This window comes from Pseudonocardia sp. DSM 110487, from assembly GCF_019468565.1.
GTDB lineage: Bacteria > Actinomycetota > Actinomycetes > Mycobacteriales > Pseudonocardiaceae > Pseudonocardia.
Map to the genome: position 1 here is coordinate 1,757,748 of NZ_CP080521.1, position 56,092 is coordinate 1,813,839.

Sequence of the window (56,092 nt, forward strand, 5' to 3'; positions counted from 1 at the left end):
AGGACGGCGGACAGCTCCGGACCGGGCGGTAGTGCCACCGCCCGGTCCACGAGTTCCGCCACTCCTGCCATGCGTCGAACCTACGTTCGACCCCTGACATTCCTGGGCGTTTCCGGTTGACCTGGTTGGCTTTCACTCGAAGAGCCCAACGGCCGATGATGGCCATGCTGGCGCGAGGCGTTCGGGCGCCTTGCAGGCCGCGCACGTGCCGAACGCGCGATCGGCCCCGTCGCAATCGGTTTCTGGCACCCGCTATCTTCGCATTTAGCGGTGCACGAAGAGGCGACTCATAGCATTCTCACAGCCGTCTCCAAGCGCATTCCAATAAATGTATGGAGTGTTTGGTCGACGGAAGGAAACCATGGCGAGAGTGGGCGACCGGAACCTCTCGGCGGTGTGGGCGTGGGCTCGCGCGCACCGGCTGAACCTCGGACTGCTCCTGCTGCTGGCCGTGGCGATCGTGGCGACCGTCCTGGTGATCACGAACCCGGGCGGGGAGGCACCGGTCGCCCGCACGGCGACGGTGACGCGTGGCGACGTGACGGCGCTCGTCACCGGGAGCGGCAACGCCGAGTCGTCGCTGCGTACGCCGGTCAGCTTCGAGGGGCCGGGCACCGTCACCTCGGTGCTGGTCGAGCCGGGCGACGCCGTCACGCTCGGCCAGCCACTGGCCACGATCGACGACGCCGCCGCGCAGGCCGAACTGCGCACCGCCGAGGCCCAGCTCGCGAGCGCGCAGGCGGTGCTCGACCAGGCCAAGGCCGGGCCGACCGACGTGCTGAGGCAGCAGGACCAGCTCGGGATCACCCAGGCCGAGCAGGCCCTCGACAACGCCCGTGCCGCGGTCACCGCGGCGCAGAAGCAGCTGGAGCTCGACCGGGTCTCGACCAAGAGCGCCATCGACAACGCGAAGACCGAGCTGGCGAACGACGACAAGGCCACCGCTACGGCCGTCGAGAACGCCGAGGAGAAGCTCGAAGCCGACACCAAGACCCAGAAGACCCTCGTCGAGCAGGCCGAGGCGGAGGAGCAGGCGGCGTGCTCCGGCACGAGCTCACTCACGGAGGACGGCGAGGATTCCGCGTCCACCAGCTGCACCTCGGCGAAGCTCGCCACGAAGAACGCGAAGAACACCCGCGACTCGGTGCTGCTGGCCGACCGGCAGGCGATCACCACCGCCGAGCAGACCCGCGAGTCGACCCTCGACCAGCGCAGGCAGGCCGTCACGGAGGCCGAGCAGACCCGGGCGGAGACCCTGCTGACCGGCGAGACGACGGTCGAGACCAACAAGCAGGCCGTGACGAAGGCGGAAGGCGACGTCACGGCGGCCAAGCTCGCCGCCGAGGCGAACCTGCACCCCAAGACGCCCGAGGAGATCGCGCAGGCACAGGCCTCGGTGGACAGCGCGCAGGTCGACGTGGACACGGCCCGGCGCGGCGTCGAGAAGACGGCGTTGAACGCGCCGCAGGCCGGCGTCGTGCTCGCCGTGAACGGCGAGGTGGGCGAGTCGGCAGGCGGGCAGGACTCGGACAACGGCTCGGGGTCGTCCGACGATGACAACGGCAACAGCGGCGACTCGGCGGCGTCGGATTCCGCGACCTCGGCGGGCGACGGGTTCATCGTCATCGCCAACTTCAGCGAGCTCGCCGTGACCGCGGAGATCCCGGAGGCCGACGCGGCGAAGCTCCAGCTGGGCCAGCAGGCGACCATCTCGTTCCCGGCGACCGAGACCACGGCGACCGGCACGGTCACCCGCAAGGACCCGCAGAGCACGGTGTCGAACGACGTCGTGCTCTACCCGGTCACGATCTCGCTGGAGACCGCTCCACCCGGCGTCGGGGTCGGCGCAACGGCCAACGTGTCGGTCACCACGGGCACCGCCACCGGGGTGCTGAAGGCGCCGACGCAGGCGATCACGACGACCGGCAACCAGAGCACGGTGACGGTGCGCCGCAACGGCGTCGACACCGTCGTGCCCGTGCGGATCGGGGTGTCCGGCCCCGCCGAGACCGAGATCGTCAGCGGGGTTTCCGAGGGTGACGTGCTGGTGCTGCCGTCGCAGAACGTCGTGACCGGTGGCTCCGGCGCCGGCTTCCCCAGGACGGGCGGTGGTCGGTGATGCGGCCGGTCATCGAGCTGCGGGACGTCGCGAAGATCTACGGGAGCGGTGACACGGTGGTGCGCGCCGTGGACGGGGTCGACCTCGTCGTCGAGCGCGGCGACTACGTCGCGGTGATGGGTGCGTCGGGCTCCGGGAAGTCGACGCTGATGAACATCATCGGCTGCCTCGACCTCCCGACCAGGGGCCGCTACGCGCTCGACGGCGTGGATACCCGGCGGCTCGACGAGCGCAGGCAGGCCTTGATCCGCAACCGGAAGATCGGGTTCGTCTTCCAGTCGTTCAACCTGATCCCGCGGACAACGGCCCTGCGCAACGTGGAGCTGCCGATGGCCTACGCCCGCGTCCGCACGCCGGAGCGGCGCAGCAGGGCGCTGCGGGCGCTCGAGCAGGTGGGGCTCGGCGATCGGTTGCACCACCGCCCGTCGGAGCTGTCCGGCGGGCAGCAGCAGCGGGTGGCGATCGCACGGGCGATCGCGACCGATCCCGTCCTGCTGCTCGCCGACGAGCCGACCGGGGCGCTCGACAGCCGCAGCACCGACGAGGTGCTCGCGCTCTTCGGCGATCTCAACGCCGACGGCCGGACCCTCGTGGTCATCACCCACGAGGAGCAGGTCGCGCGGCGCGCGAAGCGGGTCCTGCACATGAAGGACGGCCGGATCGTCTCCGACGATCGCGTGGTGGCGTCGTGAACCTGGGGCAGAGCCTGCAGTTCGCCGTGGCCGGGGTGCTGGCGAACAAGATGCGCTCGGCGCTGACGATGTCGGGGATCGTCATCGGCGTCGCCGCGGTCATCGTCCTCGTGGCGGCGGGCACCGGGGCGAGCGCCGCCACCACGGCGTCGATCAGCGCGCTGGGCAGCAACACGCTGACGATCACGCCGGAGACCGGTCAGGGCTCGGGTGGCCGCGGTGGGGGCATCCGCATCGGGGGCGGTTTCCTCGGGGGCGGCGGACCCCGCCCGGTGGGGCCCGCCGCCCAGCTTACGGAGGACGACCGCGGCACCGAGATCCGCGAGGCGCTGCTGACCCTCGAGGACGCCGAGGCGCTCGTCGACCCCGAGCTGGCCCCGACCGTCGCTTCGGTGGCGCCGGTGGTGACGGCGAGCTCGGTGACGGCGACGTACGAGGGCGCGTCGCACGAGGTCGCGACCCTGACCGGCACCACCCCGAGCTACCTCACCAACGTCGACGACACGGTGCAGGCGGGCGTTCCGATCAGCGACTCCGACTACGTCGCGCGCACCCGGGTGGCGCTGGTCGGTATCACGGTCGCCGCCGCGCTGGCCGGGGGTGACGGCCGGGCGATCGTCAGGCAGTCGATCCAGCTGAACGGCGTGGCGTTCCAGGTGGTGGGCCTGCTGGCCGCCAAGGGCAGCAGCGGCCCGCAGGACCAGGACGACCGCGTGATCGCGCCGATGACGGCGGTGCAGGACACGCTCACCGGCTACGGGCCGCTCTCCAGCATCTCGGTGAAGGCCGTGTCGGCGGAGGGGGTCCCGGTGGCGACAGCCGAGGTCACCGCCATCCTGAACGCGCGCCACGGCACGGAGGTCCCGGACTTCTCGATCTCCAGCCCCACGTCGATCCTCGAGGCGGTGTCGGAGGTCAACGCGACCTTCACGCTGCTGCTCGGAGCGGTGGCCGGCATCTCGTTGCTGGTCGGCGGCATCGGCGTCATGAACATCATGCTCGTCACCGTCACCGAGCGGACCCGCGAGATCGGCATCCGGAAAGCGGTCGGCGCGCAGAGAGGCGACATCGTCGGGCAGTTCCTGCTCGAGGCCACGATGCTCTCCGTCGCCGGTGGCCTGCTCGGCATCGCCATCGGGGTCTCGGTCGGCTCGCTCTCGATCGGCGGTTTCCAGCTCGTCGTCGCCCCGTTCTCGGTGGTGCTCGCCTTCGCCGTGTCCGTGGCGATCGGGCTGTTCTTCGGCTTCTACCCCGCGAACAAGGCCGCGGCCATGAGCCCGATCACCGCCCTCCGATACGAATGAAGTCGATGGAGCCGATGGAATCCCTGCCGCCCGACGAGCCTCTTGACGATCCGTACGAGGATCTGTTCGAAGCGGGTTGGGACCGACCGAAGCAGGCCAGCAGGCTCACCCTCGCGCTGGTGGCCGCGCTGCTGGTCGTGCTCGGGTTCGCGGGCGGCGTCCTGACCCAGCGCGCCGTCGGCGGCGGGAACGCACCGACCACGGTCACCGGCGGGCCGGGAGCCGGGAATCAGGTCGTATCGCCGGCCGAGGGTGGCGGCGTGCGCCGAGCCGGGCCGCAGGGCGGAGAGGGTTGAATTGAGTGCGGTGGCCCGAACACACGACCGCGATTCCGCACACACGTCTGGGCCCGAGGCGTGTGCGGGTGGCTGGCAGAGCAGCGCCACTCGGTTCGTGACATCCGTGCGTTGCCTGTCGCAGACTGGAAGTCGGCGGCACGGTCGCGTCGTGCGGGAGGGGCATGGCTCGCATTTCCTGGGAGGGGTGCACCCAACGGTCGGTCGCTCGTTGTCCTCCCGGGCACGTCGTGACCAGCGTGACCTCGGGGAGGCGTGATGCACACACGGCCTAGGCATCGGCGGCACCAGTACATGCTCGGCTGGGCCACGGGGCGCGGCACGAAGACCGGCCGTCGGGTCATGGCCACCCTCGTCGGCGTCGCCGTCGCTTGTAGCAGTGGTGTGGTGATCGCGTCCTTCCTGGAGACCCCACGCCCCGAGCAGGACCTCAATCCGCCGGTGGCTGCAGCGGCCGAGCCGCGTTCACCGAACGATCGGCTAGCCGACGCCGAGGACTCTCAGGATCATCCGCGCGAGGTTCCGGCAGGTCCATCGCTCGGGCAGAACGCCGAAACCGAGCAGAGCCCCGCGCCGCCCCAGAACGAGATCGACCCGGATTCCTGCCCGAACGGCATGGTTCGGATCAGTCGGTCAACCGACAGCGGCAGCGGCTGCGCCCGGGCCGAGGAGGTCGCCGAGCGGGAGCAGGCCAAGCAGGAGAGGGCTGAGCGGGCCGCGCGGGAGAAGGCCGAGGCGGCTGAGCGCGAGAGGGCCGAGGAGAAGGCCGAGCAGGCGAGGCAGGAGAAGGCGGAGCGGGCCGAACGGGAGAAGGCGGAGCGGGAGAAGGCTGAGGCGGCGGAGCGGGAGAGGGCCGAGCAGGCGGCGCGGGAGAGGGCCGAGGAGAAGGCCGAGCAGGCGAGACAGGAGAGGGCTGAGCGGGCCGCGCGGGAGAAGGCCGAGGCGGCTCAGCGCGAGAGGGCCGAGCAGGCGGCGCGGGAGAGGGCCGAAGCGGCCGAGCGGGAGAAGGTCGAAGCGGCCGAGCGCGAGAGGGCCGAGCAGGCGGCGCGGGAGAAGGCTGAGCAGGCCGAGCGGGAGAAGGCGGCGCGGGAGAGGGCCGAAGCGGCCGAGCGGGAGAAGGTCGAAGCGGCCGAGCGCGAGAGGGCCGAGCAGGCGGCGCGGGAGGAGGCCGAGCAGGCCGAGCGGGAGAAGGCGGAGCGGGAGAAGGCTGAGGCGGCGGAGCGGGAGAGGGCTGAGCAGGCCGAGCGGGAGAAGGCTGAGCAGGCCAAGCGGGAGAAGGCCGAGCAGGCCAAGCGGGAGAAGGCCGAGCAGGCCAAGCGGGAGAAGGCCGAGCAGGCCAAGCGGGAGAGGGCTGAGCAGGCCGAGCGGGAGAAGGCTGAGCAGGCCGAGCGGGAGAAGGCCGAGCAGGCCAAGCGGGAGAAGGCCGAGCAGGCCAAGCGGGAGAAGGCCGAGCAGGCCAAGCGGGAGAAGGCCGAGCAGGCCAAGCGGGAGAAGGCCGAGCAGGCCAAGCGGGAGAAGGCCGAGCAGGCCAAGCGCGAGAAGGCCGAGCAGGCGAAGCGGGAGAAGGCTGAGCAGGCCAAGCAGAAGCAGGGCAGGACCAGGCCCGCCCCAGCGGGCAATCGACCGGTGTGTAACGACGGCTTCGTCTACGACCCCAGCGTGAAGAGGTGCGTCGAGCAGCAGGGGCGTGGCGGCCAGTAGTGCGGCCGCCAGGCCGCACGACCGAGGTCAGCCGTTGACCGGGGTGAGGGCGCGGCCCTCGGCGAACCAGCTCGTCAGGTTGTCGATCACCAGCTGCCCCATCGCACGCCGCGTGGCCTTGCTCGCCGACCCGACGTGGGGGAGCAGGACGGCGTTGTCGAGGTCGATCAGCTCCTGCGGGACGTTCGGCTCGTCCTCGTAGACGTCGAGGCCCGCCGCTCGGATCGTGCGCGTCTTCAACGCCCCGATGAGCGCGGCCTCGTCCACAACCGTGCCGCGCCCGATGTTGACGAGCACGCCGTCCGGACCGAGCGCCTCCAGCACCTCGGCGCCAACGAGGTGGCGGGTGGCGGCGTTGCCCGGCACGACGACCAGCAGCGTGTCGACGTCGCGCGCCATCTCCAGGAGCGACGGGTAGTAGCGGTACGGGGCGTCCTTCCGGCTGCGGTTGTGGTAGCCGACGGTCATCCGGAAGGTCTCGGCCCGCTTCGCGATCGCCTCGCCGATCCGGCCTAGCCCGAGGATGCCCAGCTTGCGACCGGTCATGGTCAGGTCCGTGAGCGGGTAGGGCCCCTCGGCCGCCCACCGCCCCGCGCGCAGGTACCGCTCGGCCTGCCCCAGCTCGCGCACCGTCATCAGGAGCAGCGCGAGCGCGGTGTCGGCGACCTCGTCGTCCAGCACGCCGGGGGAGTTGGTGACGATCACCCCGCGCTCGGTGGCCGCGTCCACGTCGACGCTGTCGTAGCCGACGCCGAAGTTCGCGACGATCTGCAGGTTCGGGAGCCTGTCGAGCAGGGCGGCGTCGACGCGCGCGTGTCCGCCCAGCGCGAGGCCGCGGACCTCGGGGCCGCGCTCGGTGAGCAGCGCGTCGCGGTCGGCGGCCTCCCAGAGGCGGATGAGCTCGAAACGTTCCTCGCAGCCGTCGACGACGACGTCGTGCATGGGGCTTGGCATCAGGACGGTCGGACGGGTCATGACCTCAACTCTGCTAAACGCCGGGGTCCGGAGCGGCACCGGCCCGGACTATCCGGATCGCGAATACTGGTAGCCGCAGATGGTGATTGACCGGCTCTGCGACGGATGTCCATCATGCGACACGCACCGTCACCGTGGACTGGAGCTGTCACCCATGTCGCTGACCCGTCGCCTCCGCCTCACCGTCCTGCCGGTTGCGCTGAGTCTGGTGCTGGCGGCCTGTGGGGGAGGTGCGAGCTCGAACGCGCCTGCGTCCCCATGCGATACGTCCGATGACTTCCCGAGCCGCCCGATCGAGCTGATCGTGCCGTGGGCGGCGGGCGGTGGCACCGACAGCGTCGCCCGGTTCATCGGCACGCAGCTGGCCGAGCGGCTCGGCACGCAGGTCAACGTCGTCAACCGGACGGGCGGCGGCGGGGTGGTGGGGCACAGTGCCATCGCCACGGCCCGGCCCGACGGTACGACGATCGGAATGGCCACCGTCGAGATCACCATGATGCACTGGCAGGGCCTCACGGAGCTCACGTACGAGCAGCTCACGCCGATCGGGCAGGTCAACTCCGACCCGGCGGGCGTCACGGTGCGGAGCGACGCGCCGTGGGCCGACGTGTCGCAGCTGCTCGCCGAGGCAAGGGCGCAGCCGGGGGCGACCACGGCGTCCGGCACCGGGCGGGGCGGGATCTGGGACCTCGCGCGGGCCGGGATGCTGCTCGACGCGGGGCTGCCCGCCGACGCGATCCGCTGGGTTCCCAGCGAGGGTGCGGCACCGGCGCTGCAGGAGCTGGTGGCGGGCGGCGTCCACGTCTCCACGGCGAGCCTCGTCGAGAACAAGACGATGATCGAGGCCGGGCGGGCCAAGGCCCTCGCCGTCATGGCCGAGGAGCGACTGCCGAACTTCCCGGACGTGCCGACGCTGCGCGAGCAGGGCATCGACTTCACGATGGCCGCATGGCGCGGCATCGCCGGGCCGGAGGGCCTGCCGGAGGACGTGGTGGGTGAGCTGAGCTGTCACCTCGACGGGATCGTGCACAGCCCCGCCTACGAGGAGTTCATGGGCACGGCGGGCTTCGGGATCGTGTGGCGCAACGCGCAGGACTTCGGCGCGTACCTCGCGGCGCAGGACGCCGAGAAGGGCGAGATCATGCGAGCCGCGGGGCTCGCCACGTGACCGAGCTTGCGAGGTCACCATTCAACACAGCACGACCCGTCACGGGGCCGACGAGCGCTAGGGAGGTCCCGTGACGACCGGAGAGCCCGCGTCCGTCCCGTGGCGCCACGACCTCGTCGGCGGGTTGCTGGCCGCCGCTCTCGGCGCGGCCGTCGTGCTGCACGTCCGCACGTTCCCCGAGCTCCCGGACGGTCAGCCAGGGCCCGCGCTCTTCCCCGGCATCGTCGGCTCGCTGCTCGTGCTCTTCGGGCTGGTGCTCGTCGTGAGCGCGGTGCTGGGCAGGGGCGAGCCGTCGGCCGACCCCGATGCGGGTGTCACCGCGCAGGGCAGGTTGCGTGCGCTTGCCGTGCTCGGTCTCGTCGTCTGCTACCTGCTGCTGGCCGAGACGCTCGGCTTCATCGTGACGATGGGCGTCCTGCTGTTCCTGCTCATGTGGCTGCTCGGGGCCCGCCCGCTGGTCGCGGCGCTCGCCGCGGCGGCCACCACCGGGTTCATCTTCCTGGTGTTCGAGGAGCTGCTGCTCGTCCCGCTCCCGGAAGGGCTCTTCGGCTAGTGCCCCCCGCCGGAAGTCCGCCGAATAATTCGGCGGCCCAGGTCCACGCTGGCCGCACCGGCCGGCGGGCCGAGTACGTCCAGTACGAGGCCCGCCGTCCGGCGCGGCCAGCGAGAACCTGGATCCACCGACTTACCCAACGGACTTCCGGCGGGGGGCACTAGTGGGGGACCTCGCGACGGCGCTGGGGATGCTCGCCGACCCCACCCTCATCCTCGTGGTGCTCGCCTCGGCGGTGTACGGCCTGTTCATCGGGGCCATTCCCGGGCTCTCGGCGACGCTGGCGACGGCGCTGCTGGTGCCGTTCGTGTTCTTCCTCGATCCGCTGCCGGCCATGGCCGCGGTCATCACGATGTCCGCGATGGCGATCTTCGCGGGCGACCTGCCGTCGGCGCTCGTTCGCATGCCGGGCACGCCCGCGAGCGCGGCCTACACCGAGGACGCCTACCTGCAGACCCGGGCCGGCCACGGGGCGCGAGCGCTCGGCGTGGCGCTGCTCGGCTCGGTGATCGGCGGGATCGCCGGCGCGGTCGTGCTCATGGTGGCGGCGCCGCTCCTCGCGGAGTTCGCCCTGCTGTTCACCTCGTACGAGTACTTCTGGGTGGCGGTGCTCGGCCTGACCGCCTCGGTGATCATCTCTCAGGGGTCGCAGGTCAAGGGCGCGATCTCGCTCCTCATCGGGCTGCTGCTCTCCACCGTCGGGATCGACATCGCGCTGGGATACGCCCGATTCACGTTCGGCAGCACCGACCTGCTGCAGGGGATCAGCTTCATCCCGGCGATGATCGGGCTCTTCGGCCTGTCGGAGGTACTGCGGAACGCACTGAGGCCGAGCGGGCCGGTGGAGGTCATCAAGCTGCGCACGCAGGGCATGTTCCGCGAGACCGTCCACACCCTCCGGCGGTACTGGCGTGGCATGGTCAGCGGAAACGCCATCGGCAGCGTGATCGGGGCGCTGCCCGGCGCAGGCGGTGACATCGCCGCGTGGGTCTCCTACGCCGCCACGAAGAACGCCTCGAAGGAACGGCACCTCTTCGGCAAGGGGGAGGGCCACGTCGAGCCGATCGTGTCGGCGGGTTCGGCCAACAACGCGGCGCTGGCCTCGGCGTACGTCCCGACGCTGGTGTTCGGCATCCCGGGCGACACGATCACCGCGATCCTGCTCGGCGTGCTGCTGGTGAAGGGAGTCCAGCCCGGTCCCGAGCTGTTCAACACCGACGCCCCGCTGCTCTACGGGGTCTACCTGATCTTCATCCTGGCCAACCTGCTGCTGGTCCCGCTCGGGTATCTCGCGATCAGGGGCAGCTCGTGGCTCCTGCGGGTGCCCACCTCGGTGCTGATGCCGGTGATCGTGGCTTTCTGCGTCGTCGGCTCGTTCTCGATCAACAACGGCTACCTCGAGATCGTGATCATGCTCACGCTCGGGGTGCTCGGCTACCTGCTGGAGCGCTCGGGGTTTCCGCTGGCACCGGTGGTGTTGGGGCTCGTGCTGGGGCCGATCGTCGAGAAGAACTTCATGCAGAGCGTGATCAAGACGAACTGGGACCTCACCCAGTTCCTGACCAGGCCGATCAGCGCCGTGCTGCTCGTCGTGACCGTTCTGGTGCTCGTCTATCCGCTCCTGCGCGGGCTGGTGCGGCGCCGACGTCCGGTTGACGCATCCGGGTGATGGGTACCACGATCCCCCAGACATCTGATGAGTGAGCCCGAGAGGACGAAGATGTCCGAGAGCACCGAGAAGCCAACCGGGATCGAGACCACAGACCCGTACACGCTCACCGCGGACGGCATCAAGGAGCCGCCGGTCGGCTGGCGGGCGAGCATGCGCTACTTCGGTCCCGGCCTGATCCTCAGCGCCTCGATCGTCGGGTCCGGCGAGCTGATCGCGACCACCGCGCTGGGAGCGCAGGCCGGATTCGTGCTGCTCTGGCTGGTCATCGTCAGCACGCTGGTGAAGGTGGCGGTCCAGATCGAGCTGGCGCGGTGGACCATCGCCACCGGCCAGCCCGCGCTCACCGGCTACGCCAAGGTCCCCCCGAAGATCTTCGGGATCGGCTGGGTGAACCTGCTGTGGGCGGTGCTGGCGCTGTCCAAACTGCTGCAGCTCGGCGGCATCATCGGCGGCACCGCCGTCGCGTGCAGCATCCTGCTGCCGATCGGGGGTGACCCGCTGGCGTTCGTCTCCCTGCTGTTCTGGACCACGGTCCTCGCCATCGTCAGCATCACGCTGCTCTACTCCAACCGCTACTCGCTGATCGAGCGCGGCGCGGCGCTGCTCGTCGTGACGTTCACGGCCATCACGGTGCTCATCGCGCTCGGCCTGCCGGCCACGCCGTTCGCCTACGGGCTCGACGACCTCGGCAGCGGTCTGATGTTCCTCATCCCGGCCGGGGCGCTCGGTGCCGCACTGGCGATGTTCGGCATCACCGGCGTCGGCGCCGACGAGATCACCTTCTACACGTACTGGTGCGTGGAGAAGGGCTACGCGCGCTGGGTGGGCCCGAACGACGGCAGCGAGGCCTGGGTTCGGCGGGCCAACGGCTGGATCCGCGTGATGTACAAGGACGCGATGGTGTCCTGGGTGATCTACACCTTCGGGACGATCGCGTTCTACCTGATGGGCGCGGCGGTGCTGAACCCGCAGGGCCTCGTCCCGCAGGGCAACGGCCTGATCACCACGCTGTCCCGGATGTACACCGACACCATGGGCGAGTGGGCGAGCGTCGTCTTCCTGCTCGGCGCGATCGCGGTGCTCGGGTCGACGATGTGGGCGGCGATCCCCAGCTGGGCCCGGATGTACACGAACCTGCTGGCCACGTTCGGGGTGCTGGACTGGCAGGACCCGGTCGCCCGGCTCAAGTGGATCCGGATCTTCACCGTCGCGCTGCCCCTGCTGTGGGCCGTGATCTACCTGACGATCCAGTCACCGGTGATCATGGTGCAGATCGCGGGCGTGATGACGGGGATCTTCCTCATCGGCGTGGTGTGGGCCGTGTACTGGCTGCGGCGCAACGAGACCGACCCGCGGCTGCACGGGGGGCGGGCGTTCGCCGTCTGCCTCGCCGTGAGCAGCGCGGCGATCGCGTTGCTCGGGGCTTACTCGCTGCTGGACGTCGTCGGGATCATCTAGCGCCCAGAACCGCGGGATCGAGGTAGCGCTCGACGTCCTCCTCGGTCTGCTGCAGGTGGGCCTCCATCGCGGCCCGTGCCTGCACCGGATCGCCCGCCTCGATCGCCTTCAGGATCGCGGCGTGGCGGTCGAGGGCGTGGCTGCGGAAGTCCGGCACCGCGGAGGTCTCCTGGCGCATCGCGCGCAGCACCGACGTGAGCGGCTCGAACAGCGCGTCGAGGAACACGTTGTCGGCCGCCTCGAAGAGCGCGGCGTGGAACGCGAGGTCGGCATCCGCGGTGGCGGCGACATCGCCGCGAGCGTGCCCGTCGAGCATCTTCTGGTGCATCGTGCGCAGCCGCTCGAGGTGGGACTCCTCGCGGCGGACCGCGGCGAGCTCGACGATCGCGACCTCGACGGCCCGGCGGGCCTCCAACAGCCTGCGGGGCAGCAGCAGAGGGTCGCCGCCCGCGCGGCTGCGGGCCAGTAGCAGCCTGCCGTCGAGCGGGGACCAGATGCTGGTCGGGTTGACGAGCGTGGACCGGCCCTGTTGCACGTCGAGCACGCGGGTGGGCACGAGCGAGCGGATCGCCTCGCGCACGGTGAGGCGGCTGACGCCGAACCGGGCGGCGAGCTCGGACTCGCTCGGCAGCGGCCCGCCGATCGGGAACGTGCCGTCGAGCACGAGGTCCAGCAGCTGTTCGGCCACGACGTCGGCTCGCCCTGGGCGCATCTACTCACCATAGAGGGGGTGGCAGGGCGGCGACGGGGGCGCCTGGGTGACCATTCTCCTACTCTGGGTGCGTGGGAGACGGCGTCGAGCGGCAGCTGGAGTGGCTCCGAGCGCGTGCCGTCGTCGCCACCGACATGTCGTTCACGATCAGCGATCCACGGCAGGCCGACAACCCGCTCGTGTGGGTCAACCCGTCCTTCAGCGCGCTGACCGGCTACTCCTCCGAGGAGGTACTCGGGCGCAACTGCCGGTTCCTGCAGGGCCGCAACACCGACCGCGTCGCGGTGGGGCGCGTCGCGCAGGCGCTGCGCGAGCGCCGCCCGATCACCGAGGTGCTGTTGAACTACCGCCGCGACGGCACGGCGTTCTGGAACGAGATCGCGATCTCACCGGTCTTCGACGGCGCAGGCGATCTCGCCAACTTCGTCGGCGTGCAGAGCGACGTCACGGAGCGGGTCGTGGTAGAGCAGGAGCGCAGGGCGGCGCTCGCCGAGGCCGAGGAGGCCCGCGCGCAGCTGCGGATGCTCGCCGAGGCCACCACGCAGATGACCGCGGCGCTCGGCGTCGTGGACGCGTGCGAGCGCCTCGCCCGCAGCCTCGTTCCCGAGCTCGCCGACCTGTGCGCCGTCGATGTGCTGGACGTGCCGGGGCGCGGGGTGCCGCGCAGGCTCGCCGTCGCCGCGCGGGAGCCGGTGGACGAGGAGCGCCTGCGCGACCTCGGACGGCTGCGCAACTACCACGTGGGCGGCGGCAGCGACACCGGCCACGTACTGGCGGGCGATCGCCCGTTGCTCGTGCCGGAGCTGCCCGAACGCGGCGCCGACCGCTACCCGGAGGACCCGGCCGCTGCCACTGTCTACGACACGCTGCGCCTGCGGTCGGTGATGGTCGTGCCCGTCCGGGCACGGGGCCGCGTGCTCGGGGCGCTCACGCTGCTCACCCAGCATCCGTACGGCCGCCGCTACGGGCCGCGCGACCTGCACCTGGCCAGCGACATCGCGGGCAGGGCCGGGCTCGCGATCGACAACGCCCGGCTGTACGAGACCGAGCACGCCGCCGCCGTCACGCTCCAGCGCAGCCTGCTGCCCGAGGTGTCGGGCGTCGCGGGTGTGCAGGTGGCCGCGAGGTACTTGGTCGGCGTGGACGGCAACCAGGTCGGCGGCGACTGGTACGACGTGCTCGACCTGCCCGACGGCGCGCTCGGCCTCGCGATCGGCGACGTCGCGGGCCACGACCTGCGCGCGGCCGCCGCGATGGGGCAGCTGCGCGGCGTGCTGCGCTCCTACGCGTGGGACGGCGGGCGCCCCGGGTCCGTACTCGACCGGTGCGATCAGCTGGTGCAGGGCCTCGAGATGGCGGCGATGGCCACGGCCGTTTACGCGCGCGTCGAACCGCCGGACCCGGACGGCGGGCGGATGCTCTGCTACGCCAACGCGGGCCACCCGGCGCCGCTGCTCGTCGAACCCGACGGCACGCTCGTGCGGCTGGACGAACAGCGTTCCCCGATGATCGGCGCCGTCCGCAGCCTCGGCAGGCGCGCCGGGCCCGGCCGCGCCGAGGCGGTACGCCGCTGCCCGCCCGGCACGCTGCTCGTGCTCTACACCGACGGGCTCACCGACGTCGTCGGCGAGGACGCGGACAAGCGGACCGCGCTGCTGGAACGGACCGTCGCGGAACTGCCCGCCGACGCGCCGGCGGACGACGTCGTGGAGCGGGTGCTCGAGGCGTGCAGCCCGCGGCGACTGCGCGACGACGTCGCTCTGCTGGCCGTCCGTCTCGATCGCTGACCGATCGTCGACAACCGAGTCTTTGCAGGTGGGAGCGCCGAGCGGCGTTAACGTACCGTTCCACCGCCTACCCCGCGGTAAGGCGCCACTCACGGATCACGTGCCGCCGCTCGGCGTATGGACCATCGGTACGGCGGTGCCGAGAGGCGGGGTGGAGTTGACTCTGCGGCGGATCGTCTGTCCCCGGGGGCGGGGCCGACGACCGGTCGAGGGGGACACGTTGCAGATGGTCGCGGTTCCGGAGATGCCTGTCTCCGAACCGGTGGCGGGCGCCGCCACCGGTAGCTCGGCCGTTCCCGCATCCCGCGCCGTGGCCGTCGCGGTCAGCCCGATGGAGCTGCTGCGGCCCGAGTCGCACCTGGCCGAGCTCATAGCGGGCTTCCCGCAGGTCGAGCTGCTTCTTGCGGCCGATGACAGCCAGCCAGATCCCGAGGACGACCTCGACCAGCTGGGTGACGAGCTGCGGTCGAGCGCAGCCCGGCTCGATCTGCCCGGGCTCGCGCTGCATCGGCTCGGCCTGGCCAACCCGCTGCCCGTCACCGCGGAGGGCGATCTGGTGGCCGCGATGAGCGAGCTGGTGGGCTTCGACCCGGAGCAGGGCCTGTACTGCCTGGCCCCCGCTCCGGCGCCGTCCGACCCTGCTCTCGCCGTCGTCGAGCGCGCCGTGCAGCGGATCGCCCGGGTCTACGGCATCCCGCTGCTGCGCTACCGGTGCCTGGAGTTGGCGGTCGTCAACTAGCGCGGTGACCAGATTCGTTGCCGGGTCTGGTCGGGTGGGGTGCGCTCCGCGTCGCTTCGCGATCGCTGCGCGACCCTTGACTCGCGAGCCTCTGCGACCCCTCCGGGCAGTAGCACGGGCAGGCCACAGGCCTGCCCAGATGGGCGCGCGGCGCCACCGGAGGCGTTCCGATGGACATGATCAAGGCTTCGGGCGGAAACCGGCGAAAGCGACCCGGGGACATGCCGAATTGCTGATCAAGCCACCGTCCCGGGGACACTGCGGCGATCAAGGCGAAATGGTCGCTAGTTGATCTTCGATCGCGACCATCAGTCCTTGATCAACACGCTGACCTGCCGGTATCGGGCGTGAGAAAGGGCGGGTCCGCCCGGACCCGCCCTGTTCGTTCGACCCGCTCAACTCGCCATCGCGATGCCGCGCTGCTCGAGGATCACCCGTCGCTCAGCTTCCGCGAGGCCACCCCACACACCGAACGGCTCCCGAGTCTGGAGCGCGAACTCACGGCACTGCTCGATCACGGGGCAGCGCCGGCACACTTCCTTCGCCTGTGCTGTGCGCCGCGCGCGCGACGGGTTGCGTTCCCCGTCGGGGTGGAAGAAGACGCCGCTGTCCATGCCCCGACACGCTCCCAGGCGTTGCCACTGCCACGCGTGGTCCATGGGGCCGGGGAGCCGCGAAACGTCGCTCATCGTCACCTCTTGTCGTTCGTGCCCGACGTTCCGGGCGACCGAGGTGCTGGTTCCCACGACGATCGGCGGCCAAACACATCAAGCCGACGACTACTCGGATGTGGCGCAGTTCACATCCGACTGGAGGTTTCTCGCCAGGTCAGGTGGCTGCGAGCGCACGCTCCACGGTGTCGTGGATATCGAAGAGTGGGATCAGGCCGGCGATCGTCAGCGGTCGCAGAACGCGGCGCGCGGTGCAGGCCAGCCGCAGCTCGACTCCTGCCGTGTGGGCGGCTTCGCGCACTTCGATGAGCACCGCGAGCCCGCTGGTGCCGAGGAAGCTGACGCCGTCCAGGTCGAGCACGACGAGCTCCACGCCGGCGTCGGGCTCGAACTGGTCGAGCACGACGAAGCGCAGCTGTGGTGAGGTGAGCATGTCGACCTCGCCGCCGACAGAGATGACAACCTGCCCGGAGGCCGGGCGCGTGGTCGACAGCGTGATCTGGTCGTCGGCATCGCCCCCTCGTCGGATCGAGGAGGGGTCCGCCTGCAGGTTCTCGCGCGTCTCGGACATCGGTCGCCACGGTAAGGGTCAGCGCCGTTACGTGCCACCGGAAGCAGACGGGCGGCCCGGCCGGGTCAGGCGGAGGGGACCCGGTCCGGGCCGCCCGCAGGGTGCGGATCGGTACGGACGATCAGCGCGCCGGCGGCTATGCGCGGGCGGCGGCGACGCCGTTGCGGTCCGCGGAGTCGGTGTTGTTGGTGCCCCGCGTGGCGCTCTCGCCGAGTTCGGTGCCGAGGAGCTTGTGCAGGCGGGCCATCTCGTTGCGCACGCCCTCGTGGAGCGAGCCGATGCGGCGAAGCTCCTGCTCGGCGGCCTCGCGGCGGCGCTTGAGGTCCTGGTCGCTGCGGTTGAGCACCTCCTTGGCGCGGGCCTGCGCCTCGGAGAGCACCTTGTCGGCCGCGGCGCGCGCGTCGTCGGTGATGCGGCTGGCGTCGTCGCGGGCGGCGGCGAGCATGGCGGCGGCCTGCTGCTCCCGCTCCTGGATGGCGACGTTGCGCTGGGCCGCCTCCTGGTCGAGCTCGGCCGAGCGCGCGATGAGCTTCTGCTCGACCTCGTGGCGGTGCCGCTCGGCGTCGGCGCGGGCCTGCTCCACGAGGCCGGTGGCCTCGTTGGCGGCGCGGCTGCGGACGTCGGCGGCCTCGTGCTCCGCGAGCCGCAGGATCTTCTCGGCACGGAAGCCGAAGCTGTCCTGCGAGATCGGGCCGTCGGCTTGCTGGGACCGGGCGTTGCGCAGCTCGCCCTCGAGGGCGCGGGCGTGCTGCTCGGCGGCCTTGCGCTGGGTCTCGGCCGCGTTGACGCGCTCACGGAGCTCGCGCAGCTGGGCATCGACCTGGTCGCGGTCGTAACCGCGGCGGACGATGTCGAACGAGGCTCCGGCGGGGGACGGTAGGCCCCCACTGCTGTGGATGGAGTTCGGCGGGGTGCTGATCGTCACGGCGAGTAGTGTGTTCGCTCGAACCGGTGTTCCTCCATATGGAGTCGGCGGGCGGATGCCTTCCTGCGTCCGGCGGTGTTCGGCATCACTGCAGCGCACAGCCTCGTGGGGCGTGCGGTCGACGAGCTGCGGCCTGCGGCACCCTCGCCGCGCAGCCGCGTGACGTGCGAAGATCGCTTTTTGGAGCCGCGGCACCCAAAGCCAACGCAACAACGCTAAGTAGCCACCGAATCACTGAACGTAGTGAAGTGTGACTTCGCACACCTAGCGTGGACTCCACACAAGGCCGGCGCTGTGTGAGGTCCAGGCTCGGTGTGTGAAGTCGCCCTGATCGAGGTACGTGACCGCACGTCGCGGCCCTCCTCGCGCCGTCCGTCCGATTTCATCTCCACGCATGGGACTGTCGCGGCGTTCGTTCCTCCGGCGGTCGGCGGCGGGGGTCCTGCTGGCCGGGAGCACCGACGTCCTGCGGATCGCATCTCCACCGGCCGGGTACGGCCCGCTCGTCGACGACCCGGCCGGGCGCATGGCGTTGCCGGCGGGGTTCGCGTACGCGGTCGTCTCCGAGGCGGGAACCACGATGCTGGACACCGGCGAGCCCACTCCGCGCAACCACGACGGCACGGGTGCGTTCGCCGCCCCCGGTGGCGGCACGGTGCTCGTGCTCAACCACGAGATCCGCGAGGGGGCGGGCACGGAGCTGGCCGTGCCGCACCTCGACGGGCTGGTCTACGACCCCGCTGCGGCGGGCGGATGCACGATCGTCACGACCGACGCGCACGGCGGGCGGGTGTCCGAGCGGGTCGGGATCGCGGGCACGTCCACCAACTGCGCCGGTGGCGTGACGCCATGGGGGACCTGGCTGACCTGCGAGGAGACCGAGGCGCGGGCCGGCGAGCGCGGGTACGGACGCGACCACGGCTACGTCTTCGAGGTGGACCCGTTCGACCGGGCGGCGCTCGTCGACCCGCGCCCGGTGAAAGCGCTGGGGCGCTACTCCCACGAGGCCCTCGCGGTGGACCCGGCCGCAGGCGACATCTACCTCACCGAGGACGCCTCTGGCCCGAACGGGCTCGTCTACCGCTGGATGCCCCCTCCGGGCTTCCAGAGCGGCCGTGGGGCGCTGCGCGGGCTCGGCGCCGCCGACGGGGTGCTGGCCGCCATGCGCTGCACCGACGAGGCCGGCAAGCACGTGGAGGACCTGGCGCGGGCCACGTCACCCGGCACCACCTACGCCGTGGAATGGGTGGAGGTGCCCGACCGGGACGCCCGGGACGAGTCGGTGCGGAGACAGCTCGACGACGGCCGCGTCACCCGTGCCCACAAGCTGGAAGGGGCCTGGTGGGCGCCCGGGGAGAACGGCACCGGCGGGGCGTACATCGTGTCGAGCTTCTCCCGCAACCATCGGGGACAGGTGTGGTTCTACGACGCGCGCCGATCGACGTTCACGCTGCGGCTGCTGTTCACCGGCGATGACGACGGCTGCGACGGGCCGGACAACATCAGCGTCTCGCCGTACGGCGGCGTGCTCCTCGCCGAGGACGGCAACGGCGGCAACCACCTCGTGGGGGCCGCCGAGGACGGCACGACGTTCCGGCTCGCCCGCAGCGAGCGCGGCAGCGAGTTCACCGGCCCGGTCTTCAGCGCGGACGGCCGCGTGCTGTTCGCCAACGTGCAGGTGCCGGGCACGATGTTCGCCATCACCGGCCCCTGGGGTTGACTGAGGCTGTGTCCGAAGCCGTCGACCGCTCCTGCGACCGCACCCGCGCCTGGGTCACGGAGGCCATCCGCCGCGTCGAGGCCGATGCCAACCGCTCGGCGGACACCCACCTGCACGTCTTCCCGCTGCCGCCGGACTGGGGCATCGACGTGTACCTCAAGGACGAGTCGGTGCACCCCACCGGCAGCCTCAAGCACCGGCTGGCCCGATCGCTCTTCCTCTACGCGCTGACGAGCGGCTGGATCGTCGAGGGCACCACCGTGGTGGAGGCGAGCTCCGGCTCGACGGCGGTGTCGGAGGCGTACTTCGCGCGGCTGATCGGGGTGCCGTTCGTGACGGTGATGCCGCGGACCACCAGCCCGGAGAAGATCGCGCTGATCGAACGCTACGGCGGGCGCTGCCACTTCGTCGACAATGCGCCGGACATGTACGCGGAGGCCCAGCGGCTGGCGCAGGAGTCCGGTGGGCACTACATCGACCAGTTCACCTACGCCGAGCGGGCCACCGACTGGCGGGGCAACAACAACATCGCCGAGTCGATCTTCGAGCAGCTGGCGATGGAGCGGTTCGCGGTGCCGGAGTGGATCGTCGTGGGGGCCGGCACGGGCGGCACGTCGGCGACGATAGGGCGCTACCTGCGCTACCGCCGCCACCCCACCCGTCTCGCCGTCGTCGACCCGGAGAACTCCGCGTTCTTCCCCGGCTGGACGACCGGTGCCCCCGACTACGCCACCGGGATGCCGTCGCGCATCGAGGGGATCGGCCGGCCGCGGATGGAGCCGAGCTTCGTGCCGACGGTGATCGACCTGATGATCCCCGTGCCCGACGCGGCGAGTATCGCCGCCGTCCGCCACCTGCGTGATGTGACCGGCCGGTGGGCGGGCGGGTCGACGGGCACCAACCTGTGGGGCGTGTGGCAGCTGGTGGCACGGATGCGGGCGGCCGGGGTGCGGGGCAGCGTCGTGACCCTGATCTGCGACGGCGGCGACCGCTACCAGCACAGCTACTACGACGATGACTGGCTGCGGCGGCACGGCCTTGAACTCGCGCCGTACGAGGCGACGCTGCGGCACTTCTTCGCGACGGGGGAGTGGAAGCACGCATGATCGTTCCGAGATGCGCCCGAGCGCCCTTGGCGGGGCGCCGAGGCGCATGTCGGATCGATCGATCGTTCCCAGATCGCGGTTTCCGCCCTGCCGAGGGCCGCGAGCCCAGCCTCGGAACGATCACTCGGGGTTGATCGATCCGAGGTCAGCGGACCCGCCCTCGCGAGGGCGATGAGACGGATCTCGGAACGATCATCGGGGTGGGGGAACCGGATCGGCCCGGCCGTCGTCAGTGCGGGCCATGCCGATAGATCTACGCCAGCCGTTCCGCGGGACCGACGCCGTCGCCGCCGGGGTCGTCACGCCGAAGATCCTGCGGGGGCCGCGCTTCCGCCGCCTGTTCAGCGGGATTTACATCCGGGCCGACGTCGAGGTCACCTTCGAGGTGCGCTCGCGGGCCGCGTACCTGCTCCTCGACGGAAGCGGCGTGCTCGGCGGCTTCTCCGCCGCCGAGCTACTGGGGGCCTCGTGCGGACCGCTCGACGCCCCTGCCGAAGTCGTCGTTGTCTTTGGAGGCGTGCGGACCCGGCCCGGGCTGCTCGTGCGGCACGACGAGCTCGCGCCCGACGAGGTCACCCACGTGGCGGGCTGGGCCGTCACCAGTCCGCTGCGCACGGCGTACGACCTCGCCCGCCGGTTGCCGCTTGTCGAGGCGGTGGTTGCCCTCGATGCGCTGGCGTTCGCGCAGCAGATCGTCCCGGCCGATTTGCAGGGCTATGAGCGGTGTGATCGTTCCGAGAGGCGGCTGAACGCCCCTCGGAGGGCGCTTCGGCGGCATCTCGGATGGATCATCGTTGTCCTGATCGTTCCAAGGTGTGGCTTTTCGCCCTCGGGAGGGCGCTCTTCCGCATTTCGGAGCGACCAGCGCTCGCCGGTCTGACCGCCGCCGTACGGGTGGCGTTCACCTGTTCGTCGTAGCCGCCGGTCACGATCTCGCCCGGCCACCACTCGGTCGGGTGAACCCGGCCGGCCGCTCCCCCGAACTGGAGATCCACCATGACCGAGGCTCTGTCCCGCCGCGGGTTCCTCAGCCGAGGCGCCGCCGCAGGCGTCGTGCTGCTCGGTGCCAGCGACGTGCTGCTCACCGCCCCCAACGCCGCCGCCGCGCCCGCGGCACCGGGGTACGGGCCGCTGGTCCCCGACCCGGCAGGGCGCCTCGCGCTTCCGCAGGGCTTCCGCTACTCGATCGTCACGGAGGCCGGAGTCACCAAGCTCGACTCGGGCGAGCCGACCCCGAGCCACCACGACGGCGCAGGCGCGTTCCGCGGGCGGGCGGGTGGCACCACGATCGTCTACAACCACGAGATCCGCGATCCCTTCGCCACGACGCCGCTGCCAGTGCCGCACCGCGACGGCGTGACCTACGACCCGGGCAGCGCGGGCGGCTGCACGATCGTCGAGACCGACCGGGACGGCAACCGCGTCCGGGAGTACGTCGGCGTCGCCGGGACCTCCACGAACTGCGCGGGCGGGATCACGCCCTGGAACACCTGGCTGACCTGCGAGGAGACCGAGGATCGGGCCGGCGCGGGCGGGCGGACGAAGGACCACGGGTACGTGTTCGAGGTCGACCCGTTCGACATGGCGGCCAACCGCGACCCGCAGCCGATCAAGGCGCTCGGGCGGTTCTCGCACGAGGCCGTCGCGGTCGACCCGATGCGCGGCGACATCATCCTCACCGAGGACGCCTCGAACCCCAACGGCCTGCTGTACCGCTGGGCGCCGCCGCGGGGCTACCGGGGGCGCAAGGGCGGCCTGCGCGCGCTCGGCCCGACCGACGGTGACTTCGGTGCGATGCGGTGCACCGACGCCGCCGGGGCGCACGTGGACGACCTGTCGCGGGCCATCGAGGTCGGCACGACCTACGACGTGAAGTGGGTCCCGGTGCCCGACCGCGACGCGCGCACGACCTCCACCCGCAACCAGTTCGGGCCGGCGGAGATCACCCGTGGGCGCAAGTTCGAGGGCGCGTGGTGGGGCGACAACGGGGCGTACATCGTCACGAGCTACGCGCGCGAGGAGAGCCCGGTGCCGCACGACGGGCAGGTGTGGTTCTACGACCCGAGGCGCTCCACGCTCACCCTGAAGCTGCGGTTCGCGCCAGGCGGCGAGTTCGACGGACCGGACAACATCACCGTCTCCCCGTGGGGCGGGCTGATCCTCGCAGAGGACGGCGAGGGCGTGCAGCACCTGGTGGCCGTCACGGAGGGCGGCGAGGCGTTCGAGCTGGCCCGCAACCAGGTGGTGGGTGACAGCGAGTTCGCGGGGCCCGTCTACTCACACGACCGGAAGGTGCTGTTCGCGAGCATCCAGACCCCGGGGATCATGTACGCGATCACGGGCCCGTGGAGGAACCAGCGCTGACGCCTCAGAGCGCTCGCCGGGCCAGCGCGGCGAGCGCAAGGCCCGCCACGGCACACAGCCCGATCGCCGCGGACAGGGAGCTGGCCGCGGCGATCGCACCGACGGCGGGTGGCCCGCTGAACGAGCCGGCGTAGCCGACGACGGTGACGGCCGCGATCGCGCTCGCCGGGTTGGCGGCCTCGGGCGCCGCGCCGATCACCGTTGGTGCGACCAGCGCGATCCCGGCACCGAGCACGGCCCACCCGGCGACCGCAGCCGGAACCGACGGGGCGAGCGTCACCAGCGCCGTGCCGGCCGCCGCGACGAGGCCACTGGTCCGCACCACACGCACTCGGCCGACGCGTGCCGCGATCCGGTCACCGAACAGGCGCACGACGGCGAGCGCCGCCACCGTCGCCGTGTAGCCGGCGGCGGCGAGGCCGGCGCTCGCTCCGTGCTCGGTGCGCAGGTGGATGCCGGCCCACGCCGCGGCAGCGCCTTCGACGAGGAACCCGCAGAACGCGACGGCGCCGATCAGGACGAGTCGCCGGTCCGGCCGCGCGAGCAGCCGCGGTGCGGCGCCAGCTGCTGTCGGCGCCGCCACGGCGGCGGGCAGCGCGGCGAGGGCGGCGACCGTCCCGACCGCCGCGAAGTGCACCGGGAGCGGGACGCCGGCCGTGGCCGCCGCGGTGGCCACGGCGGCGCCGAGCAGCACGCCAGCGCTCTGCCCGGCGTGCAACGTGGCCAGCACCGGGCGATGCGCTCGTGACTCGAGCCGGACGCCCGCGGTGTTCATGGCGACGTCGACCACGCTGTTCGCCGCGGCCCACCCGGCGGCGGCCAGAACGAGGACGCCGAGCGAGGGCGCGATGGCGAGCACCGGCACCCCGCCCGCGTAGAGCGCGAACCCCAGCCGGAGGCCGCGCCGGCAGCCCAGCAGGGCGACGAGCGCCGCTCCCGCGGGCAGGCCGGCCAGCGCGCCGCCCTCGATGCCCAGCACGACGAGCGCGACGTCGGCGATCGACAGGTCGAGGCGCTGCGCGGTGTCCGGGAGCCGGGCGGCCCACGTCGCGGTGAGCACGCCGGTGGCGAGGAAGACCGTGACGTGGGAAGCGAGCACATCACAAGTGCAACCCTCGGCAGCCATGACGGCAAATACGAAGTGGGCATGGCAGTTCTAAACTCGGCGCATGCTGGACGTCGACCGGCTCGTCACGTTGCGCGCGGTGATCGTCGCGGGCTCGTTCTCAGCTGCGGCCCGGGAGCTGCACCTCACGCAGCCCGCCGTGTCCCGTCAGGTGGCGCTGCTGGAGCGGCAGGTCGGTGTCGAGCTCGTGCGGCGCACCCGCCGCGGCGTACACCCGACCGAGGCCGGGCGGGTGCTGGCGGGGCACACGGACGCGGTGGTCGGGCGGCTCGAGCTCGCCGAGGCCGAGGTCGCGGAGCTCGCGGGCGTGCGCAGGGGCACCCTGCGGCTGGGCTCGTTCTTCACCGCGCTCGTGCACCTCTCGACGGAGCTGGGTGCGGTGTTCGGCGAGCAGCACCCCGAGGTGGTCATCACCGACGACCTCGTCGACCGTCGCGAGGCGCTGGCGAAGGTGGCGGCCGGGTCGCTCGACCTCGCGATCGTCTTCGAGCACGACGCGGAACCCGGCCCGGCCGGGGGCGAGGAGATCGCCATCGTCCCCCTGTTCGACGACCCGCTGCGGGTGCTGCTGCCGGCCGGCCACCCGTGCGCCGACCGATCCGCGGTCGACCTGCGCGACCTCGTGGCCGACACGTGGGTCCGAGCCCACGACGGTTCGGCCGCCCGACTCGTGGACCGGGTGCTCGGGGCCGCCGACATCGCCCCTCCGGTCCTGCTCGCCGGGCACGGCGACGAGCCGATCGAGGCCCAGGCACTGGTCGCGGCGGGCAGGGCGGTCACGGTCGCGCACGCGCTCAACGTGATCAGCGTGCCGGCCCGCATCGCCGTCCGTCCGGTCAGCGGCCTCCGCGCCGCACGGCACGTCCAGGCGGCGGTGCTGCGGGACCAGCGCAGCCCGCTCGTCCTGGCAGCCCTCGAGGCCCTCCGGAAGATCCGCCCGCTGGTCGAGCCGTGACGGCGCCAGGCGAACGCTGGCCGATTAGCGGAGGTTGGGGCGTCGGCCCTACTCGACTGCCGGGGAACGCCTCCTTCAGGCGTAGACGCGGGGCGCGGCGGCGCCCGCCATCGGCACCGCGCGGCGTTCCAGCTTTGCCGCCGCGGCCAGCAGCTCGGCCTCGGCACCGGGACGGCCGACCAGCTGCACGCCAACCGGACGCCCGCCGATCAGGACCGGCGCCACCACGGCGGGCAGGCCCGCGAGGTTCCAAGCGGGGGCGCAGGAGAGCCGGCCTGCAGTGGTCAGGAGGCTCGAGGTGTAGCCGTGGCCGAGCATGGCGCCCGCCCGCAGCGGCGGCTGGGCGGTGGCGGGGCCGAGCAGCACGTCGAACTCGCCGTCGTCCATCCAGCCGAGAACGCGCTCGCGCCACGCGGTGGCGGTGTCCGGTCGCGGCGGTGTGAAGCGCAGGACGCGGCGGCCCTTGCGCACCACGGTGGCGGTGCACCGTTCCGCGGCGCGCATGTCGAGGTCGAGCGCCTCGGCGTCCATGGCCACGCCGGCCAGCCAGCGGCGCATCCACTGGGTGGCGAGCCCGCGGGGGTAGGGAGGGTCGGCGAAGGTGACGATCGCGCCGCCGGGCCCGGCGCGCAGCCGGGCGGCGGCGCCGATCGCGGCGGCCCTGTGGTCGGCGTGCAGCGCCCTGGCCGGCCACGGGGCGCGCAGCGACAGCGCGATGCGGCGCGGCCCCGGCACGTCCAGGTCGATCGGTTCCCCGGCGAGCACGCCCAGCATCAGCGCGGCGTCCTCCGCGGTGCGGGCCATCGGGCCGGTGGCGCCCAGCCCGCACCAGTGCTCGTCCGCCCCGCGGGGCAGGGGCACCACGTGCGGGCCTGGCTTGAGCCCGACGAGGCCGCAGCAGGCCGCGGGCACCCTGGCCGCGCCGCCGCCGTCGGTGGCGAGCGCCAGCACCGCCATCCGGGCGGCGACGGCAGCGGCGGCGCCGGAGCCGCCCGGGTCGAGGGACAGGTCGAGGGGATTGCGCGGCGCCGCCTGAGTGGCCTGGGTGAAGGACCACACCGCGAGCTCCGGCATCCGCACCTTGCCGACGACGACGGCGCCCGCAGCGCGCAGCCGCTTCACGAGCTCGTCGTCGCGGCGGGCCGGGTCGGCAGTGGTGGCGGCGGACCCGTGGCGGGTGGGGTAGCCCGAGACGTCGATGTCGTCCGGCACGGCGACCGGCACGCCGGCCAGCGGGAGCGCGAAACGGTCGGCTCGGGCGTCCACGCCGCCTGCCTCCGCGAGCACCCGGACCGGGTCGTGCTCGGCGAAGGCACCGACCTCCGGGTCGTGTTCGGCGATCCTGGCCAGGTGGGCGCGGGCGACATCGACCGCGCTGCTGCGCCCGTCCCGCACCCGCGACACGATCTCGGCTGCGGTGAGGCCGGTCAGGTCGAGTGCGTCCATCTGCCAACCATGGCAGCAAAGGCGCTGATCATGGGGATGACCCGCCGCACGGACCCCCGGTCGGGGGGTGTCGATCTTGTCAGTTGGCCGCGGGCTCGAGCGCCTGCGGCACGCCCTCCGCGATGTCGAAGAGCCCCAGCAGGCCGGTGGCCTCCAGTGCGCGGGTGACGATCCGGGAGCCGGGCACGAGCCGCAGCGTGTGCCGCCTGCGGTCGGCCTCGTCCTTGGCCGCGACGAGCACGGCGAGACCGGCGGAGCCGAGGAACGTGACGTCGGTGAGGTCGAGTACCAGCAGCGGGACGGCCGCTACCTGCTCGTCGAGGCGCGTGCGCAGCACTGGGGCGGTGAGGGTGTCGATCTCCCCGACGACGTGCACGACCCGCGCGTCGGGACCGTGGCTGACCACGTCGAACCGTACGACCTCGCCGATCTCGTCGCTCTCGTCGGTGGTCCCGTGGTCGGCGGGGATGTCGCCGCTCATGCGCACCGGCTCCTCGATGTGGGTGTCGCGGACTCGGGGTGCGGTCTGTCCTCGCGGGCCGCTGTTCAACCCTACGGACGGCCTCTGAGGCGCACAACAACACCCCCCTGCTCACGCCGACGGCGCTCCTAGCCCGCGATGATCGACGCTTCGCGGTTGTCGAAGATCGCGTTGTCGCCGTCCGGCACGACAGCGGAGCCCTTCAGCATGATCCCCGACCGGTTGGCGAAGATGAGGTTCCCCGCGATGTCCACGTCGCCGTCGATGTCGACGTAGACGCCGTACCGCCCGTTCTCGCCGAGGGTGTTCGCGCGCAGGGTGGTGAGCGCGGCCTCGCTGACGACGCGGATCCCGTCCTGCTGGTTCCCGCGGCTCTGGTTGTTCTCGACGAGGTTGTTCTGCGAGGTCTGGGTGATGCCGATCCCGGACTCGGTGTTGTCGTAGACCCGGTTGTCGCTGATGACGTTGTCGTTCGACTCGTTGACGTTGATGCCCTGCGCCGCGTTGGCGAACGTGTCGTTGCCTTCGATCGTGTTCCCGTTCGACCGCAGGTACACCACGATGCCGTGGTGGTTGTTGCGGTAGACGATGTTGTCGCGGATCACGTTGTCGGTGCAGTCCTCGGCGAGGATGATGCCGTGCTTGCCGTTGTCGTGGACGATGTTGCGTTCGATCGTCAGGTTGTGCGAGCCCGTGTGCGGGTCGATGCCGTAGAGGATGTTGTCGTGGAACTCGTTGTCGGCGACGACGAGCCCGCCCACCTCGTAGCTGTACAGGCCGAAGTAGTTGTGCGACACCAGGCTGTTCGTGATCTTCCCGCCGGTGCCTTCCGTGCGCCACGACAGGCCGTAGGACTCGACCTCTCCGTGGCCGAGGTAGCGGATCTCGGCGTTGTCGATGGTCATCTGCGTGCCGTCGCGGGCGAGCAGGTAGCCGCGGCCGTCGGCGGGCTCGGTGTCGACGGTGCCCTTGGCCGGGTCCCATGACGTGATGCACGCGCCGCTCACGTCGATGTTGCCGCCGAACGCCTTCACGGAGGCGTAGCGGCCGGCTGTGCTCAGCAGCTTGAGCCAGCGGGTCGTCGGGGCGGCGATCTGCACGGACGTGCCGGGTAGCACCGCGAGGTCCGCTCCGAGCAGCCACTCGCCCGGCGCCTCCTCCCTGAGCAGGTCCGGGTTGCCGACGGCCTGCGCCAGCGCCGGCAGGGTCACGCCCTGCCCCGCCGAGAGCACCACGGCGTTCTGGGCGGGGTCGAAGCGCGCCTGGACGCCTTCCTGCGCGGCTGCGGCCGGCCCTTCGGGGGCCTCCCGCGTGCACGGGCGGGCCGGGTCGACCTGGACCGCGGCGGCCAGCTCCTGCCGCACCAGCTGCTGCGGCTCCGGCGGGATGCTCCCGATCACGGCGAGCGCGATCGCGCCGCCCAGCACCACGAGCGTCGCTACGACAAGGGCGGCCCGGGCCGTGATCTGTGAGGTGTTCATCCACTCGCTGCTCTCTGTCGTAGGTCGAGTAGCGCCGTCCCTGTTCGACCAGCGGGCGTCTGGCGGGAGGCTCGGTCAGCCCGTCGCGCCGACGGGCACCGGCGGCAGCCGGCGCCTGCGGACGCCCGCTCGCCGCTGCCGGGTGGTGTGCACCTGCTCGAGCACGATGGCCAGCAGGATCAGCGGCAGGCCGATCGCGCTGAGCAGGTTGAGCGGTGGCAGGCTGAGGTCGTTCGTTCCGTGCTGCTGGATCGGCCCGCGCAGCGCCTCGAGCGCGTGCACGCTGGACCCGGTCAGGTGGAACGGGCTTCCGGGCATCGCGTTGACGCCCAGGTCGAGGGCGTCGATGCGCACCTCGTCGGCGCGCACGAGGTCGGGCGAGCGGGAGTGGATGCCCTCCGCGGCGCCGTCGATCGTGATGCCGGAGATCGTGCAGGCCGCCGCGACGTCGATCCCGGTGGTGCCGCCGGTGATCCGGCCTCCGATGATCTCGGCGTCCGTGCTCGCGGTCCGCACCGCGTCCGATGCGACGTTGCGCGCCATGAGGTCCGCGATCACCACGCCCGTGGTGCCAGGGGTCGTCACGACACCGTCGCGCCCGCCCTCCACGACGAGCCCCGCCAGGCGGATGCCCACGGCACCGCGCTCGACCCGCACGGCCGCGCGCGAGTCGCTGATCCGCACGCCGCTGAGGAGGACGTGCTTGCCGCCGATGCCGACGCCCGCCACGCGGGATCCGTCGATCGACGAGTCGCGCAGCTCGAGCCCGTCGGTGCTCTTCTCGACCACGACACCGCGCCGGCCCCCGGACGTACGCACGTGGTCGAGCGCGATCCGGGCGCTGCTGACGTGCACGTACACACCGGCGGGCTGGTCGGTGGCGCTGAAGTCGGTGACGCGCAGGTCGGTGGAGCGGTTGATCCGCAGGCCGCCCGACTGATCGCCGGTGGTGGCGATCCCGGAGAGGGTGGTGCCCGTCTGGCCGATCACGACCACGCCGTAGCCGCCGTTGCCGCTCGTCGTGATGCCGGTGACCGCGCGGTCGCTGCTCTCCCCGGCGACCACAACGCCGTTGTCGCCGTTGCCGACGGCCCGGATCCCCTTCATGGTCGTGCCGCGGTCGCCGGTGAGCACGAGCCCGTCCCCGACCGACTCGGTGAACGCGACGTCCTCGAGGTGCACGGCGTCCGATCGGGACAGCTCCACCCCTGTGGTGTTGCGCTGCAGGGTGGTGCGCACCAGCGAGCCCAGCGCGCCCAGGTTGAACGTCACGCCTGCCCGGCCGCCGTCGATCCCGGTGGACGGGGTGCCGAGGTCGCTGATCGTCGAGTCGACCGCGTCGAACCGGCCGCGCGCGGACACGGCGACGAAGGGACGGCCCGGTGACGTGGGCGCGACGGCCTGCCGGGTGGCCGGGTCCGCCGAGGTGAGCGTGACGCCCTTGAGCGACACGCGGCCGCTGCCGGTGTAGATCGCCGCGGCGTCCTGCGGGGTGGCCCCGCCGATCAGCTCGAGGCGCTTGATCGGGTCGCCCACCTCGAGCGCGGTGCCCGGGGTGAGCACGATCGCCGCGCTGAGCGTGGCGGTGCCGTCGGACGTCGCGAGCCAGTCACTCGGCAGCGCCCTGTCGAGCGTGCTGATCGTGATGGCGCCGCCGCCCCTGCCGATCTGGCGGGTGAGGCGTCCGTCGGTCACCACGTCGATCCGGTTCGTCCGCACGACGGCCATCCGGTGCGGGCGGCCCCGCTTCTCCCACGTCACGCGGACCTTCCGCGCGGCCTCGGCGCGCTTGGCCGCCGCCCGAGCGGCCCGCGCCGCGGCCTGCGCCCGTGCCCGCGCCTGAGCCGCGGCGCGCTCTGCGGCCTCCGGGTCGGGCGGGGGTACCTGCAGCGGCACCGCGACGTGGACAGCGGTCGGGGCGGCTGGGTGCACCCTGGCCGGCGCGGGTGCCGCATTCGCGACCCCTCCGAACAACTCACCGCTCAGCAGGACGCCGACGGTCCCGAGCACCGCTCCGGCCGCGGCTAGCCTGCCCAACCGGTGCCGCCCAGTCATACCGCCGCCTCGGTGCGCGGCTCGCTCGGCTCCTCCGGCCGCTGCGCGGCTGCGTGCTCCTGCCGCGGCGACTCCTGCTTCTCCTCCAGCTGCGTCACCGGCTGGGACGTGCGCACCACCTCGCCGTTCTCGACGGCGACCTGGCGGGTGAGCCAGCGCTGACGGCGGATCGTGAGCAGCGCCTGGATCTTGATGAGGGCCATGACCCACGAGACGAAGACGTAGCCGGGGACGAGGAAGAAGCTGGACGGCTTGCGCCGGATGTGCGGCAGCAGCTTGGCCGAGCGACTGATCTGCCACCACAGCGCGAGCACTGTCGCAAAGATCCAGTTCTGGTGGACGAGCGCGACCACCATGAAGATCGGGCCCAGCAGGAGCGTGAAACCGCTGACGGCCTTGTCGATCATTGTGTAGGCGAGGAACGGGTGCCGCCACACCCAGCGCCGCGACAGCGCCCGCAGGTCAGAGCGCCACGTGTTGCGTGCCCAGCGCAGCCGCTGGCGGAAGAAGATCCGCCACTGGTCCGGGAAGGTGGACCAGACCTCGGCCGTGCGCTGCATGTACGTGAGGTGGCCGCGTTCGAGGATGAGCGTTGTGAGGCGCTTGTCGTCGCCCGACAGGCAGGGAACGCCCCAGAACGTCTCGTCCATGAAGTCGCCCTCGATCTCCAGCAGGAGCGCGCGCCGGTAGATCGCGGTACGGCCGGAGAGGCACGAGACGGCCTTGCCCAGGTAGGTCTGGCTGGCGTTCTCGTCGAAGTAGCGGTGGTCGAGGAACATGTCCGTGATCCGGGCCAGGAACCCGCGTCCGCCGTAGACGGACTGCCGGGTGCCGACGCCACCGATGCGGGGGTCGGCGAACGGCTTGCACACCTCGATCGCGACGTCGGGGGCCCAGACGGTGTCCGAGTCGACGAGCGCGACGAGGTCGGTCGTCGCCCTGCGCCAGCCTCGGCGCAGCGCGTCCCGCTTGCCGGGCACTGTCGTGACCACGACCGTCACCGGATAGCGGCGGGCGATCTCCTGGCAGATCCGGTCCGAGGCGTCGATGACGAGGATGACCTCCTCGACGTCGTTGGCGAGCCACGACTCGATCGCCGCCGCGAAGACGTGCGGGTCCTCCTGGTAGACCGGCACGACCAGGCTCATCGACAGGCGGTGCTCCTCCAGGACGGGCCGGTAGAGCACCGCCGGAATGCGCCGCACGAGCCAACAGCCCCAGCGGAACAGGCCGAGCAGCCCCAGGGGGGTGCCCAGCACGTAGTAGTAGATGGGGAGGTTCATGCCGGCTCGCGGTCGGAGCCCGCCATGGCGCGGGCCCGCATCTGGTCGGGAGCCGCGGCGTGGGTGGCGGTGTCGACCTCGTCCGACACGATCGCGGCGAGGCGGTCGTTGGTCTCGACCACGGCGGACAGCAGCGGCATGTCCACGCCGATGGTGTCGGCGAACCCGAGGAAGCCCTGGGTGTCCTTCGGCAGGCACACGCCGCCGTAGGGGGCGCCGCCGCGGATGCCGTACTGGGGGTTGATCGAGCCTTCCGCGGAGCGGGCCACGGTGGCGGCGATCGGGTCCAGGTCGAGCCCGAGCTTCTGGGCGACCAGCCACATCTCGTTCCAGAAGCTGATCTTGGTGGCGTTGAAGATGTTGTGCGCGCACTTGATGAACTCGGCCTCTGCCGGGTCGGCGAAGGTGCGCAGCTCGCCACCGAAGGGCGAGAGGAGGAGGCGCAGGCGGTCCACGGTCTCGGGATCGCGGCTGGCGATCACCGTCATCCACGGGTGCGCGAAGTCTTCCGCCGCGGAGACCGCGCGCAGGAACTCGGGGTTGGAGGCCAGCCCGAAGCCATCGCCGACGGCCCGGCCGGCCTGTTCCTCGAGCACCGTGCGAACCAGGCCTTCTGTGGTGCCGGGCGGCACGGTGGAGCGCACGACCACGGTGTGGTGAGCCTGCGCGGTGGCGAGGGCGCGGCCGACGGCAGCGGTACCGGCGGTGAACGCCGCCAGGTCGTAGCGGTGCCCCTCGTTGGGCGTGGGCAGGGTCAGGAAGATCAGCGAATCCGGCTCGCCGGTCAGGTCGATCTCGGTGCGCACGTCCAGGCCACGCTCCCGCAGCTCACGCACCCGCTGCGGCGCGATGTCGATGAACGTGACGTCGTGACCGGCCGCCAGGAAGCCCTCACCCGTCGCCGTTCCGACGACGCCTGAACCCATGATGAAGATCCTCGACGACTGCATGGAATTGCACCTTCCCCTATTTCTGAGCGGTCGAACCTCTCGCGTCAGGGGAGATGGTTCCGCAATCCGGCGGCGCCACGATCGTGTAACCGCTGATTACGGGCAGTATCCGGGCACTGTGGGCTATTGGTGGCTCGGCAGCCTGTCTCGGCAGCTCAGCGGGGAGATGCGGCTCTCCCTGGCCCTCCTCGGCCGATCCGCTCGACCGGTGTCGTTCAACCTTGCGTAACCAGCTTTGTGACGTGGATCACTGACAAATGCACCTGGTCCGGTGAATCCGGGGCAATTATTGGACCACCCGTATCCATCCCGGAAACAGCCGTTCGGGTGGCGCCCGGGCTCCACCCGCCGCAAAAATGACCCCGCGTGCGACCGTTCGGCGACCTGTAGCCCGGTCGAGCGCACCCCCGGAGAGGCGGCGGCGTTTGCCGGGCGCTCCCGCGGGGCGCCCGCGTTCACGGTGAGTGCTCGACCTCGAGCGAGTAGAGGACAACCTCGGCCACCGCGTCCGGAGCGTCGCCGCGCTCCGGGTTGGACTGGACGTAGCTGCCGGTCTTGAAGTACCAGCCGTCGCCGCTGAGCGGGAGGTCGGCGGCCAGCTTGTCGTCGTAGAAGACCTGGACCTTGCGGTCGGCGGCGACGATGCGCAGGTCGTACGGGGTACCGAGCTCGTAGGCCTGGTCGATGATGATGTCGTCGCGGCCGTCGTCGTACTCGACCTTGAGCTGAGTGCCCTCGAGCCGCACCATCACGACGTCGCTGTCCACGTCGTGGATCTGCGCCGTCACGACGTGCGGCTTCGCTTCGGGCAGCCGCGTCACGGCCTGCCGGAGGCTCATGGTGTGGGTGCAGGACTCGTTCGACCAGCTCGCCAGTTCACCGCCGTGCATCTCGCGCAGCTCGGAACGCGGGTACTTGCTGTTCTTGGTGGTGGCGCCGCCCGCGTTGGCCCGGAACACGATGCCGTCGCGCGTGTCGTTCAGCCGGAACCAGTCGTCGACGAAGGACTCGAGTGCGGGCGGGTAGACGTCGTCGGGGTCGCCCTTCTCGCCGGTCGGCAGTGTGAGGTACCAGTTGCCGAGGTCGACCAGGTCGGCGGGAACCTTCACGTCGCGGATCGGGCTGAGCACGCGTTCCCACAGCTGCTCCAGCATCGGACCGATGCCGGGACCGGGGTCGGGGATCGGGACCGGTGGGAGCGCGACGAGCAGCGCGGCGAGGAACGGGGAAATGCGCGGCACGAGACCCTCCCGGTCGGAGTCGATCGGGCGCACATGATCGGCCCGGGCGCATCAGGCTAGATGCGCCCGGGCCGCCGGAACTCGCGATCGGACGTCTCGTCCGGGTGGGAAGCAGTCCCCATCAGGTGACGTTGCGGAAACCTCGGCCCGCTCAGTCGTTGAGGATCGCGGCCTGCTGGTTGTCGAAGATCGAGTTGGTGCCGTCGGGTACGACGGCGGAGCCCTTCAGCATGATCCCGGACCGGTTGGCGAAGATGGTGTTGTCCGCGATGTCCACGTCGCCGTCGATGTCTACGTACACGCCGTAGCGGCCGTTCTCACCCACGGTGTTGGCGCGCACCGTGCTCCGGGCCGACTCGCTCACCACGCGCACACCGTCCTGCTTGTTCCCGCGGACCTGGTTGTTCTCGACGAGGTTGTTCTCGGCGGTCTGCGTGACACCGATGCCGGACTCGTTGTTGTCGTAGATTCGATTGTCGCGGATGACGCTGTCGTGCGACTCGTTGATGTTGATGCCCTGTGCCGCGTTGGCGAAGGTGTCGTTGCCTTCGATCGTGTTCCGGTCGGACCGCAGGTAGAGCACGATGCCGTGGTGGGCGTTGCGGTAGACGGTGTTGTTGCGGATCACGCTGTCGGTGCAGTCCTCGGCGAGGATGATGCCGTGCTTGCCGTTGTCGTGGACGACGTTGCCCTCGATGGTCATGTTCTTCGACCCGGTGTGGGGGTCGATGCCGTACAGCCGGTTGTCGTGGAACTCGTTGTTCGTGACGACGAGCCCGTCCACCTCGTAGCTGTAGAGGCCGAAGTAGTTGTGGGACACGAGGCTGTTGGTGATCTTCCCAGTCGTGCCGTGGGTGCGCCACGACAGCCCGTAGGACTCGACGGTGCTGTTGCCGAGGAACCTGAGCTCGGCGTTGTCGATGTCCATCCGCGCGCCGTCGCGGGCGAGCAGGTAGCCGCGGCCGTCGTCGAGGTTGGTGTCGGCGGCGTTCGACCCGGGGTCCCACGTGGTGATGCAGCTGCCGACGACGTCGAGGCCGCCGCCGGACGCCTTCAACGACGCGAACTTGCCGTTCTCGCTGACCAGCTTGAGCCACTTCACCTCGGGCGCCGCGATCCGCAGTGACGCACCGGCGAGGATGGAGATGTCGGCGCGCAGCTCCCACACGCCGTCGCCCGTGTTGCGCAGCGCGTTTCCGCTCACCCGCTGGGCCAGCGCCGGCAGGGTCACACCCTCGCCACCCTGGAGGTTGATCGTGTTCCCCGCGGCGTCGAACCGTGCGTTGGGGGCGCCGCCGGACTCCCCGCCGCCTCCACCCGAGGCCTCTCGCGTGCACGGCTTGGCTGGGTCGATCTTCTCGTTGGGCGTGGCCTCTTTCCGCGTGAGCGGATCCGGCGTCGGGCTCGCGCAGGCGCTCGCCAGCAGCGCGGCGACGGCCAGGAGCACCCCGAGCGCCGCTGTCCGACCACGTGGGGTCCGGCCACGGGGGCGGTCGGCGGGGGAGGCGATCTGTCGAGACATCGTCTGGGTCATCCTCGGGTCCGCACCGGCGCTGCCGCCGGTGATCATGGTGCGCCCGGGGTGCCGCGGTCGCTGTCGTCGTCGGACGCAGGCGGCTGCCCCGGTGGGGGTTCCGAGCCCGCCGTGAGGGCGAGCTCGGCGAAGTCGGCGTGCTGGTGCACGGGGCGCGGTCCGTTGCCCGGGAACTCGTCCGGCGCCGGCGGCCGACCGCCGCGGCCCCCGACGCCCACGAGTGGGGTGTCGAGGACCGCGGCGGCGGATCGGGACGGGGATCGGGACAACATGGACGCGTTCCTAGCCGGCTCCCACCGGGACCGCCGGCGGCAGGCGCTTCCGGTTGCCGCCCACCTTGCGCTGCCGGAAGGAGTGCACCTGCTCGAGCACGATGGCCAGCACGATCAGCGGCACGCCCATGGCGGCCAGCAGGTTGAGTGGCGGAAGGCTGATGTTGTTCGTGCCCTCGGGGACGAACACCCCACGGACCGCCTCCAGCGCGTGCACGCTCGAGTTCGCGAGCACGACCTGGCTGCCGGGCGACACGTCGAGCCCCAGGTCGGTGGCCTCGATCGCGACGTTCTCGGCGCGCACCATCTCGGGCGAGCGGATCCGCATGCCCGCGCTCGGGCCGTTGATCGCGACCGAGGTGATCGTCGCAGCCCCGGTGACCTGGATACCCGTGGCGCCACCGTTGATCGAGCCGCCGCTGACCACGGCGTTCGGGGTCCCGAGACGGACCGCGCCGTCCGAGACGTTGTTGGCCGTGAGGTCGGTGATGGTGACGTCCTGCGCACCCGGCGACGAGACGACGCCGTCGCGGCCCCCCTCGATCGTCGAGCCTGCGAGCTTGATGTGCGCGGCACCGCGCTCGATGCGCACGCCGGCCTTGGCGTCGCTGACCTGCACCGCGTTGACCTGGATCTCCTTGCCGCCGATGTTCACACCGGCGACCCGGGAGCCCTCGATCGTCGAGTTCTTCAGCTCCAGGTTGGTGGTGCTCTTCTCGATCACGACGCCGCGGCGCCCGCCGCTCGTGCGGATGTTGTCGAGCACGACGCCGGTGCTGCCGACGTGGGTGAAGATGCCGATCGGCTGGTCGGTGGCGGTGAAGTCGGTGACGTTGACGTTCTCCACCTGGTTCAGCCGCAGGCCGCCCGCCTCGTCGGCCTCGGTGTTGATGGCACTGATCTTCGTGCCCTTCTGCACCGTCACGACGAGGCCGTAGAGCTTGTTGTTGAGCGTGGTCAAACCGCTGACCGGCCGGTCGGAGTTGTCTCCGCCGACGAACATCCCGTTGCCGCCGTTCCGCTCGGCGCGGAGGTTGGCCATGCGGGTGCCCTGGTCACCGTTGAGGATGATGCCGTCGCTCTCCGACTCGGTGACCGTGACCCCGTCCAGGTTCACGCCCTGCGCCTTCGAGACCTCGACACCGATGTTGTTGCGCTGCAGCGTGGTGCGCACGAGCGACCCGCTGCTGCCCGGGTTGAAGCCAATGGCGGGCTCGGCGGTCACCTGACCGTTCTCGGGCACACCCATGTCGGTGATGGTGACGTCGGTGGCGTTGACCTCACCCCCGCCGGCTGCCTCGATGAAGGGCTTGCCGGCAGCGTCCATCGGCAGCTGCTGCCCGTTGCGGTCGACACCGGACAGGGTGGTGTTCTTCAGCGTCAACCGGCCGCTGCCGGTGAAGATCGCGCAGGCGTCCGGCACCTCGGGCCCGCCGAGCACCTTGACGGTGGGAATGTCGGCGATCTCGAAGTTGACGCCCGGCGTCAGGACGATGGCCGCGTTCAGGTTGGCGGTGTCGCCGTCGATGGTGATCCAGTCGGCCGGCAGCATCCTGTCGAGCTCTTTGAGGTCCAGCGTGCCGGGGCGCCGCGGCGGGAGGTTGGTGAGCCGTCCGTTGTCGACGACCTCGACGCGGTCGGTACGGATGGTGACCATCTGGCGGGGGCGACCGCGCTCGTCCCACGACGCGCGTGCCTTCGCCGCCTGCTCGGCGCGCTCCTGGGCGTCACGAATCGCGCGCAGCCTCTCCTTCTCGGCCTTCTCCGCGGCCTTGCGGGCCGCTTCGGCAGCATCCTTCGCCGCCTCCTGCTCCGCCTTGCGCTGGGCCTCTGCCTCGCGCTGCGCCTCGCGCTCCGCCTGGGACGGGCCGGTGGGCCGCGGGGTGACTACGCCGCCGTTGTTCCCGCCGTTGTTCCCGCCGGTGTTGCCACCGGGGTTACCGCCGTTGTTACCGCCGTTGTTACCGCCGTTGTTGCCACCGGGGTTATCGCCGGGGTTATCGCCACCGTCGCCGTCCCCGCCGCCCGGATCGCTGGCGGACCCGCCCGGGTCGCTTCCGGACCCGCCCGGTTCAGTGCCGCTGCCGCTGGTGCCGTCGCCGGCCGGTGGCGTGGACTGGATCACCGCCGCACCGGCGGTTGCCGCGGCGGCTGAGCCTGCCGTGACAGGAAGAGTGAGCGCGCCGAGGGCGAGGCTCGCCATGATGATCCTGGCGAAGCCCCGCCTGCGCGTCCGGGAGCTGGTCATGCGGCCCTCCCAACACCGACCGCCCGCATGGGGATCGTTGCGTCGTCTTCGATGCCGCCGCCTGCGCCCGCGGTGCGGACGACCTGACCGTTCTCGACGGCGACCTGGCGGGTGCCCCACTTCTGGTAGCGGATCGTCATCAGGGCACGGATCTTGATGAGCGCCATGAGCCACGAGACGACCACGTAACCCAGGACGAAGAAGAAGCTCGATGGCCGCCGCACGATGTGGGGCAGGAACTTGGCCGCGCGGCTGATCTGCCACCAGGCGATGAGGATGCCGGCCACGACCCACTGCTGCGCGACGAGCGCCGCGGTGAGGAAGACCGGGCCGAGCAACACCGTGAAGCCCGACAAGGCCTTGTCGATCATGGTGTAGGCGAGGAACGGGTGCTTCCAGATCCACGGCTTCGACAGCGCCCGGATGTCCGAGCGCCACGTGTTGCGCGCCCACCGCACCCGCTGCTTGAAGAAGATGCTCCACTTGTCGGGGAACGTGGACCACACGACGGCGGTTCGCTGCATGTAGGTGAGGTAGCCGTGCTCGAGGACGAGCGTGGTGAGGCGCTTGTCGTCGCCGGACAGGCACGGCACGCCCCAGAACGACTCCTCCATGAACTCGGGCTCGATCTCCAGCAACAGGCTGCGCCGGTAGATCGCGGTGCGTCCCGACAGGCACGCCACGGCCTGGCCCAGCAGGGTCTGGCTGGCGTTCTCGTCGAAGTACCTGTTGTCGAGGAACATGTCGGTGATCCGCGCCAGGAACCCCTTGGTCCCGTAGACGCTCTGCCGGGTGCCGACCCCACCGATGCGGGGGTCGGCGAACGGCTTGCAGACCTCGGCGGCCACGTCGGGGGCCCAGATCGTGTCGGAGTCGACGAGAGCGACGAGCTCGGTGCGGGCGGCGCGCCAGCCACGGCGCAGCGCATCGCGCTTGCCCGGGACGTCGGTGATCAGAATCCGGACCGGATACCTGCGGGCGATCTCCTGGCAGGTCGTGTCCGAGGAGTCGATGACGAGGATGACTTCCTCGACACGGTTGGCCAGCCAGGACTCGATCGCCATCGCGAAGATCTCCGGGTCCTCCTGGTAGGTGGGGACCACGATGCTCATCGGGAGCCGGTAGTTGTTGACCACCGGTTTGTAGAGCACTGCCGGGATCCGGCGGACCAACCATGTGGCCCACCGGATCAGGCCGAGCACCCCGAGCGGGGTGCCCAGCACGTAGTAGTACGCAGGTAGGTTCATGCCGGCTCGTGCTGCTGCTGTCCGCTCGTCACTGCAGCAGCCGTCTCCTTTCCACTGGCGGCCAGGCGCAGCTGAGCGTGTGAAGCGGCGTGCGTGGCGGTGTCGACCTCTTCTGAAACGATCGCGGCGAGGCGGTCGTTCGTTTCAACCACTGCCGAGAGCAGGGGCATGTCGACGTCGATGTTGGCCGCGAAGCCGAGGAAGCCGCAGGTGTCCTTGGGCAGGCAGACCCCGCCGTAGGGGGCGCCGCCGCGGATGCCGTACTCGGGGTTGATCGAGCCCTCTGCCGAGCGGGCGACGGTGGCGGCGATCGGGTCGAGGTCGAGGCCGAGCTTCTGGGCGACCAGCCACATCTCGTTCCAGAAGCTGATCTTGGTGGCGTTGTAGATGTTGTGCGCGGCCTTGATGAACTCGGCCTCGGCCGGGTTGGTGAAGGTGCGCAGCTCGCCACCGAACGGGGACAGGATCTCGCGCAGCCGCTCGACGTTCTGCGGGTCGCGGCTGGCGATGATGGTCATCCACGGGTTGGCGAAGTCCTCCGCGGCGGAGACCGCGCGCAGGAACTCGGGGTTCGAGGCCAGCCCGAAGCCCTCGTTGGCCACCATCCCGGAGTTCTCCTCCAGGGTGTTCTTGACCAGGCCCTCGGTGGTGCCCGGGGGAACGGTGGAGCGCACCACGACGGTGTGGCGGGCGGCAGAGCCCTTGAGTGCGCGCCCGACCGATGCGGTGCCGGCCTCGAACGCCGACAGGTCGTAGCGGTGCCCGTCGTGCGGCGTGGGCAGGGTGAGGAAGATCAGCGACTCGGGCTCGTCGGTCAGGTCGATCTCGGTGCGGGCATCCCACCCGCGCTGCTTGAGCTCGTTGACCCGTGCCTCGTTGATGTCGATGAACGTCACGTCGTGGCCGGCCTCGCGGAAGCCGCCACCGGTCGCAGCTCCCACGACACCCGATCCGACGATGAAGATCCTCGACGACTGCATGGAATGCCCCTCCAATTCTTGACGACCGTTCGGGCCGCCTCTGACGAACGATGGTTTCGCAACCGATGGATCGACGGTCGTCCAGGTCCTTCGTCACGCAGCGCAACCACGCGAGTAGAAGTGGCCACACGAATGCCCCGGTTTCCCCAGGTCGGTGACAGGGTACCTGTTGCGCGGATCATCCGGTGGAGTGATGGACCTGAGAGCTTCACAGCTCTTTGTAACCAAGAGCTGTGATCTGAGTCACCTTATGAATCACTCGCTCGGAGGAATTTGCAGGGGTGTCGCCGAATAACGGTAACGTTTCCTTGGGGACCGCTCAGCGTTTCTGCATTGCCGTTCGGCGCCACTACTCGACAATGGGCGCGCGTGGATCACCGCTCGGCGCGCGCAGGGGAACGTGGACGCAACCTCGGCGTCGCCGGCTCGTTCGCCCTTGCTGACCGCGACCGAGACCGGTCACTCCCCGTGCTCTCGACCGCTGCCCCGGCCGGGCGACGTTCCACCCGTCCGGGTCACTGCCGCCCCGACCTGCCGGATCGTCCCTTGTGGAGTCCGGCCGGAGGCGGCCCGCATCCGCCGCGCCGACCGACAGCCTAGCCGCGGTGAACGCTGCCCGCCGTCATCGCCCGAGCACCCGGTGTGGCTGTGACGTCGGCGGCGCGGCCGGCACCGTTACCCTGATCGGGTGCCAATGGTGTCTCCCGTGCCCTTTCTCCACGGTGACCGGGAGGTCATCGACGTCCTGCGCGAGCGGAGAGCGTCGCGCACCACGCCGGGCGCTCGCGACGACGGGAACCGGGTCGCGCTCGTCATCGGCGGCGGTGGGATGCGCGGCGCGTACGTGGCGGGGATGCTGCGCGCGCTCGACCGGGCCGGTCTCGTGCCCGCCTTCGACGAGGTCTACGGGGCCTCGTCGGGTGGGTTCAGTGGTGCGGCGTTCCTCACCGGCGACGCCGCCGCCTGCGCCGCGAGCTATCCCGAGGACCTCTCCACGGACGTGTTCATCAACATGCGGCGGCTCGGCAGCAGGCGCCCGGTGGTCGCCCTCGACCACCTCGTGCACGACGTGCTCTGCGATCGCAAGCCACTCGCGTGGCACGAGCTGGGGCACACGCCCGCGCCGCTGCGGGTGGTCGCCACCGACGCGGCGGACCTGACCGCCCACACCCTCGAGGGCATGGAAACGGTCGAGGACTGGCAGCGAGCGCTGCGGGCGAGCGCGTCCATCCCGTTGCTGGCCGGGCCGCCGATCCCGTGGGGCGGGCGGCGCTGGGTGGACGGATCGATCGCCGAGCCGCTCGCCATGGCGCGGGCCCTGCGCGGAGGTGCCACCCACGTGCTCGTGCTGCTGTGCCGGGGGAGTGACGACCTGCACGGAGACCCCGACGCCGGGCTTTCCCTGTGGGCCCGCGCGCTCGACCGGGTCGTCCCCGGGCTGGGCTCGCTCGCCCAGGGCTCCCGCCGGTACGGCGCCGACCTGCGCCTTGTCACAGACGCCGCGCACCCCGAGCGCGGGCCGGGTCACCTGGCCGCGATCGGCCCGTCCCGCTCCACCGGCATGGGGGCACTGTGCGTCGACCCCGTGCGCGTGGGCGAGGCGGTGCGGATCGGCGACGAGTCGGCGGCCACGGCGTTGGAGGCGGTAGCCGCCTGATCCGGTTACGGTCGGCGCGTGGGAGCTGGGGTCCGGCCACGCGCCGCCGTCGTCGTCACCGGGAGCGAGCTGCTGACGGGGGTGATCGCCGATCGCAACGGCCCGTGGGTCTCCCGCGAGCTCGCCGCGCTCGGCTTCGAGGTGGCGCACGTGCAGCTCGTCGGCGACCGGCCGGACGACCTCACCCACGCGCTGGAGTTCGCCGTCGAGGACGGCTGCGAGCTGGTCGTCACCAGCGGCGGGCTCGGCCCGACGGCCGACGACCTGACCGGAGAGGTCGTCGCCCGGTTCGCGGGCGCGCCGCTCGAGCTGGACGAGGCGATGTACGAGCGGATCGCGCAGATCCTGGCCGGCTTCGCCGCCCGCACCGGCTTCGGCGGCCCGGCCCTCGACGCGGCGAACCGCAAGCAGGCCATGGTGCCGAAGGGCGCGGTGCCGCTCGACCCCGTCGGCACGGCGCCGGGGCTCGTGGTGCCCCGGCCCGGCGGGCCGCTCGTCGTGGTGCTGCCCGGGCCGCCCCGCGAGCTGCAGGGGATGTGGCCTGCTGCGCTGGCGTCGGCCCCCGTCCGGGACCTGCTGGCGCACGTGCCGGCGGCCACCGCTCGATCGTTGCGCTACTTCGGCCTGCCCGAGTCCGAGATCGCCGCCACCCTCCGCGAGATCGAGGCGGAGCACGACCTGTCCGGCATCGAGATCACCACCTGCCTGCGCCGGTCGGAGCTGGAGGTGGACCTGCGCCCGCAACCGGGCGCCGAGGAGATCGCAGGGGTCGTGCACGCCCAGCTCGCGGCCCGGCACGCGCGCCACCTGGTGAGCGTCGACGGCACGAGCACCGACGACCTGCTGGCGCACGCCCTGCGCGAGCGGGGCTGGACGGTCGCCACGGGGGAGTCGTGCACGGGAGGCATGCTCGCCTCCCGGCTCGTCGACCTGGCCGGGTCGTCCGACTACGTCGCGGGCGGAGTGGTCGCCTACTCCAACGAGGCCAAGACCGCCCTGCTCGGCGTGCCGGCCGAGATGATCGCCACGCACGGCGCCGTATCGCCGGAGGTCGCACGTGCGCTCGCCGACGGGGCCCGCGAGCGGCTCGGCGCCGACGTCGGGATCGGGATCACCGGCGTCGCGGGCCCCGGCGGCGGCACCGAGGCGAAGCCCGTCGGCTACGTCTGCTTCTGCGTCACCACCGGCGACGGCCAGGTGATCGCCCGAGACCCCCGCCTCCCTGGCGGTCGCACGGACATCAGGGAACGCTCCACGGACGTGGGCATGCACCTGCTGCTCCGCGCCGCGCGCCACTCCTGATTCCGACGAACGGCGCGTTCGTCGGAACGGTCACGCTGCGCGGGCGTTCTCGAAGCGCGCCTGCGCGTCGGCCCAGTTCACGACGTTCCACCAGGCCTTGACGTAGTCCGGCTTGACGTTGCGGTATTGCAGGTAGAAGGCGTGTTCCCACATGTCGAGCATGGTGATGGGGATCTGGCCTGCCGGGAGGTTGGCCTGCTGGTCGTAGAGCTGGTGGATGAGCAGGCGCTGCCCGAGGGTGTCCCAGCCGAGGATGGCCCAGCCGGAGCCCTGGATGGTGGTGGCGGCGGCGGTGAAGTGGGCCTGGAAGGCGTCGAAGGAGCCGAAGTGCTCGTCGAGGGCGGTGGCGAGTTCGCCGGTGGGCTTGTCGCCGCCGTCGGGGGAGAGGTTCTGCCAGAAGGTGGAGTGGTTGACGTGGCCGCCGAGGTTGAAGGCGAGGGTTTTCTCGAGGCCGACGATGGTGCTGAAGTCGCCTTTGTCGCGGGCGTCGGCGAGCTTGTCGAGGGTCTGGTTGAGGGCGCCGACGTAGGTCTGGTGGTGTTTGGAGTGGTGCAGCTCCATGATCTCGCCGGTGATGTGCGGGGCGAGGGCGCCGTAGTCGTAGGGCAGGTCGGGCAGCGTGTAGGTGGTCATCAGTAGCGATGATGATGCTCTTGCCAGTAGATTGCAACTACCTCCGGCTGGTGATCGTTCTGGCAGCTCGACGTCGGCGGGGGACGCGGACCCGGCCGACCGTCGGCCGGGTCCGCGTGTAACTGCGGGACGCCCGGGAGCGTTATGTCGTCGGGGGAGTCGGCGTTGCGCGTGTAGTGCGTGCCCGGGGGGAAAGCGCATGGGGATGTGGGCTGGATGGCCAGGTCGGGCGAAGGCTGTGGGGCGGCCGGAGCGCCCGCCTGAGGACCGCTCGACGCTCACCCGTGACGAGCAGCGCCGGTTCGACGAGATCGCCCGCCAGATCGATCAGGACGTGGACGCCGTGCAGGCACCGGTGACCACCGCGGTCGTCCCGGTGCGGCTGGCGGCGGTCGGGTTGCTCGTCGTCGGGCTGACCGGGCTCCTGACCGGCTTCGCCAGGAGCGACGTCGTTGTCCTGGCGGTCGTCGGACTCGCCCCGATCGCGGTCGCGCTGCTCCTGCTCGCGCTGGCGAGGCCTCCCCGGCCTGCACCGGCACCGTCGGGCGGACCGCTGGTCACGCGGTTCTGGTCGTGGCTCACCACGTGTGCCGCGGACGGTTGCCGCGAGCATCCCGTGCACATGGGGTGGTGCCGCGAGCACGCCCCGCGCTACGAGCCGGGGCCCGACGAGTTCTGGGGCTAGTACCACCGCCGGACGTGATCGTTCTTCTGATCGCAGGGCTGGGGAAGCATCTCGCACGGCGGAGCCGCCGGCGCAACCCGTGTCTGCCGGCGCACCCCCTCGTAGGTCAGACACCCCGTCGACCGGGCGCGCCACCCGAGAACGAGTGCGTCGGGCGACACGAGGCCGGGTCGGGCCGCCCGGCGAGAGCCTGTGATCATCAGATCGGCACCTTTCCCGACCCGGGGGCGTCGGGTTTCGCGCCGAGCCGCTGATCATCCGCTTGGGTCGCGGTGCGTTCCGCGGAACGCACCCCCCGGGAGGGTGCGGCCGGGTGCCGGACGCTTTCGTGGGCGCGCCGTTCCCGGCCCCGGGTAGCCCCTGGCCTCACCCACAGCCCTCGGCTGCCGTCGTGTTCTCGCCGGTTCGCCTCGACCGGGTCGCCTTGCGGGGGTGGCTGGGTTGGGTGCACTACCGAATCGTGTGGTTGCTCGGGCGGCCGTCCCCGGCGCGGGGGCACGCCCGTCCGGGACGAGACCGCCGCGGTTCGGGTGCCACTTGACTGGCTGTGGTCCCGTCCTCGCCCCCTGACCGCCCATGGAATCTGGGGTGTGATCAGCGGAATCGCGACCTGAGCTGCACCCCTGCAGCTGATATCCCGTTCCTGCTGATCATGGACCTGCGCGCGAGCCCTGTCCCTGGGTGGTCTCGCCTCGATCATCCGGGAGCGGGGCTGGGGGTGGAGGGTCGGGACCACAGCCAGTCGCGTGGCACCCGGCAGCGACGGTCTCGTCGGGAACGGGCGTGCCCCCGCGTCGGGGACGGCCGCCCACGCAACCCCAGGGTTCGGTAGTGCACCCCACCCAGCCACCCCCGCGACGTGAAGGGGTCGAGGTGAACCGGCGGAACACACGCGAGGCCCGGATCACGAGGCGGGCGCCGGGTGGCCCGGGCCGGGAACGGCGCGCCCACCGGCAGATGCCCCGACCAGATTGACCCGATGGATCGCCACGATCGCACCCCTACCGTCAGGCGCGGCGACGGGCAAGATCCGAACTATCGGTTGTCCATGGCTGCCGCCACGACCATGAGCACCCGTAACTCCGGATCATGGACGCGAAGATCGCAAGTAGCGGTTGCTCATGGCTGCCGGCACAGCCATGAGCAACCGCTACTGCGGATCATGTGGCAGTCCACGTCCCCGCCTCGACCAGCAAGATCACGAAGTAGAGCTGTAGTACTGGTGTCGGGGGAGGCCGCCCGTCCGCACCGCACGAGCCGTCAGCGCAACTTCCGGAAGAACGTCCGCAGCTCGTCGACGAGGACGTCCGGTTGCTCCAGCGCCGCGAAATGGCCGCCGACCGCGGGTTCGTTCCAGTGCCGCAGGTCGGTGTAGCGACGTTCGAGCCAGTGACGGGGCAGCCGGGCCAGTTCCTGCGGGAAGAGCGTGACGCCGGTCGGGACGGGCACCTCGTCCGTACGGCGGCGGTCGTAGCTCTCCCAGTACAGCCGGGCCGACGACGCGCCGGTGTCGGGGAGCCAGTAGAGCATCACGTTGTCGAGCAGGCGGTCGCGGGAGATGACGTTCTCCGGGTGGCCGGCGCAGTCGGTCCAGGCCCAGAACTTCTCGACGATCCACATGCACTGCCCGGACGGCGAGTCGGCGAGGCCGTACCCGAGCGTCTGCGGGCGGGTGGCCTGCTCGCGGGAGTACCCGGTGCCGACCTTCAGGAAGTTCTCGCGTGCGGTGAGCGCCTTCTGCTCGGCGGGATCGAGCGGCTGGCGCTCGCCTTCCGGCGGGGGTGCGGCCAGCGGCATGGTCAGGTGGATGCCGACGACGTTCTCCGGCGCGCCCGTGCCCAGCGCCGAGGAGATCGCCGATCCCCAGTCCCCGCCGTGTGCCCCGTAACGGTCGTAGCCGAGCCGGTCCATGAGCTGGGCCCACGCTGTGGCGATCCGTTCCACGCCCCAGCCGGGGACGGTCGGCTTGCCGCTGAACCCGAAGCCGGGCAGCGACGGGATCACGAGGTGGAACGCGTCGGCCGCGTCCGGCGGGTCGGTGAGTGCCGAGACGATGCCGAGGAACTCCACGATCGATCCCGGCCAGCCGTGCGTGAGCAGCAGCGGCATTGCGCCTCTGTGTCGCGAGCGCACATGCAGCAGGTGCACCTCGACGGTGTCGTCGCCGCCCCCGTCCAGTCCGGTGCGGAACTGGGGGAGCGCGTTGATCTCGGCCTCGCAGCGGCGCCAGTCGTAGCGGCGGGCCCAGTGGTCACACAGCTCGCGGGCGTAATCCAGCGGCACGCCCTGTGTCCATCCGGCCGCTGTGGCCGTGTCGGGCCATCGGGTGCGGGCGAGGCGCTCGCGCAGGTCGTCGAGCTCCGACTCGGGGACTTCGATGCGAAATTCCCGCACTACAACTGCACTCCTCTGGTCAGTGCCCCGTCGACGACGAGGTTGGTGCCGCTGATCCGTGACGCCCGCGGGCTCGCGAGCATCACCACGGCGTAGGCGGTCTCTTCGGGACCGCCCATCCGGCCGGTGGGGTTGAGGCCGAGCGCCAGGTCGTAGAGCGCGCGGTTGTTCTGCTCGATGTTCTGCCAGACGCCGCCGTCGAAGTAGACGTTGCCGGGGGACACGGCGTTGGCCCGGATGCCCTTCGCGGCCAGGTCGTGGGCGAGGCCCGAGACGTAGTGCACGAGCGCCCCCTTCATCACGCCGTACGAGCCGTCGGCGAAGTCGATCTCCCGGCCGGACACGCTCGACACGGCGATGACCGATGCGGCGTCGCTGCGCTCGAGGTGCGGCAGCGCCGCCTCGACCATCCGGACGGTGTGCATGAGGTCGACTTCGAAGCTGGCCCGCCAGTTCTCCTCGCCTGGGCCGATCGCGAGGGCGGAGACGTTGGCGACGACGATGTCGATCCCCCCGAAACGCTGGGCCGAGGCCTCGACCCACGCGCGGAGCGCGGCTGCATCGGCGACGTCGAGTGCCGTGCCGGCGACGTCGTGGCCCGCGCCGCGCAGTTCCTCTTCGGCCTTCTTGACGTCGACGTCGGTGCGGGCGCAGAAGGCGACCTTCGTGCCCTCGGCCGCGAGCCCGTCGACGATCGCGCGTCCGATCCCCTTCGAGCCGCCGGTTACCAGCGCCGTCCGGCCGGTGAGCTGCAGATCCACGTTGTCTCCTACAGGCTTGCGGCCTGCTCGCGCAGGTGGCGGTGCATGCCGCCGAAGGCGGCAGCGGTGGGCAGGAGCGACTTCTCGATCTTCGTGACCGCGCTGTAGTTGGTATCGCAGACGTTGGCCAGCGGCGAGCGGCTGACCTGGGTGAGCAGCTGGTAGGCGTCGAGGCGGTCGAGTCCGTACAGCTCGCCGAGCCAGGCGATCATGCCGATCTGGCTGGCGCGCCACGCGTCCTCGAGGGGGCGGGCCGACCCGACGACCGCGTAGTCCTCGTCGTGCTCCAGCCGTGGCCAGGCCGGCGCGTGCCCCTTGACCAGCTCCACGATCAGAGTGACGTCCATGGCACCCTCGACGGCGGTGCCGCAGCTCTCGCCCTCGCCCTGGCGGTAGTGCCCGTCGCCGACGGAGAACAGCGCGCCCTCGACGTTCACGCCGAGGTAGCAGGTGGTGCCGGCGCGCATCTCCGGGGTGTCCATGTTGCCGCCGAACGTGTCGGGCACGAGGCTCGACCGCACCTCGCGGGCAGGCGGTGCCACGCCGACCGTGCCCAGCATCGGCGCGATCGGCAGCTCGAGGCTGAGCGAGCTGCGCTGTGCCTCGAACCGGACGATCCCGCGTGCGCGGTCCAGCTCGTAGATCCACGTCTGCTCTGGCAGCGGGTCGTTCAACAGGGCGGTGCGGTCGGTGCCGGTGAGCGCGCCGAAGAACGGGATCGTCGACGACGCCGCCCAGTCCCTGGCCGGCGTGAGGTCGGCGATGTGCAGGGCGAGGGTGTCGCCCGGCTCGGCCCCTTCCACGTAGAACGGGCCGGTCTGCGGGTTCACCTCCGCCATGTTCAGCACCTCCGACGGTTTGTCGGTGGTGCGCCGCAGCCGTCCCGAGAAGGCGTCCTCCGTCCAGAGCTTCAGCACCGTGCCGGGTGTGATCCGGTGGGTAGGGGCGACGCCGCCGAACGTCCACGCGTACTGGTCGGGCTGCGGCCGGAACTCCAGGACGTCCACGCGGCAGATCGTGGGCCCAGGGCGGGATGGGCGCAAGACCGGGCCGGGATTGCAGCAATCAGCGGTGCCGGGGCTCGGGCGCACCCAGCGTCCTCGAGATGCCTCGGGCCGCCGCGCGCACCACCGGGATGTACGCCCGCGCGTCCGAGGTCTCCGCCGGCACCACCACCGAGAGCGCCGCCACCACGTCGCCGCGGGGGCCGTGCACCGGCGCCGCGATCGAGAGGGCGATCAGCTCGATCTGCCCGTCGCTCACCGCGACGCCGGTGCGCCGGACCTCGGCGAGCGCCCGCCGGACCTCCCCGGGGTCGCACATCGTCTTGGCCGTGTAGCGCTTCAGCGGGGCGGCGAGCACCTGTTCCTGCAGCTCCGGGTCGGCGTTGGCGAGCAGGACGAGGCCGACGCCGGTGGCGTGCAGGGGCAGCCTGCCGCCCACCCTCGTGATCACATTGACGGCGCCTCGGCCGGAGATCCGTTCGAGGTACACGACCTCGGTGCCGTCGAGCACCGCGAGCTGGACGTTCTGCCGGGTGACCTCGTAGAGGTCCTCCAGGAACGGCATGGCCGACTCCCGCAGCCCCAGCCCGCGCGGCGCGAGCGCGCCGACCTCCCACAGCCGCAGCCCGATCCGGTAGCGGCCGTCCGTCCCACGTTCGAGGGCTCCCCATTCGGCCAGCTCGCTGACGAGCCGGTGGGCGGTGGTCAGCGGCAGGTTCGCGCGGCGCGACAGCTCGGTGAGGCCGAGCTCGGGCCGCTCGGCGGTGAACGCCGCGAGCACCCGCAGCACGCGTCCCGTCACCGTTTCTCCCACGCCGTGAGTCTGCCGTGCCCCTTCCGCTGGCCGGAAGCCGAGTCGAGCATGCGGCCGGCGTGCGTCAGGCTTCATTGCATGCGCACGCAGGTCGGGATCGTGGGGGCGGGACCCGCTGGTCTGCTGCTGTCGCACCTGCTCGCCCGCGCCGGGATCGATTCGGTGGTTCTCGAGGTCCGCAGTCGCGAGTACGTGCAGCAGCGGGTGCGGGCGGGCGTGCTGGAGCACCCCACCGTCGAGCTGCTGCGCGAGGTCGGGCTCGCCGAGCGGCTCGACCGGGAGGGCATGCCGCACGAGGGCATCTCGCTGCGGTTCGAGGGCGTCGACCACCGCATCGACTTCACCGACCTCGTCGGCCGCGGGATCACCGTGTACGGGCAGCAGGAGGTCGTGAAGGACCTGATCGCCAGGCGCATCGCCGATGGTGGCGACCTGCGCTTCGAGGTCTCCGACGTCACGCTGGACGGGCTCGCGGACGCCCCGGTGATCGGGTACACCGGCGCGGACGGGCAGCGCCACGAGCTGCACTGCGACGTCATCGCGGGCTGCGACGGCTTCCACGGGATCAGCCGCGGCGCGTTCGCGCCGGAGGTGTTCGACCGCGAGTACCCCTTTGCCTGGCTCGGGATCCTCGCCAAGGCCGCCCCCACCCAGCACGAGCTCGCGTACGCCAACCACACGAACGGGTTCGCGCTCTACTCGATGCGCAGCCCGGAGATCACCCGGCTCTACCTGCAGGTCCCGCCGGACACCGACCTGGCCGATTGGCCGGACAACCGGATATGGGACGAGTTGGGCACGCGCCTCGCCGCAGAGGGCTTCACCCTCAACGAGGGCCCGGTCCTGGAGAAGGGCGTCACCGGGATGCGTAGCTTCGTGGCCGAGCCCATGCGGCACGGGCGGCTCTTCCTCGCGGGCGACGCCGCCCACATCGTGCCGCCGACCGGGGCGAAGGGCATGAACCTCGCCATCGCCGACGTGCGGGTGCTGGCCGAGGCGCTCACCGCGTACTTCGCCCGCGGCGACGAAGCCGGCCTCGACAGCTACTCCGACACGTGCCTGCGCCGCGTCTGGCGGGCGGAGCACTTCTCGTGGTGGATGACGTCGATGCTGCACAACGCGCCGGACGGCGACCCGTTCACCCGCCGCCTCCAGCTCTCGCAGCTGCACTACACGGTGACGTCGAGAGCCGCGGCCACCAGCCTCGCCGAGAACTACACCGGCCTACCTCACCGAGGAGGATCGTCATGACGCTCGCCCATCCCGCCGGCTATCGTCCGCCCCCGCCGGGCACGCACCCGCCGCTGGACTACCCCGGCTACAAGAGCACGGCCCTGCGGGCGCCGTCGCAGGCGCCGATCGTGCTGCCGAACCGGCTCACCGAGGTCACGGGGCCGCTGCTGACGGCGGGACACGACGACCTGATCGGGCCCAGCGACCACGACCTCACCACCCAGCACGCGGGCGAGCCGATCGGCCAGCGGATCGTCGTGTTCGGCCGGGTGCTCGACAGCGACGGGCGCCCAGTGCCCGACACCCTCGTCGAGGTGTGGCAGGCCAACGCGTCCGGCCGCTACCCGCACAAGAACGACAACTGGGCCGGCGCGCTCGACCCGAACTTCACCGGCGGCGGCCGGGTGCTCACCAACTCGAAGGGCGAGTACTCGTTCACGACGATCAAGCCCGGCGCCTACCCGTGGGGCAACCACCACAACGCGTGGCGCCCGGCCCACATCCACTTCTCGCTCTTCGGCCGCGCCTTCACCCAGCGGCTCGTCACGCAGATGTACTTCCCGGACGACCCCCTGTTCGACCAGGACCCGATCTTCAACTCGGTGCCGGACCCCAAGGCTCGCCTGCGGATGATCTCGACGTTCGACCTCGAGGCCACCCGGCCGGAGTGGGCGCTCGCCTACCGCTGGGACATCGTGCTGCGCGGCCGTGAGCAGACCCCGTTCGAGGAGCCCCATGAGTGACCTGCTCACCCCGTCGCAGACGGTCGGACCGTTCCTGTCCATCGGGCTGACGTGGACCGGCGGCCACCTGGTCGTCCCCGAGGGCAGCCCGGGGGCGATCCGCATCTCCGGCATCGTGCGTGACGGCGCGGGCGCACCGGTGCCCGACGGCGTGATCGAGACCTGGCAGCCGGACGTCGACGGCCGCTTCGACCACCCCGACGACCCGCGCGGCGCCTCCGGCTCCGGGTTCGCCGGCTTCGGCCGCTGCCCGACCGACGGCGAGGGCCGCTACCAGATCGTCACGGTGAAGCCGGGCGCGCTGGGGGACGGCCAGGCGCCGCACATCGACGTCACGGTGCTGGCGCGCGGCCTGCTCGACCGCCTGGTCACCCGCATCTACTTCCCGGACGAGAGCGAGGCCAACGCGGCAGACCCGCTGCTGTCGGCGCTGCCGCCCGAGCGGGCCGCCACGCTCGTCGCCAAGCCGGTCGGGGAGGGCGAGCTGCGCTTCGACATCCGGCTGCAGGGCGAGGGGGAGACGGTCTTCCTCCAGGTCTGATCGGAGGCACGATGTCCGACGAAACCGGTGCGCGCCCGGCGCCCGAGGTCGAGGCCATCGAGGATGAATGGTCACGTGCGATCGTCTCGAACGACGCCGCGCGCATCGCCGACTTCATGGATGACGACTGGGTGATGGTCTCCGAGTCCGGGGTGACGACCAAGGAACAGTTCCTGTCCGTGGTCGAGTCCGGGGCGTTGACCCACTCGGCCATGGACCGCGTCGGTGGTGCCCGGGCGCGGGCATACGGTGACACGGTGCTCCTCACCACGCGGATGACGAACACGGCGCACTACGAAGGCAGGCGGTTCGACGCCGACGAGTGGGTGACCGACGTGTTCGTGCGTCGCGACGATCGTTGGCTCTGCGTGCTGAGCCAGATCACCGCGGTGGCCCAGCCGGGCGACTGAGACGAGCAGGTCACAACCAGCCGTTCTCCTCCGCGATGCGGGCGGCCTCGGCGCGGTTGGCGGCGCCGGTCTTGCCGATCACGGCGGACAGGTGGTTGCGGACCGTGCCGCCCGACAGGTGCACGGCGCGCGCGATGTCGGCCACGCTCGCTCCGTCGCGGGCCGCACGCAGCACGTCGCGCTCCCGCTCGGTGAAGGGGCTCACGCCGCGGGCTAGGGATTCCGCGGCAAGGCCGGGGTCGACCACGCGCAGCCCGGCGTGCACCTTGCGGATCGCCTCCACCAGCTGCTCGGGCGGCGAGTCCTTCACCACGAAGCCCACCGCGCCGGCCGCCATCGCCCGGGCGAAGTAGCCGGGGCGACCGAAGGTCGTGCACATGACGATGCGGCACGAGGGGAGCGCGGCGTGCAGCCGGGCCGCCGCGGTCAGCCCGTCCGTGCCGGGCATCTGCACGTCCAGCAGGGCGACGTCGGGCGTGGTGCGGCGGGCCGCCTCGAGCACCGCGTCCCCGTCGCCGACCGAGGCCACCACCTCGACATCCGGCTCGAGATCGAGCATCGCGGCCAGCGCGCCGCGGACGAGCGCCTGGTCGTCGGCCAGCAGGACCCGGATCATTGGACACTAAGCCTCCGCGCAGAGGCGGAAACCCTTGCCCGGCAGTGGCTCCGCGGTCAGCCGGCCGCCCACCGCGGCCATCCGTTCGGTGAGCCCGGTCAGGCCCGTCCCGGCAGCAACCCCGTTCGTGGGGCGGCCGTCGTCCCGGATCTCCAGGCAGCGGGGGCCGAGCCGCACCTCGCAACGGTTGGCGCCGCTGTGCCGGATCACGTTCGTGATGCCCTCGCGCAGCACGTAGGAGAACGGCTCGCGCAGCTCCTCCGCGACGTCGTCGACGGCCTGGGGGAGCACCGCGGTGATGTCCGCGGCGCGCAGCGCCTCGTGGACCCCGGCGAGCTCGGCCGCCAGCGACGGCCGCCGGTAGCCCGACACGGTGGCGCGGATCTCGCCGAGCGCCTGCCGGGACAGCCGCTCGGCGTCCCGCAACTCGGTGAGCGCCCGCGCCGGATCGGCCCCGCTCTCCAGGATCCGCCGGGCCAGGCCAGTCTTCACGGTGATCGTGGTGAGGCTGTGTCCGAGTACGTCGTGCATGTCCCTCGCGAGCCGGGACCGCTCGTCGGCCACGGCGAGCACGCGGATGCGGTCGTGCGCTGTGCGGAGCTGGTTGACCGTGCGGATGAGCTGGGTGACCGTCACCAGGCCGGCGGTCATCATGAGCAGCACGAACGTGTCGCGCCAGTCGACCGCACCGTCCACCAGCCAGGTGCCGGCCATCACCGAGAGGGTGGTGAGCACTCCGAGCAGCACGCCCCAGCGCAGCGGCAACAGGATGATCCCGGCGGCCACCGCGTACGACAGCAGCGCCAGATCGCTGGGATCGGCGGTCACGAGTGCGAACGCGGCGCCTGCCAGGTACAGCCAGCCGATCGAGAGGCTCCGGACGAGCCGCCCGTGCAGCGGGGCGAGGTACAGCGTGAGCAGGTAGCTCGCGACGTAGACGCAGGCGACCGCGACGAGCGCGACGCGGCTGCCGACCGGCAGGCCCCATTCCTGGACGACGCTGCGCACGAGGAACACGAGGAACACCGCCGCGGCGATGACGGTGCGCAGGCGGCCCCGGCGGGTCGCCGCCGGGTCCTCCGGGGTCCAGACCGGCCACTCCCGGAGGTCGACGCCTTGCTCGACGCGCACGCCAGAGACCTTACGGTCGCCCGCCGCGCTGGCGCTTCACCGCGGCGAGCGTCCACAGCACGAGCAACCCGATCGTGCCGAACCGGAGCAGCTGCGACAGCCCGGCCGCGGCGTCCACAGGCAGCGTGTACGCGACCACGACCCTGGCCACCGCCTCGACCAGCATCCCGACGCCCCAGACGACGGTCAGCACGCGGAAGGCGCGCCGGAACTCCGGAACGGTGTGCCACCTGCGCTCCAGCTCGCCCCAGGCGGCCGGCTGGAACCGCACCGCGGCGTGCCAGACCATCGGCCGGCCGAACATGCACGTCCCCAGGAAGATCAGCCCGGCGATGGCCGTGCTGAACGACTCCTTCGCCACCAGGAAGCGGGCGTCCCCGGAGATCAGTGCGAAGGCGAGCCCCACCCCGAACTCGGCCAGCATGAATGCGGCGAACCCGTCGAAGCGGCGGGTGCGCGCCCACACGTATGCGATTCGCAGGCCCGCGGTCACGGTGCCGCCGAGCAGCGCGACATACGGCGAGGCGCCGAGCGCGCGCAGGCCGTAGTACGCCGCCAGGCTCAACCCGATGTCCCAGAAGAGGCCGAGGAACATCGACCCCCGAGGGGCGGTGGCGGGGGAGTGGTGCGTCTTCTGAGTCATGTCCGAGAGTCTGTGTTTCGTGGGATGTCGTCGACCACGACAGCGGTCACGACATCGCCGTGACATCTGTCAGGGCGGGAATGACGCTCCGCTCACAGTGTTCGCACAGGTGGGCGACAGCGCGTCCCCCACCGCGGATGAAATAAAGAGGATCATCGGGGGCGCAGCCGGAGGAGCGTGGTGGACATGGCGAGCGCGGTGGTCGCGCCGGAATGGTTGCGGCTGCGGCACCCGCTGTTCCTGCAGGTGGCCCGGTACGTGATGGTCGGCGGCCTCGGCACGGGCGTCAACGCTGTCGTCTTCCTGTTCGTGCGCAACGCTGGGCTGGACTCGGTGCCGGCGAACCTCGTCGCGCTGCTCGTGAGCACCGCGGTGAGCACGGAGGCGAACCGCCGGTTCACGTTCGGTGGCTCTGCGGTTCACCCGTGGCGTGCCCGGGTGCAGGTCGGCGGCACGGTCCTGTTCTACGCGTTCTACAGCTCCGCGGTCCTGCTGCTGCTCGGCCTGGTCGTCGACGAGCCGACGCCGGTGGAGGAGACGGTCGCGCTGGCCGCGGCGAGCGTCCTCGGCGGCGCCGGCCGCTTCCTGGTGATGCGCTACTGGGTCTTCGGCACGAGCGATCTCCCCGTCCGGCCGGTTGCCGCGGAACCTGGCACGGTGGACACATGGGACGAACGAACCTGAGCCGGACGATCGCGGCGGTCCTCGCCGGCGCTGCGCTGTTCCTCACCGCGGGTTCCTGCGGTGGCGGCGATGACGACGACGGCGACGACGCCCCCGGTGTCACGCAGCAGGAAGACGGCGACGGCGAAGGCGACGACTGACCGGTGCGGCAGACCGCAGGCGCATAGATTCGGGTCCATGACTGCTGCCCAGTCCGGAACCGAGGCTTTCGAGCGTGAGCCGGTCGCGCTCACCGAACGGATCACCTCCGACGGGTCGTCGGCGTGGCCGGTCGAGCCCGGCCGGTACCGGCTGGTCGTCGCGCGGGCGTGCCCATGGGCGAACCGCAGCGTGATCGTCCGCAGGCTGCTCGGGCTGGAACCGGTGCTGTCGATGGGCATCGCGGGCCCGCTGCACGACGAGCGGAGCTGGCGGTTCCACAACGACCCCGACAACAAGGACCCGGTGCTCGGCATCGAGCACCTGCGCGAGGCCTACGAGGCGGCCCAGCCCGGGTTCGACGCGGGCGTCACCGTCCCGACCGTCGTCGAGATCGCCACCGGCAAGGCGGTGACCAACAACTTCCAGTACCTCACGCTCGACCTGTCCACCCAGTGGGGCGCGTACCACCGGGACGGCGCCCCCGACCTGTACCCCGAGGAGCACCGGGCCGAGATCGACGAGATCAACGAGGCCGTCTACCACGACATCAACAACGGCGTATACAAGTGCGGCTTCGCCAAGGGCCAGGAGGCGTACGAGCGGGCCTATCGCGCGCTGTTCGATCGGTTCGACGCGCTGTCCGAGCGCCTCGCCACCCGGCGCTACCTGGTCGGGGACACGATCACCGAGGCCGACATCCGGCTGTGGGTCACGCTCGTCCGGTTCGACGCGGTCTACCACGGCCACTTCAAGTGCAACCGGCAGAAGCTCACCGAGATGCCGGTGCTGTGGGCCTATGCGCGGGATCTGTTCCAGACCCCCGGCTTCGGCGACACGATCGACTTCAAGCAGATCAAGCAGCACTACT

The 56,092-nt window shown here is 71.4% G+C and carries 53 protein-coding genes (2 of these 53 only partly in view); 26 read left to right on the forward strand and 27 right to left on the reverse strand.

From position 1 onward, the window contains the following. Positions 1–71 carry the 5' portion of a DUF222 domain-containing protein gene (locus tag K1T35_RS08010; protein ID WP_220259522.1) on the reverse strand. 1,423 nt of this gene lie to the left of the window's left edge, so 71 of the gene's 1,494 nt are visible here — the first part of the coding sequence; the start codon lies at positions 69–71; its stop codon lies off the left edge, out of view. Between the two features lie 299 nt (positions 72–370). Here K1T35_RS08010 and K1T35_RS08015 point away from each other — a divergent pair, with 299 nt between their 5' ends. From K1T35_RS08015 to K1T35_RS08035, 5 genes are all read left to right on the forward strand, one after another. Continuing rightward, positions 371–2,119, forward strand: a complete 1,749-nt coding sequence (locus K1T35_RS08015) for a biotin/lipoyl-binding protein (RefSeq protein WP_220259523.1) — start codon at positions 371–373, stop codon at positions 2,117–2,119. Next, on the forward strand, positions 2,119–2,811 hold the full coding sequence (locus tag K1T35_RS08020) for an ABC transporter ATP-binding protein (protein ID WP_220259524.1): 693 nt from the start codon (positions 2,119–2,121) through the stop codon (positions 2,809–2,811). The genes K1T35_RS08015 and K1T35_RS08020 overlap by 1 nt, the downstream gene beginning before the upstream one ends. After that, entirely contained in the window at positions 2,808–4,115 is a 1,308-nt protein-coding gene (locus K1T35_RS08025) for an ABC transporter permease (protein WP_220259525.1), read from the forward strand. Before K1T35_RS08020 ends, K1T35_RS08025 begins: the two co-directional genes overlap by 4 nt. Before the next feature lie 5 nt (positions 4,116–4,120). Beyond that, a complete protein-coding gene (locus K1T35_RS08030) occupies positions 4,121–4,411 on the forward strand; it encodes a hypothetical protein (protein WP_220259526.1) in 291 nt (96 codons plus the stop codon). 258 nt (positions 4,412–4,669) lie between these two features. Continuing rightward, on the forward strand, positions 4,670–6,112 hold the full coding sequence (locus tag K1T35_RS08035; RefSeq protein ID WP_220259527.1) for a hypothetical protein: 1,443 nt from the start codon (positions 4,670–4,672) through the stop codon (positions 6,110–6,112). Positions 6,113–6,139: 27 nt separating this feature from the next. On the opposite strand, the gene K1T35_RS08040 is transcribed toward K1T35_RS08035, so the two are convergent. Then, positions 6,140–7,087, reverse strand: coding sequence for a 2-hydroxyacid dehydrogenase (locus K1T35_RS08040; protein WP_220259528.1), 948 nt, complete (start codon positions 7,085–7,087; stop codon positions 6,140–6,142). Positions 7,088–7,241: 154 nt separating this feature from the next. On the opposite strand from K1T35_RS08040, the gene K1T35_RS08045 reads away from it, so the two are divergent. From K1T35_RS08045 to K1T35_RS08060, 4 genes are all read left to right on the forward strand, one after another. Further along, positions 7,242–8,255, forward strand: coding sequence for a tripartite tricarboxylate transporter substrate binding protein (locus tag K1T35_RS08045; protein ID WP_220259529.1), 1,014 nt, complete (start codon positions 7,242–7,244; stop codon positions 8,253–8,255). Positions 8,256–8,325: 70 nt separating this feature from the next. Next, positions 8,326–8,808 (forward strand): tripartite tricarboxylate transporter TctB family protein, encoded by a 483-nt coding sequence (locus K1T35_RS08050; protein ID WP_220259530.1) that lies wholly within the window; start codon positions 8,326–8,328, stop codon positions 8,806–8,808. Between the two features lie 163 nt (positions 8,809–8,971). Then, positions 8,972–10,477: a tripartite tricarboxylate transporter permease gene (locus K1T35_RS08055; protein ID WP_220259531.1), complete on the forward strand. Its 1,506-nt coding sequence runs from the start codon at positions 8,972–8,974 to the stop codon at positions 10,475–10,477. 51 nt (positions 10,478–10,528) lie between these two features. Then, complete coding sequence (locus K1T35_RS08060; RefSeq protein WP_220259532.1) at positions 10,529–11,938, forward strand: Nramp family divalent metal transporter; 1,410 nt, start codon at positions 10,529–10,531, stop codon at positions 11,936–11,938. On the opposite strand, the gene K1T35_RS08065 is transcribed toward K1T35_RS08060, so the two are convergent. Further along, complete coding sequence (locus tag K1T35_RS08065; protein WP_220259533.1) at positions 11,931–12,650, reverse strand: FadR/GntR family transcriptional regulator; 720 nt, start codon at positions 12,648–12,650, stop codon at positions 11,931–11,933. The genes K1T35_RS08060 and K1T35_RS08065 overlap by 8 nt on opposite strands. Before the next feature lie 71 nt (positions 12,651–12,721). Here K1T35_RS08065 and K1T35_RS08070 point away from each other — a divergent pair, with 71 nt between their 5' ends. Both K1T35_RS08070 and K1T35_RS08075 read left to right on the forward strand, forming a co-directional pair. Then, positions 12,722–14,437, forward strand: a complete 1,716-nt coding sequence (locus tag K1T35_RS08070) for a GAF domain-containing SpoIIE family protein phosphatase (RefSeq protein WP_220259534.1) — start codon at positions 12,722–12,724, stop codon at positions 14,435–14,437. 244 nt (positions 14,438–14,681) lie between these two features. Then, on the forward strand, positions 14,682–15,176 hold the full coding sequence (locus K1T35_RS08075) for a hypothetical protein (RefSeq protein ID WP_220259535.1): 495 nt from the start codon (positions 14,682–14,684) through the stop codon (positions 15,174–15,176). Positions 15,177–15,571: 395 nt separating this feature from the next. On the opposite strand, the gene K1T35_RS08080 is transcribed toward K1T35_RS08075, so the two are convergent. The 3 genes from K1T35_RS08080 to K1T35_RS08090 all read right to left on the reverse strand — a co-directional run bounded on the left by K1T35_RS08080 (position 15,572) and on the right by K1T35_RS08090 (position 17,343). Continuing rightward, positions 15,572–15,865: a WhiB family transcriptional regulator gene (locus K1T35_RS08080; RefSeq protein WP_142105004.1), complete on the reverse strand. Its 294-nt coding sequence runs from the start codon at positions 15,863–15,865 to the stop codon at positions 15,572–15,574. Positions 15,866–16,004: 139 nt separating this feature from the next. Next, positions 16,005–16,418: an anti-sigma factor antagonist gene (locus tag K1T35_RS08085; RefSeq protein ID WP_220259536.1), complete on the reverse strand. Its 414-nt coding sequence runs from the start codon at positions 16,416–16,418 to the stop codon at positions 16,005–16,007. A 136-nt stretch (positions 16,419–16,554) separates the two neighbouring features. Beyond that, positions 16,555–17,343 carry a hypothetical protein gene (locus tag K1T35_RS08090; protein WP_220259537.1) on the reverse strand — a complete coding sequence of 263 codons (789 nt, stop codon included), beginning with the start codon at positions 17,341–17,343 and terminating at the stop codon, positions 16,555–16,557. A gap of 394 nt (positions 17,344–17,737) precedes the next feature. Here K1T35_RS08090 and K1T35_RS08095 point away from each other — a divergent pair, with 394 nt between their 5' ends. The 4 genes from K1T35_RS08095 to K1T35_RS08110 all read left to right on the forward strand — a co-directional run bounded on the left by K1T35_RS08095 (position 17,738) and on the right by K1T35_RS08110 (position 22,533). Continuing rightward, entirely contained in the window at positions 17,738–19,063 is a 1,326-nt protein-coding gene (locus K1T35_RS08095) for an alkaline phosphatase PhoX (RefSeq protein ID WP_220259538.1), read from the forward strand. 8 nt (positions 19,064–19,071) lie between these two features. Next, positions 19,072–20,169, forward strand: a complete 1,098-nt coding sequence (locus tag K1T35_RS08100; RefSeq protein WP_220259539.1) for a PLP-dependent cysteine synthase family protein — start codon at positions 19,072–19,074, stop codon at positions 20,167–20,169. A gap of 232 nt (positions 20,170–20,401) precedes the next feature. Next, positions 20,402–21,049: a hypothetical protein gene (locus tag K1T35_RS08105; protein WP_220259540.1), complete on the forward strand. Its 648-nt coding sequence runs from the start codon at positions 20,402–20,404 to the stop codon at positions 21,047–21,049. Positions 21,050–21,165: 116 nt separating this feature from the next. After that, positions 21,166–22,533, forward strand: a complete 1,368-nt coding sequence (locus K1T35_RS08110) for an alkaline phosphatase PhoX (protein ID WP_220259541.1) — start codon at positions 21,166–21,168, stop codon at positions 22,531–22,533. Between the two features lie 4 nt (positions 22,534–22,537). On the opposite strand, the gene K1T35_RS08115 is transcribed toward K1T35_RS08110, so the two are convergent. Beyond that, positions 22,538–23,632 carry an MFS transporter gene (locus tag K1T35_RS08115; RefSeq protein ID WP_220259542.1) on the reverse strand — a complete coding sequence of 365 codons (1,095 nt, stop codon included), beginning with the start codon at positions 23,630–23,632 and terminating at the stop codon, positions 22,538–22,540. Between the two features lie 70 nt (positions 23,633–23,702). Between K1T35_RS08115 and K1T35_RS08120 the strand changes: the two genes are divergently transcribed. After that, positions 23,703–24,614, forward strand: coding sequence for a LysR family transcriptional regulator (locus K1T35_RS08120; protein ID WP_220259543.1), 912 nt, complete (start codon positions 23,703–23,705; stop codon positions 24,612–24,614). Positions 24,615–24,689: 75 nt separating this feature from the next. On the opposite strand, the gene K1T35_RS08125 is transcribed toward K1T35_RS08120, so the two are convergent. The 12 genes from K1T35_RS08125 to K1T35_RS08180 form a co-directional block, all read right to left on the reverse strand. Beyond that, entirely contained in the window at positions 24,690–26,060 is a 1,371-nt protein-coding gene (locus K1T35_RS08125) for an amidase (protein WP_220259544.1), read from the reverse strand. 79 nt (positions 26,061–26,139) lie between these two features. Next, positions 26,140–26,541, reverse strand: a complete 402-nt coding sequence (locus K1T35_RS08130) for an STAS domain-containing protein (RefSeq protein ID WP_220259545.1) — start codon at positions 26,539–26,541, stop codon at positions 26,140–26,142. A 128-nt stretch (positions 26,542–26,669) separates the two neighbouring features. Further along, positions 26,670–28,022, reverse strand: coding sequence for a nitrous oxide reductase family maturation protein NosD (locus tag K1T35_RS08135; RefSeq protein WP_220259546.1), 1,353 nt, complete (start codon positions 28,020–28,022; stop codon positions 26,670–26,672). A gap of 75 nt (positions 28,023–28,097) precedes the next feature. Next, entirely contained in the window at positions 28,098–30,077 is a 1,980-nt protein-coding gene (locus K1T35_RS08140; RefSeq protein WP_220259547.1) for a right-handed parallel beta-helix repeat-containing protein, read from the reverse strand. Continuing rightward, positions 30,074–31,360, reverse strand: a complete 1,287-nt coding sequence (locus tag K1T35_RS08145) for a glycosyltransferase (RefSeq protein WP_220259548.1) — start codon at positions 31,358–31,360, stop codon at positions 30,074–30,076. The genes K1T35_RS08140 and K1T35_RS08145 overlap by 4 nt, the downstream gene beginning before the upstream one ends. Beyond that, positions 31,357–32,310, reverse strand: a complete 954-nt coding sequence (locus K1T35_RS08150) for a 2-dehydropantoate 2-reductase N-terminal domain-containing protein (protein WP_220259549.1) — start codon at positions 32,308–32,310, stop codon at positions 31,357–31,359. The genes K1T35_RS08145 and K1T35_RS08150 overlap by 4 nt, the downstream gene beginning before the upstream one ends. A gap of 455 nt (positions 32,311–32,765) precedes the next feature. Continuing rightward, positions 32,766–33,551: a polysaccharide lyase family 7 protein gene (locus K1T35_RS08155; protein ID WP_220259550.1), complete on the reverse strand. Its 786-nt coding sequence runs from the start codon at positions 33,549–33,551 to the stop codon at positions 32,766–32,768. A gap of 151 nt (positions 33,552–33,702) precedes the next feature. Further along, a complete protein-coding gene (locus tag K1T35_RS08160; RefSeq protein ID WP_220259551.1) occupies positions 33,703–35,073 on the reverse strand; it encodes a nitrous oxide reductase family maturation protein NosD in 1,371 nt (456 codons plus the stop codon). A gap of 44 nt (positions 35,074–35,117) precedes the next feature. After that, entirely contained in the window at positions 35,118–35,357 is a 240-nt protein-coding gene (locus K1T35_RS08165; protein WP_220259552.1) for a hypothetical protein, read from the reverse strand. A gap of 10 nt (positions 35,358–35,367) precedes the next feature. Further along, positions 35,368–37,605: a right-handed parallel beta-helix repeat-containing protein gene (locus K1T35_RS08170; RefSeq protein ID WP_220259553.1), complete on the reverse strand. Its 2,238-nt coding sequence runs from the start codon at positions 37,603–37,605 to the stop codon at positions 35,368–35,370. Continuing rightward, positions 37,602–38,852 (reverse strand): glycosyltransferase, encoded by a 1,251-nt coding sequence (locus K1T35_RS08175; RefSeq protein ID WP_220259554.1) that lies wholly within the window; start codon positions 38,850–38,852, stop codon positions 37,602–37,604. Before K1T35_RS08175 ends, K1T35_RS08170 begins: the two co-directional genes overlap by 4 nt. Continuing rightward, the gene (locus tag K1T35_RS08180; protein ID WP_220259555.1) at positions 38,849–39,832 is read right to left on the reverse strand and encodes a nucleotide sugar dehydrogenase; all 984 of its coding nucleotides are present in this window, start codon (positions 39,830–39,832) and stop codon (positions 38,849–38,851) included. The genes K1T35_RS08175 and K1T35_RS08180 overlap by 4 nt, the downstream gene beginning before the upstream one ends. A gap of 706 nt (positions 39,833–40,538) precedes the next feature. Between K1T35_RS08180 and K1T35_RS08185 the strand changes: the two genes are divergently transcribed. After that, on the forward strand, positions 40,539–41,489 hold the full coding sequence (locus tag K1T35_RS08185) for a patatin-like phospholipase family protein (protein ID WP_220259556.1): 951 nt from the start codon (positions 40,539–40,541) through the stop codon (positions 41,487–41,489). An 18-nt stretch (positions 41,490–41,507) separates the two neighbouring features. Beyond that, complete coding sequence (locus tag K1T35_RS08190; protein WP_220259557.1) at positions 41,508–42,791, forward strand: competence/damage-inducible protein A; 1,284 nt, start codon at positions 41,508–41,510, stop codon at positions 42,789–42,791. A 30-nt stretch (positions 42,792–42,821) separates the two neighbouring features. On the opposite strand, the gene K1T35_RS08195 is transcribed toward K1T35_RS08190, so the two are convergent. Continuing rightward, positions 42,822–43,424, reverse strand: coding sequence for a superoxide dismutase (locus K1T35_RS08195; protein ID WP_220259558.1), 603 nt, complete (start codon positions 43,422–43,424; stop codon positions 42,822–42,824). A gap of 238 nt (positions 43,425–43,662) precedes the next feature. Here K1T35_RS08195 and K1T35_RS08200 point away from each other — a divergent pair, with 238 nt between their 5' ends. Beyond that, positions 43,663–44,109, forward strand: a complete 447-nt coding sequence (locus K1T35_RS08200) for a hypothetical protein (protein ID WP_220259559.1) — start codon at positions 43,663–43,665, stop codon at positions 44,107–44,109. 1,260 nt (positions 44,110–45,369) lie between these two features. On the opposite strand, the gene K1T35_RS08205 is transcribed toward K1T35_RS08200, so the two are convergent. From K1T35_RS08205 to K1T35_RS08220, 4 genes are read right to left on the reverse strand one after another with little or no spacing between them, the layout of a single operon-like run. Beyond that, positions 45,370–46,503, reverse strand: a complete 1,134-nt coding sequence (locus tag K1T35_RS08205; protein WP_220259560.1) for an epoxide hydrolase family protein — start codon at positions 46,501–46,503, stop codon at positions 45,370–45,372. Next, positions 46,503–47,264 (reverse strand): SDR family NAD(P)-dependent oxidoreductase, encoded by a 762-nt coding sequence (locus K1T35_RS08210; protein ID WP_220259561.1) that lies wholly within the window; start codon positions 47,262–47,264, stop codon positions 46,503–46,505. Before K1T35_RS08210 ends, K1T35_RS08205 begins: the two co-directional genes overlap by 1 nt. An 8-nt stretch (positions 47,265–47,272) precedes the next feature. Next, positions 47,273–48,271: an acetamidase/formamidase family protein gene (locus K1T35_RS08215; protein ID WP_220259562.1), complete on the reverse strand. Its 999-nt coding sequence runs from the start codon at positions 48,269–48,271 to the stop codon at positions 47,273–47,275. A gap of 58 nt (positions 48,272–48,329) precedes the next feature. Then, positions 48,330–49,082, reverse strand: a complete 753-nt coding sequence (locus tag K1T35_RS08220) for an IclR family transcriptional regulator (RefSeq protein ID WP_255621696.1) — start codon at positions 49,080–49,082, stop codon at positions 48,330–48,332. A gap of 78 nt (positions 49,083–49,160) precedes the next feature. Between K1T35_RS08220 and K1T35_RS08225 the strand changes: the two genes are divergently transcribed. The 4 genes from K1T35_RS08225 to K1T35_RS08240 are packed head-to-tail and all read left to right on the forward strand — an operon-like array spanning position 49,161 to position 52,009. Continuing rightward, positions 49,161–50,333, forward strand: a complete 1,173-nt coding sequence (locus tag K1T35_RS08225) for a 4-hydroxybenzoate 3-monooxygenase (protein WP_220259564.1) — start codon at positions 49,161–49,163, stop codon at positions 50,331–50,333. Beyond that, entirely contained in the window at positions 50,330–51,058 is a 729-nt protein-coding gene (pcaH, locus tag K1T35_RS08230; RefSeq protein WP_220259565.1) for a protocatechuate 3,4-dioxygenase subunit beta, read from the forward strand. Before K1T35_RS08225 ends, pcaH begins: the two co-directional genes overlap by 4 nt. Next, entirely contained in the window at positions 51,051–51,599 is a 549-nt protein-coding gene (gene pcaG / locus K1T35_RS08235) for a protocatechuate 3,4-dioxygenase subunit alpha (protein ID WP_220259566.1), read from the forward strand. The genes pcaH and pcaG overlap by 8 nt, the downstream gene beginning before the upstream one ends. 11 nt (positions 51,600–51,610) lie before the next feature. Continuing rightward, positions 51,611–52,009, forward strand: coding sequence for a nuclear transport factor 2 family protein (locus K1T35_RS08240; protein WP_220259567.1), 399 nt, complete (start codon positions 51,611–51,613; stop codon positions 52,007–52,009). Between the two features lie 10 nt (positions 52,010–52,019). Here the strand turns inward: K1T35_RS08240 and K1T35_RS08245 are convergent, their stop codons facing one another. Genes K1T35_RS08245 through K1T35_RS08255 form a run of 3 tightly spaced genes read right to left on the reverse strand, consistent with a single transcriptional unit; the run spans position 52,020 to position 54,399 of the window. Then, positions 52,020–52,625, reverse strand: a complete 606-nt coding sequence (locus tag K1T35_RS08245) for a response regulator transcription factor (protein WP_220259568.1) — start codon at positions 52,623–52,625, stop codon at positions 52,020–52,022. Positions 52,626–52,631: 6 nt separating this feature from the next. Further along, a complete protein-coding gene (locus K1T35_RS08250) occupies positions 52,632–53,756 on the reverse strand; it encodes a sensor histidine kinase (RefSeq protein ID WP_220259569.1) in 1,125 nt (374 codons plus the stop codon). Positions 53,757–53,766: 10 nt separating this feature from the next. After that, entirely contained in the window at positions 53,767–54,399 is a 633-nt protein-coding gene (locus K1T35_RS08255) for a VC0807 family protein (RefSeq protein WP_220259570.1), read from the reverse strand. Between the two features lie 186 nt (positions 54,400–54,585). On the opposite strand from K1T35_RS08255, the gene K1T35_RS08260 reads away from it, so the two are divergent. The 3 genes in view from K1T35_RS08260 to K1T35_RS08270 are tightly spaced (at most 37 nt apart) and all read left to right on the forward strand, a layout consistent with a single transcriptional unit that may run on beyond the window. Further along, entirely contained in the window at positions 54,586–55,083 is a 498-nt protein-coding gene (locus K1T35_RS08260) for a GtrA family protein (protein WP_220259571.1), read from the forward strand. Then, positions 55,065–55,223: a hypothetical protein gene (locus tag K1T35_RS08265; RefSeq protein WP_220259572.1), complete on the forward strand. Its 159-nt coding sequence runs from the start codon at positions 55,065–55,067 to the stop codon at positions 55,221–55,223. The genes K1T35_RS08260 and K1T35_RS08265 overlap by 19 nt, the downstream gene beginning before the upstream one ends. 37 nt (positions 55,224–55,260) lie before the next feature. Next, positions 55,261–56,092 carry the 5' portion of a glutathione S-transferase family protein gene (locus K1T35_RS08270; protein WP_220259573.1) on the forward strand. Its footprint extends 167 nt past the window's final position, so the window shows 832 of its 999 coding nt (coding positions 1–832); its start codon is at positions 55,261–55,263; the stop codon falls past the right edge of the window.

Excerpts from the sequence above, each read along its gene's own strand:
- K1T35_RS08020 (WP_220259524.1), top strand. The coding sequence starts at position 2,119 with ATGCGGCCGGTCATCGAGCTGCGGGACGTCGCGAAGATCTACGGGAGC.
- K1T35_RS08030 (WP_220259526.1), top strand. The coding sequence starts at position 4,121 with ATGGAGCCGATGGAATCCCTGCCGCCCGACGAGCCTCTTGACGATCCG.
- K1T35_RS08035 (WP_220259527.1), top strand. The coding sequence starts at position 4,670 with ATGCACACACGGCCTAGGCATCGGCGGCACCAGTACATGCTCGGCTGG.
- K1T35_RS08040 (WP_220259528.1), bottom strand. The coding sequence starts at position 7,087 with ATGACCCGTCCGACCGTCCTGATGCCAAGCCCCATGCACGACGTCGTC.
- K1T35_RS08045 (WP_220259529.1), top strand. The coding sequence starts at position 7,242 with ATGTCGCTGACCCGTCGCCTCCGCCTCACCGTCCTGCCGGTTGCGCTG.
- K1T35_RS08060 (WP_220259532.1), top strand. The coding sequence starts at position 10,529 with ATGTCCGAGAGCACCGAGAAGCCAACCGGGATCGAGACCACAGACCCG.
- K1T35_RS08065 (WP_220259533.1), bottom strand. The coding sequence starts at position 12,650 with ATGCGCCCAGGGCGAGCCGACGTCGTGGCCGAACAGCTGCTGGACCTC.
- K1T35_RS08075 (WP_220259535.1), top strand. The coding sequence starts at position 14,682 with ATGCCTGTCTCCGAACCGGTGGCGGGCGCCGCCACCGGTAGCTCGGCC.
- K1T35_RS08080 (WP_142105004.1), bottom strand. The coding sequence starts at position 15,865 with ATGAGCGACGTTTCGCGGCTCCCCGGCCCCATGGACCACGCGTGGCAG.
- K1T35_RS08085 (WP_220259536.1), bottom strand. The coding sequence starts at position 16,418 with ATGTCCGAGACGCGCGAGAACCTGCAGGCGGACCCCTCCTCGATCCGA.
- K1T35_RS08095 (WP_220259538.1), top strand. The coding sequence starts at position 17,738 with ATGGGACTGTCGCGGCGTTCGTTCCTCCGGCGGTCGGCGGCGGGGGTC.
- K1T35_RS08110 (WP_220259541.1), top strand. The coding sequence starts at position 21,166 with ATGACCGAGGCTCTGTCCCGCCGCGGGTTCCTCAGCCGAGGCGCCGCC.
- K1T35_RS08120 (WP_220259543.1), top strand. The coding sequence starts at position 23,703 with ATGCTGGACGTCGACCGGCTCGTCACGTTGCGCGCGGTGATCGTCGCG.
- K1T35_RS08125 (WP_220259544.1), bottom strand. The coding sequence starts at position 26,060 with ATGGACGCACTCGACCTGACCGGCCTCACCGCAGCCGAGATCGTGTCG.
- K1T35_RS08130 (WP_220259545.1), bottom strand. The coding sequence starts at position 26,541 with ATGAGCGGCGACATCCCCGCCGACCACGGGACCACCGACGAGAGCGAC.
- K1T35_RS08135 (WP_220259546.1), bottom strand. The coding sequence starts at position 28,022 with ATGAACACCTCACAGATCACGGCCCGGGCCGCCCTTGTCGTAGCGACG.
- K1T35_RS08140 (WP_220259547.1), bottom strand. The coding sequence starts at position 30,077 with ATGACTGGGCGGCACCGGTTGGGCAGGCTAGCCGCGGCCGGAGCGGTG.
- K1T35_RS08145 (WP_220259548.1), bottom strand. The coding sequence starts at position 31,360 with ATGAACCTCCCCATCTACTACTACGTGCTGGGCACCCCCCTGGGGCTG.
- K1T35_RS08150 (WP_220259549.1), bottom strand. The coding sequence starts at position 32,310 with ATGCAGTCGTCGAGGATCTTCATCATGGGTTCAGGCGTCGTCGGAACG.
- K1T35_RS08160 (WP_220259551.1), bottom strand. The coding sequence starts at position 35,073 with ATGTCTCGACAGATCGCCTCCCCCGCCGACCGCCCCCGTGGCCGGACC.
- K1T35_RS08165 (WP_220259552.1), bottom strand. The coding sequence starts at position 35,357 with ATGTTGTCCCGATCCCCGTCCCGATCCGCCGCCGCGGTCCTCGACACC.
- K1T35_RS08170 (WP_220259553.1), bottom strand. The coding sequence starts at position 37,605 with ATGACCAGCTCCCGGACGCGCAGGCGGGGCTTCGCCAGGATCATCATG.
- K1T35_RS08175 (WP_220259554.1), bottom strand. The coding sequence starts at position 38,852 with ATGAACCTACCTGCGTACTACTACGTGCTGGGCACCCCGCTCGGGGTG.
- K1T35_RS08180 (WP_220259555.1), bottom strand. The coding sequence starts at position 39,832 with ATGCAGTCGTCGAGGATCTTCATCGTCGGATCGGGTGTCGTGGGAGCT.
- K1T35_RS08195 (WP_220259558.1), bottom strand. The coding sequence starts at position 43,424 with ATGACCACCTACACGCTGCCCGACCTGCCCTACGACTACGGCGCCCTC.
- K1T35_RS08225 (WP_220259564.1), top strand. The coding sequence starts at position 49,161 with ATGCGCACGCAGGTCGGGATCGTGGGGGCGGGACCCGCTGGTCTGCTG.
- pcaH (WP_220259565.1), top strand. The coding sequence starts at position 50,330 with ATGACGCTCGCCCATCCCGCCGGCTATCGTCCGCCCCCGCCGGGCACG.
- pcaG (WP_220259566.1), top strand. The coding sequence starts at position 51,051 with ATGAGTGACCTGCTCACCCCGTCGCAGACGGTCGGACCGTTCCTGTCC.
- K1T35_RS08240 (WP_220259567.1), top strand. The coding sequence starts at position 51,611 with ATGTCCGACGAAACCGGTGCGCGCCCGGCGCCCGAGGTCGAGGCCATC.
- K1T35_RS08245 (WP_220259568.1), bottom strand. The coding sequence starts at position 52,625 with ATGATCCGGGTCCTGCTGGCCGACGACCAGGCGCTCGTCCGCGGCGCG.
- K1T35_RS08255 (WP_220259570.1), bottom strand. The coding sequence starts at position 54,399 with ATGACTCAGAAGACGCACCACTCCCCCGCCACCGCCCCTCGGGGGTCG.
- K1T35_RS08260 (WP_220259571.1), top strand. The coding sequence starts at position 54,586 with ATGGCGAGCGCGGTGGTCGCGCCGGAATGGTTGCGGCTGCGGCACCCG.
- K1T35_RS08265 (WP_220259572.1), top strand. The coding sequence starts at position 55,065 with ATGGGACGAACGAACCTGAGCCGGACGATCGCGGCGGTCCTCGCCGGC.